Here is a 57,671-nt window from a genome sequence, read left to right as displayed (position 1 = left end):
CGACGCAGACAGCTCGCGCGGCTGGATGCGCGACTATTACGTCAATGCGCCTTACCGGCCTGCGCTGGTCGAGACCTATACGGCCTGGTTCGACCATCTCGCCAATCTGGACGATGACAAGGCCGCGCTTGTGAACTGTGCGGCCGGCAAGGACCGCACCGGCATTCTCTGCGCGCTCACCCATCATGCCCTTGGTGTCTCGATGGACGACATCTTTGTCGATTATGAGCTCACCAATTCTGCGGCAAATGTCGAAGAACGGCTGCCGGAAGCGGCGGCCTATTTCAACGACATGCTGTCCAAGAACTTCGATGAAGCGGTGTACCAGCCCTTTGTCGGTGTAGACCCCGAATTCCTTGAGGCCGCAATCGCCGCCATCAAGGACCAGTCAGGCGACATCGATACCTATCTGGTGACCACGCTCGGCGTTGATGATGCCAAGCGTGAAACGATCCGCGAGAAACTGCTGGCCTGATCGGCCTGACGCGGCGGCATGGGCAGGTAGACGCTTTCCAACTTCCTTTTTTTGGCAGAGGCTGACCCAAGAGCGTCAGATAAGACGCCATGGGAGGAATGAGGAATGAGCAGCCCGGCCACACCGCCGCCAGCAGAGACGCTAGGCGCCGAACCCCGACTGGACCTTGGAGGCGCGCTGGACAGGCGGGGCTTTGCCTGGGCGATCTTCGAATGGGCGCGCAACCCCTACTATATTCTCGTCATCATCTATCTGTTCGCGCCCTATTTTGCAGGCATTATCGGCGCGAACCTGATCGCAAGCGGTGCTGTCGATGGCCTTGATGGCGCCGCCCAGCGGGCAGCCGCAAACGCCGAAGGCCAGGCGACGATCTCATCCCTGGTCAAATATGCAGGCTTCATTGCCGCCTTCACAGCGCCCTTCCTTGGTGCGGCGCTGGACCGGGGAGGACGCCGCAAGCCGCTTCTCGTTGTCTTCCTTGGCCTGATTGCGGTTATGTCCTTCTCGCTCTGGTGGGTGAAACCCGATGGCAGCGGCATGCCGATCTGGATGGGGATGAGCGCGCTGGTCCTCGCGGCGCTCGGCTACACCTATTCGGAAGTCACCCACAATTCGATGCTGAACGTGAATGGGCGGGCGAGCGCCTTGCCTGCCATTTCCGGGCTGGGGCTGGCGCTCGGCAATCTTGCGGGCGCAATCCTGATGCTCTTCATCGTGCTGGCCTTTGCGATGCCTGCTCTGATCGGCTGGCCTTTCGATGCGCCGCTCTTCGGCATTAATGTCGCCAATGGGGAACATCAGAGGCTTGTTGGTCCTATCTGCGCCATCTGGCTGGTTATATTCTCCATCCCCTTCTTCATGTACTCTGATGATGGCGGCACGCGCGGCGCCAACTGGATGAATGCCGCGAAGAATGGCGCGGCTGGTCTCTTCCGCACCATGCGCAATGCCTCCGACAATAAGGAAATCCTGAAATACTTGGCCGCCCGCATGCTCTATGCGGATGGCATGCAGGCGCTGCTCGCCCTCGGCGGTGTGTTCATCGGGCTTTATCTGGAATGGAACGTCGTTGAGCTCTCGGCCTACGCCATTCTCGCCTCCTTCTTTGCCTTTGGCGGCGGCATTGTCGGCGGTTGGCTGGACGGTCTGGTCGGCCCGAAGCGCGCCCTGATGATCGAGATCACGGGCATGATCGCGACGCTGGCCTTCCAGCTCTCGATCACGCCGAACTCAATCCTCTATGGTCTGGTGCCCGGCTTCGAGATCTGGGATGGGCCGATCTTCAACACGCTGTCTGACGTCGTCTATCTCAGCACAGCCGCTTTCATCGCAGTGACGGCGACGGCTAGCATCTCATCCAGCCGGTCCATGCTGGTGCATCTGGCACCGAGTGACCGGGTGGGGGAGTTTTTCGGCCTCTATGCGATTGCAGGGACCGTGACCGTCTGGCTGGGCCCGCTTCTGGTGGAGCTTTTCACCAAATGGTCCGGCGACCAGCGCGTCGGCATGAGCGCGATTGGCCTGCTCTTCGTTCTCGGCCTCATCGTGCTGACGACGGTGCACTCACCGCATCATCCGGCCGTGGACGACAGGGACTAGCTGGTTTCGCGGGTGACCCGGTCTGTGCGGCGTGGCCGGAGGTAAAACTCGTCGGACAGCGTCTTCGACGTCGTAAAGAAATAGCCGAGCGTTGAGTTATAATCATACTCGACCTCGGCGAACACGACAGAACCATCCTCGGGGACGATGCCAGCGGGAACGGTAATCGTGGAATCCACCGTGTAGGGCGTCATGTTGCGGCCTTCGCTCCAGGCGACCTTGATCGTGCCGTCATCGTCATAGAGGCTTGAAATCCTCATGCGTGCATCGGCAATCGGGTTTGGCTGGAAGATCATCCGCGTCGCTTCAAAGATGTCGTCCATCTCGTCATCATTGATGGTCGCGGCGCGGGCGACGAGGTCACCCAGCGCCGACGCGGAACTGGTCACTTTGCGGTCGAGCACCATCATGAAGGACAGCTCGATACAGGCGAAATAGATCAGGATCATGACCGGCGCGATGAGTGCGAACTCAATGGCGGACACACCCTTGTTTTCAGCCCTGAGGCTACGGAAGGCGTTGATCAGTCGGCGCATCTTCTAGTCTCCGAACGGTTCATTGCGGAAGACGACAGTGGCCTGAAGCAGCCGGCGGTTGCCGCTGAGATTCGCCAGAGGCGCACTCAGGATCGGGGTCATCAGTTCCCACTCATAGAAAGCCCGCACCACGACGATGTCGTTCGCCGCGCCGGGGTTGAACTCAAAGTCCTCGGTATCGAGATTGCCATCTTCGTCGATGGCCGTCGGGTTCGAAGTGGATGCGAAGTCGCTATAGGTTTTGACGTCGAGTTCGATCGCGCCCTCGCATTCGAACAGGTCGAAAATCTCTGCGCAGATGATCTCTTCGAAGGCGTCGCGGTCAAAGCTGCCGCCGCTCTGCAGCTGGCCCGTGCGAATGCCGCGCGCCGCTTCGTTGAGGCCATGCTCAAGCACCGACGACATGATGAAAATCACGCAGATTTCGAGCAGGCCGAAAATCAGGAAGAAGAATGGCGCGGCGATCATGGCGAACTCGACCGCGGCAACGCCGCGCCGGTCGCCGGCCCAGTCGCGCAGCTTCTGCAGAAGCCTCGGCGCCATGAAACCTGGAAACACAGGTGGAAACATACGGATACTACCCTGATGCGGCGGATCGAGCGCCTCTATCGACGGGTAGAGTGCTAGCATCTCGTAGTTTCGGCCGCGTTCAGCCGGTAGATGAAATTTCATCTATCCGAAGCGCTGCGCCCACCATGGCGATGCGCGAGTCACCGCAGCGCCTTTACCTCGCCATCATGATTGCCCACATAGGCTGTGAAATCTGCTCGCATCGAGGTGAACCGATGAGCCACAATCCCATCAGGCCCTGGCGCTCCATTGAGCGGCGCAAATCCCGCAAGATCCGCGTCGGCAGTGTCGAGGTGGGCGGTGATGCGCCGATCGCCGTGCAGACCATGACGAACACGCCAACCGAAGACGCTGCCGCGACGATCGCGCAGATCGAGCGTTGCGCAGAGGCCGGCGCAGACATTGTCCGCGTGTCCTGCCCTACCATGGAGTCTACGGCAGCCATGCCGGAGATCTGCAGGAACAGCCCGGTGCCGATCGTGGCGGACATCCACTTTCACTATAAGCGCGGCATTGAAGCGGCGGACGCAGGCGCGGCCTGCCTGCGCATCAATCCCGGCAATATCGGCAGCCCTGACCGCGTGAAAGAAGTCGTGAACGCGGCGCGCGCCAATGGCTGCTCCATCCGGATCGGCGTCAATGGCGGCTCGCTGGAGCGCCACCTTCTGGAAAAGTATGGAGAGCCCTGCCCTGACGCGATGGTCGAAAGCGCCCTCGATCATGCCCGTATTCTCGATGACCTTGGCTTTCACGACTACAAGATTTCGGTGAAGGCCTCTGACATGTTCCTGACTGTGGCGGCCTACCAACAGCTTGCAGAAGTTACCGACGCGCCGCTGCACCTCGGCATCACTGAGGCGGGCGGGCTTCGAACCGGTACGGTGAAATCCTCCATCGGCATGGGCAATCTGCTCTGGATGGGGATTGGCGACACGATCCGTGTTTCGCTGTCAGCTGACCCGGTCGAGGAAGTCAAAGTCGGCTTCGACATGCTGAAGTCTCTCGGCCTTCGCACGCGCGGCGTGAACATCATCGCCTGCCCAAGCTGCGCGCGTCAGGGCTTCGACGTCATCAAGACGGTGGAGACGCTGGAAGACCGGCTGGCCCACATTTCAGAGCCGATTTCGCTGTCCATCATTGGCTGCGTTGTGAATGGGCCCGGCGAAGCGGCGATGACCGATCTCGGCTTTACCGGCGGCGGCAAGGAGAGCGGCAAAATGTATATCTCCGGCCGCCCCGACCATAATGTCTCCAATGCCGACATGGTCGAGCACATTGTCGAGCTGGTCGAGAAGAAGGCCGAACGCCTGAAGGCACAGCGAGAGGCGGACGAGACCGTCGCCGCTGAATAGTCGGACGCGCCCATGGCCCGTCACGAAGACCGCCGCGAAGAGCTGCTGGACAAGATCGCCGATCACCTGCTCCGGGAGGGCATTGCCGGGTCAAACCTGCGCCCGCTGGCGAAAGCCATCGGCTTGAGCGATCGCATGCTGCTCTACTACTTCAAGGACAAGGACGACATCCTCGAGGCAGGGCTGGGGCGCGTCGCAGACCGGCTCACTGAAATCCTAAACCATTCAACAAGCGAGCGGCAGCTGCCTAGCGAAGAGCTTCGTGCAAAGCTCGCTCCGCTTCTGCTTGACGACGCGATCTGGCCCTACATGCAGTTGTGGCTGGAGATTGCGAGCCTTTCAGCCCGCAATCAGCCACCGTTTTCTGAAGTCGGCGCAGCTCTTGGTCGCCACTTTCTGGCGTGGGCAGCCGCGCAGCTCGATCTGGCCGAAGAACAGGCCCGTAGAGCAGAGGCGGTCCGTCTCTTTGCAAGCCTTGAAGGGCTCGTCCTTCTCAAAAGTCTCGGCCTCGGCGAAGAGGCGAAACTCGTCTACTGATCCCTGTTCAGGAAAAAGCCGAGGAAGATTGCGACAGCACCGCCCCACAATATTGCGGCTCCAGCACCGGCATGCTGGGCTATCGTTTCGCCATAGAGGCCTGGTAACCAGGCGAGCGCCAATCCATCCATGAGAATTGCCGTTGCCGTGGCAAATGCCGCCGCCGCCGCGATCTGGCTGCGCTTAATACCCGCAAGGACTGGCAGCAGCAGAATGATCGGCAGGGTGCCTGGAATGATGAGCGCATAAAGGACAATACGGGCAGCGCCATCATAAACGCCAATAGGCCCCAGCCAGCGAAGCAGAAGCGCGCCAGCGAACCAGACGGACAGCCCAACCGCGACAACCCGGATGAGCTGCTGGCGAGAGAAACGATACCCATTTGCGGGGTCGGCCGGTGACGAGCGAGCATTGGACATGGAGACTTCCTTGTAGCGGTCGCTACGTACTAGCATTTTGTAGCGACCGCTACAACACCAGTTTGGTCGTTCTCTTTTCTGTGTTTGGCGGATCCCCAAGACCCGAACTGTCGCCGCGACCAAACAGCCTCACTCCCTAGTCGTAGGAGCACACCGGGCCGCAAGCCAGTATGCTGACGATTTTGCCTTCCAGTGTTTTTTTGTTGGCTTCCGTTCATCTTCACTGCGCTAGCGTCTGCTGGATAATCGCAGGCTGAGTGGGACGGGACATGCGCAGAATGATGAAAGTTGGCGTAGCTTTAGCTCTGCTGGGCGCAGCGGGCTGCACGACGGCAGAGCTCGAAGCCATCTCGCAGGGGCTGGCACAGGCCTCTTATGACATGCAGCAGTCCAGCTATCAGTATGGTAGCTATTATGGCTCGCCATATCAGAGCCCGTACCAGATCAATAATACGACCGACCTTCGCACCGGATACAATCAGTGCGTCTATTCAGGCAGCCTGTACCGCTGTGACACCAATGGCGATGGCTATGCGGACATGTTCGGCAACGCTGAAGATGGCTCGATGACCTCATCCAGCCTGAAGGTGAACGGGCGCGGCGAAGGATTTACCTGGGACACTGATTGCGGCTGCTGGCAGCGTGACCGCGCCTATGACACGGCCCGCCGCGACGATTACCGCGACTACAAGGACCGCCATGATGGCGGACGCCGGCCCTATCGCGACTGAGCGCTAGTTCCGAGCGTTCAGAAGCTCGCAGGTCGATTGCTCGACCAGGGCCGTAGCCGCCGCGTGTGTTGGTTCGTCCGGCGCGAGCCTGCGGATCAGAGCAAGGCCCGGCCCTGGCATTGCCAGTGTTTCGGCGCCCCCTGGCGCTTCAGGCTTTTCACCCGGCGCGTGAATGACGAGACCGTTGAAGTCTTCTTCACCATCAAGACGGGCAATAAACACATTGTTGGTTCGCTGATCGAAAACCGAAAGCGACCCGTAAGTGCCCGACGACGGAGCGGTCAGAAGCACCGGACCGTCCGAAATGTCGAACCGGCAGATTGCATAGGCAAGGTCAGGCGACGGGCGCACAATGGTCTGGGTCTGCGGCGTCATGCGCGGTGAGGCGACCCACTGATAGGTCGGCATGCCGCGTTCGGCCATGCGTAGCTGCGCCGTCGCCATGATGCGGGACGGGATGGCGTTCAGCACGGCAAGATGCCCGATCAGCGCCATGAGGAGGAAGACCGCAGCAGCTGCAAGCCAGCGCATCACGCACCCCCTTCACAGAAAAGCTCATTGATCACCGGCGGCGTCAGAACGGCTTCAGGCTGCGCGAGAAGGTCTTCATCTGGCAGGTACAGCCGGAGTGTCAGGTCGAAGCGGCCCGCATTGCGGCTGGAAACCCAAAGCTCACCCGGGCGGCCATTCTGCTGCGGGCTGACGCGGAAGCTCCAATTGTCCGGCGTGCCAGTATCGGCTGCCTTGGTGGCGTCAAAGGAGAGCGCCCCGTCATCATTCATCGGCAGGCGGCTGTCGCCGTCATAGAGCGTGATCGACCACCATTCGGCAGGCATCTCGCCGCCGCTGACGCGGTAAATGCATTTGTCGCTGAGGCGTTTGCCGTCGCTGTCACGCGCCGCTGTGAAATAGACAGCTTCCTCTTTGCGCAGGGCGAGCAGCCCGCGCCGCGCAATTCTGGCCCGGATATAGGGATTTGCGGAGTCTGCGCCGATCGACCAGTCACTCGTCCAGCCGTCGACCTTCACGCCATTTCCAAGACTCGGCCCCGTCTTCAGCATGCCCCCGGCCCAGAGCGCCGAGGCGCCGCCCGTCAGTAGACCGAAAATACCCGCGAGGAGAAGCAGCAAGACGATGCGCATCTGGCACCTCTATCGGCCCACACGGCCGGGGGAAAGCACTGATTTTTGCGCCCTACTCCACAGCCAGGTCAGCTGCATATGCTGAGTTCGCAGTTACGGCGCAGGCAGGTGTCTGCTAAGCCAGTCAAAGAGCAGGGAGGCTCCATGACACTGTTCCTCAAACTTGGCGGCTGGCTGATACGCATCCTCGCCGCGACGATCCTTCTGGTGATGCTCACCAATTGCACGATGCTGGGCCTCAACTATGCGAGCCTCAACGTCGACAACAAACCCGATGCGCGCCCGCAAATCGAAGCGAGCACGCTTGCCGAATGGGAGTCAGGGCGCGATGCGCTCATCGAGACGTTTGAAGACCTCGTCTACGGCCCCTGGCCGGAAGGACAGGCCGTTACGCTGGTCAGCCGCACGATGATCGATGAGGGGTTCGCTGGCGGGCGCGGGACTCTGGAGGAATTGCAGATTGAAGTCGGCTCAGGTGACGGTGCACGACGCTTTCATGTCGCGCTTGCCCTGCCCGACAGCGACACACCAGTGCCGCTGATCATCAGCCAGACTTTCTCCAGCAATTGCGGCGCGTTTCCGGGCGCAAAGCTCACCGCGCCGGGCGGCGGCGACTGCGCGGATCACGAAACCGTGCCCGGCTTTGTCGAAGCGATCTTTGGCGAGTTCATCGCCCTCGTTCCCATCGATCAGTATTTCGACCGCGGCTATGGCTATGCGACCTGGCAGGCGGGTGAGTTCATCCCCGACCGGCAGGGCGAAGCGCAAACCGTAATGAATGCCATGGTGGGCGACGGTGTGACCGCGCCCACCGGTACGCTGGCTGGCTGGGGCTATGGCTTCTCCGCCATCATCGACGCGCTTGAGGATGATCCCGCGATTGATGCCGATGCAATCGCCGTGATGGGCCATTCGCGTCATGCAAAGTCCGCCATGGTCGCCGCCGTCTATGACCGGCGCATTGCGGCTGTGGTCTCGCATCAGTCCGGCTTTGGGGGCGCGGCGTCTTCGCGCTCCGACACAGGTGAGACGGTCGAACGCATGGTGGAAGGCGCTCGCGCGCTCAGCGTCCTTAGCATGGAAGGTTATCCGCACTGGTTTGCGCCGGAATTCGCTGGCTATGCGAGCCACACCGAAGACCTGCCCGTCGACCAGCATCAGTTCATCGCGCTTGTCGCACCCACGCCAATGCTACTCGGCAATGGCCGCCGGGATGTCTGGTCAGATCCGAACTCGACCTATCGGATGGCAGAGGCTGCTGATCCGGTCTACGAGCTCTACGGCACAGATGGCCTCGATCAGGACGGCATGCACGACTTCAACGCAGAGGCCACCCTCAGCTATTTCCTGCGGCCCGGCGGGCATTCGATCACCCAACGCGACATCGATGCGTTTCTGAATTTTCTCGACGCCGCCATGCCCCAAGGGAATCAGGTGCCAGACGCCTCGAATGGAGATAGCCTCACCTCACAATAAGTATGAGGGAGGGCACCCATGCCATTTCAAACTGAAGATCTGCTTCCCGTCCTGGCGCTCGTCGTCTGGACGCTCATCATGTTCATCTGGATGTATCTGACTCGCATTCCTGCCTTCCAGAAGGCCGGGATCGACCCGAACGATGCACGCCATCCGGATGCGGGCTACAATGCCAAGATCCCGGCAAGCGTCCGCTCTGTGGCCGACAATTACAATCACCTGCACGAACAGCCGACCATCTTCTACGCGCTGGTCTTCTTTGCGGCGCTGACAGGCGGCGGCGACAATGTCTTCATGTACCTCGCCTGGGCCTATGTGATCCTGCGGGTGATCCATTCCTTCGTTCAGGTCCTGTCCTCGCAGGTCGCCCAGCGTTTCCTCGTCTTCGCGCTCAGCACGATTGTCCTGATCGTCATGGCGGTGAAAGAAGTGCTGCGCCTGTTCCTCTAGGGGGACTGGGCACAAGGTGCGGGTAAGCGGCGCGAGGGTGCTTCCCCCGCTGTGCAATAAGGGATAGATGCGGGGCTATGGCATCTATCCCGAACACCCGACTTGAGCAGGTCGTCGACCGGTTTGACGAAGTCGAAGCCCGTATGGGCTCGACCACCGACAGCGACGAGATCGTCGCTCTGTCCAAAGAACACGCCGATCTCAAACCTGTCGCTGACCAGGCAAAGCTCCTGCTCGACCTTCGCGCCGAGCTGAAAGACGCCGAAGCCATGATGAATGGCGCCGACAAGGAGATGGCAGAGCTTGCGACAGACGAGTTCTACGACATCAAGGAACGCCTGCCCGCGCTGGAAAAAGAGGTCCAGCTCCTCCTCATCCCGAAGGATGTCGACGACAAGGCTGATATCGTTCTGGAAGTTCGCGCGGGTACGGGCGGCGACGAGGCGGCCCTGTTCGCAGGCGACCTGTTCCGCATGTATTCACGCTATGCGCAGCTTCAGGGCTGGAAGGTGGAAGTCATTTCCGTCTCCGAAGGCGATGTTGGCGGCTATAAGGAAATCATCGCGAACATCTCCGGCGACGGCGTCTTCGGCCGGCTGAAATGGGAAAGTGGCGTGCACCGCGTCCAGCGCGTGCCGGAAACCGAAAGCGGTGGGCGCATCCATACATCTGCGGCCACCGTTGCCGTCCTGCCTGCACCTGAGAATATCGAGATCGAAGTGCGCCAGGAAGATATCCGGATCGACACGATGCGCTCCTCCGGTGCTGGCGGCCAGCACGTCAACACGACCGACTCTGCCGTTCGCATCACCCACCTTCCGACCGGTATCGTCACGACCAGCTCCGAGAAGTCGCAGCACGTGAACCGTGAGAAGGCGATGGAGCAGCTGAAGATCCGCCTCTATGAGCGCGAACGCGAAGAAAAAGACTCCGCCCGCGCCGAGGCCCGCAAGGACCAGATCGGCTCCGGTGACCGCTCACAGAAGGTGCGCACCTACAACTTCCCGGAAAACCGCGTCTCTGACCACCGGATCAACCTGACGCTCTATGCACTCGACAAGATCATTGCCGGGGACAAGCTGGACGAGGTGATCACCTCGCTCATCGCTGAGGATCAGGCACGCAAGCTCGCCGCGATGGACGAGAATGCATGAGGCGCGCACCTATAAGGTCCAGCTCGGTATTGCGTCGACGCGGCTGAAATCTGCGGGCATTGACCGGCCGGGGCGCGAGGCCCGTCACCTGATGCAACATGTCTGCGCTTTCAGCGCCGCCGATCTCATCAACCGTGAAACAGACCTGATGCCCAAGGCTGAGACCGAAGCCTTCTTCGACCTCATTGAGCGCCGCTCACTTGGCGAGCCCTATGAGTATCTGACGGGCGAAGCCTGGTTCTATGGGCTGCGCTTGGCCTGCTCGCCCGCGACGCTCATCCCGCGCCCCGACAGCGAAGTCGCCGTCGATGAGGCGCTGGCCCGCCTGCCGCTTGGGCGCGTCTCAAAAATTGCGGATCTTGGCACGGGGACCGGCTGTCTCCTGATCGCACTCCTGAAGCATGAGCCGCGCCTCACGGGCGTGGGTATTGATCTCTCGGCCGCGGCGATCGAGGTCGCGCGGCAGAACGTGGAAGCCCACGACCTTGGCGAGCGTGCAGAGATGCGCGCGATTGGCTGGCGGGACTGGGATGGTTGGGGCGAGACAGACCTCATCATCTCCAACCCGCCCTATATCCGAAGTGGCGTCATCGAGACTCTCGACGATAGCGTCCGCGCCTATGAACCTCACACCGCTCTGGATGGCGGCGCGAGCGGCCTTGATGCCTATCGGGAGATCATCGCGCTCGCCGCCAAAGGCATGAAGCCGGGCGCCTGGATCGTCTTCGAGATCGGCTTTGATCAGGGCGCCGAGGTGCAATCCCTGCTTGAAACAGCCGGTTTCGCCTCCATTTCAGTCGCAAGTGACACAGGTCAGCGCGACCGGGTTGTCTCTGCCCGCCTTCCATAGACAGTTCGGGGGCTTGGCGAAGCACCAAATGCGCGCTAAGGCTTGTGTCGGGCAGGCGGCTGATGACGAAAACTCAGCCCTGCCACGAGCAAGCAAGACATCACCGAGAATACCCAATCCGGGATGCAGCGCACAGGGTCTGGATAACGGACATAACGGGATCAGGAATTTAGCGTATGCAACGCAAGCGCGGACGCGGCCGTCGTTCAGGCGGCAATAATAACAATAATCCGAACCGGCATTATGAGAGCACCGGCCCGGACGTGAAGATCCGTGGGTCTGCTCAACAGATTCTGGACAAGTACCAGCAATATGCCCGTGATGCGATGACGGCTGGTGACCGCGTGAAAGCCGAAGCCCACTATCAGCACGCCGAACACTATGCGCGCATCGTTGCCAGCTTCCAGAAGGACAACAAGCAGCGCAATCGCAACGACGACAATGATTCCGATGACAATGACGACAATGACAACTCGTCCGATCATCGCAATGAGCAGAACTCGGACCGTCAGGACGACCAGCGCTCCAACCGCAATCAGAACCGCAAGTCTGACAATGACCAGCAGGATGATAGCGACAACCGTCAGGACGAGAGCAAGAGCGACGACAGCGAGCCGAAAAAGCCGCGCCGCGGTCGCAAGCCAAAGTCTTCTGAAGACGACCCGATGAAGGTCATCGATTCCGACAAGGGCGATGAAGCCGCGTCCTCTGATGAGGAAGCACCGGCAAAGCCGAAGCGCCGCACCTATCGCAAGAAGGCCGAGGCGAGCGACGACGCGTCTGGCGTGATGTCGACGCTGTCGCGCGGCCGCGCAGGCGACGCTGACGAGAAAGAGAAAGACAAGCGCCCGGCAAACGCTGCCGAGTAGCTCGCTGACCCTTCAGGGGCCACTGGCCCTCGAACCAGACTTTCCGACATAGAAAAACCGCCACCCTGAGGGTGGCGGTTTTTTTTGCCTGATGTGGCGGGGCCCCGCTACTCGGCGAGCACCTTGCGGCGCTGCTTGTCGAACATGGACCAGACGCCATCATCGCCGTGCCAGTCGCCCTTCGTTGCGCCCTTGGAGTATTCGGTCGCGCGCGCTTCAAAGAAGTTCGCATGCTCCACACCGTTCAGGATTTCCGTCAGCCACGGGATCGGGTGCTTCTCGACGCCATAGATCGGATCGAGCTTGAGCTGCCCCATGCGCCAGTCAGCGATGTAGCGAATGTATTGCTTTATATCGTCAGGCGTCATGCCCTGGACTTCGCCAGCTTCGAAAGCGAGATCAATGAACTTGTCCTCGAGCTTCACGACCGTCTGGCAGCAATCAGCAATATTGTCCTTCACATCCTTGGTCAGCGCGCCGGTCTCTTCGGCGAAGGTGTGGAACATCTTCATCATGCCTTCGCAGTGCAGCGACTCGTCGCGCACCGACCAGGATACGATCTGCCCCATACCCTTCATCTTGTTGAAGCGCGGGAAGTTCATCAGCATGGCGAAGGAGGCGAAAAGCTGCAGGCCTTCGGTGAAGCCGCCGAACACCGCCATAGAGGTCAGGATGTCCTTCTCGGTCTCACAGCCAAACTGGCCGAGATAGTCATGCTTGGCCGCCATCTGCTCATATTCCATGAAGGCAGAGAACTCTGAGTCCGGCATGCCGATCGTCTCGAGCAGGAGCGCGTAAGCCGCGATGTGCACGGTTTCCATGTTAGAGAAGGAGGCCAGCATCATGCGCACTTCAACCGGTTTGAAGAGCGGCATGTAGTTTTCCATGTAGTTGGCGCCGACTTCGACGTCCGACTGCGTGAAAAAGCGGAAGATCTGCGTCAGCAGATTGCGCTCACGGTCGGTGAGCTTGTTCGTCCAGTCCTTACAGTCCTCGCCCAGAGGCACTTCTTCCGGCAGCCAGTGAACCTGCTGCTGGATTTTCCAGAAGTCATACGCCCAAGGGTAGCGGAAAGGCTTGTAGGCCTTGCTCGGTGTAAGAAGCCCCGGGATCTGAATGATACCGTCTGCCATAGGTCTGCCCCTTCTATCCTGCAACACTAGATATAGTGCCAAATCACGCGTTTGCTCGCAAGATATATACCTGAGCCGGGCCGGATTTTCCACAGCGAATGGTAAACTGTGGACAATTGCCGCGCCGGGCGCGCAACCCCTTAATAGGCAACGGAAATTGAGACAGCGCCGAACCTCTGCGGCCCCGCCTGGCGCTGAAATTCTTCAGTCCTGTGCACATAGGTGAAGGCGAACTGCACATTCTCGATATGGAGCGCGGCACCGGCCTGCGCATCGGCGACCAGCTTGTTGCGATCGGAAATACGCGGACTGTCGCGCCACGCATTCCCGTCGAGGAACATGTCCCGCAGGATGAAGCGCCCCTCAATACCCGCAAAGAGATAGGCGCCGATGGTTTTCTGGGGCGAGAAAGTCCCTGCGCCTGCAAGCGCTGGACGGATGCGCGGCGGGCCAAAGTCCGCCCCAAGGTCCCATCCGATTCGACCCGTCAGGCCCGTTGCCGCGTAGGTACGCACATTGCCAAGCGCGCCGCCTGCATGGATGCCATAGTCGGTCTCTAACCCCAGCGGCAGACTTGGCCCCTCATAGAGCGCCATGCGCTGCGCAATCAGTTCAATGCCAGGCTCATTGCGTAACTGGTAGTCCCATCCTTTGGGTTGATCTTCCTCGATGAGGTCGTGCCAGTTGCTCTGTACGAACTCGCCTAGTGCTGCCGGGCCGACCACACCGAGGTTGAGTTGCAGGACATCCTGCACCCGGTCGTCACTCGCCACCACCGTACCGGAGACATAGAGCCAGCCCGCATAAGGCCGGTCATCAGGATCTGGGTCAGACAAGGAAATATCGTCCGGCGTAAAGATCGCATGCGACAGGGCGAGCCCTTGGCGCAGCTTGCGCCGCTCGAGATCAAGCAAAGGCACCCGTCGTGCTGCCCAGTCGAGGATCGGTAGCACCTTGTCTTCAGGCGAAACACGCTCAATCCGGATGCCGTTGGTGTAGTTGCGGTCCGTCCCGCCAAAAAGATCGTTCTCCGAGGTGAGTGACCACACGCCGCGCGGCGCAGGCTCATCGGGCAGCGGCCCATTCAGCTCCTGCGCATGGGCGGGCCGCAGGAGCATGACACTTAAAATTACGGAGAGGAGGAATGCAGCACGCATCAGGCAAGGGACCGATCATAGAACAATCGCCGCGCCCATAGCGCAGCTTGGCCCGGTCCGTCAGCTTAAAATCTGGAAACGACTGCGCGTGCCTCTAGCGGCGAAGCGTAAAGCTCACGCCAGCAAAGTCTTCGGCCGCGCGCTGCCCCTGCATGCCACGCTCATTATATTCCACTTCGCGGTGGATATAGCTCAGCGAAAGCTGGCCATTGCCGCGTGAGAAAGACACACCGGCCTGCATATCGCCAACTGTCACCTGGTCGCGAAGCGCCATGCGATTGGTGAAGTTGCGCTCTCCGCCCGGCTCATAGACGAGCGCTTCGCCATCCGCGCCAGCAAACAGATACCAGCTATCGGGCGCTACATTTTCACCGCGCTGATCAAAATTCTGACCGATACGGATTTCACCGCCGAAACTGCGCTGCTGGAAGTCGCCATCCTTGCTGACACTTATTCGCGGAACGACGCCGACATCGAAGCCAAGACCGGTACGCTCCATCGGCGCGGAAATGGCAACTTCAGCGTCGAAATCGCTGACCTGACGCACAGGCCGGGTGAGATTCTCCGCGCTACGGCGGCCCTGATAGCCAACAATACCGGCCGAGTTCGAGATTCGGAGGCTGTTCACGCTAGGCGGGCGGGAGGCATCTACACCAAGCGGGCGAACTGTACGCACACCCAGAACCGGCGCGATTGCAATCTCAGATGTCGCTGACGTCTGGGCCTGGCTGAACGAAAAGTTCGACGCGGCACGCACGGTCGCAGCTTTCTGCTCGCTATTCGACTCAACCAGTCGATAGTCGACATCTGCAGCAACACTTCTGACAGTCGTAGCAGAGCTTGCCTGCGCAGGGGTACAACCCTGGCAGCCTGCTGCAATCACTGTGGCCAAAAGCATCATCATCTCGTTACTCCAGCCGCCCCTTAAACCACAGGGTTACGACGTTTCGTCCCTCTTGTAACATACATGAACGCCCTGTCACAGGGGTGTTTCGTGTTGTTGCGCTTACGAATTCTTACAATTCCTCCATTGAGAATAGGTTCCTGCAAATGTGAATTTTCTGAGACCAACCCACATGTTTGGTTAAGGAAATCGCCAAGGCACCCGCCATTCCAGCCTTTCCAAGCAACCAATATCAACAGCGCGGGCTCACGAAGCTGGCAAAAACCGCTTGAGCACGCCGTGGCGGATGTTACATCGTAACCTCAATGACGCTGCCGCGCTTCAGCTGGGCCTCAAAGGCACTTTTCATCGCTCTGTTCCTCTGGGTTCAGGGCGCAAGCCTTTATGACGCCGCTGCGCATGGCGACGCTCCGCACGAGCACTATGGCGTCTCCTGCGACCTGGCACATGTGGTCGCGCCGCAGGTTGCCCCGCTTCCTGTCACACCTGTGCTGCCAGCGCCGCCTCGCGCCTTTGCGCTGACGGAAACGCCGACCCTCGACTTCAGGCCATGGTCGCGCCCTCCCGGACGCGCCCCGCCGCCCCGAGGGCCACCTGCCTTCAATCAATAGAGACTGACGCCGCCCGAAGATCCGGACACCAGAACCGGGCCGGGCGATCTTCCTGTTGATTGAGGGGAATACCCACACATGACTTCCAGACTCCTGCGCCGCACGCTCGCGGCAACCCTGCTGGTGGGCGCAAGCCCGCTTGCCATCGCCCAGAATGCAGACACCGCCCCGGCCAATGAAGCGCCAGAGCGTCTCTCCACCGTCATCGTTTCCGGCGTCGGCCCGCAACGCGAAACCGATGAGATGATCGGCAACGCAAGCGCCGTCACCCGGGGCGAGATCGTCGAACGCCTCCAGGCCTCTCTCGGCAATACGCTCGATAGCGAGCCCGGCGTCTCCACGACCCATTTCGGTCAGGCCGCCAGCCGTCCCGTCCTTCGCGGACTTGGGGCTGAACGCGTGCTTGTCCTGACCAATGGCATTGGCGTCATCGACGCGTCCGCCGCCTCGCCTGACCACCAGGTCGCTGGCGACGGTATCGATGCCGAGAAAATCGAAATCCTGCGTGGCCCGGCCGCCCTTGCCTATGGCGGGCAGGCGATCGGCGGTGTCGTCAACGTCATTGATGGCCTGATCGTCGAGGGCCTGCCGGATGAGCCAGCCTCCGGCGAAGCCTATGGCGCGTTCAACAGCGTCAATGAAGGACAGGAAGGCGCCATCAAGGGTCGCTTCACCACCGGGCCTTTCGTGCTGTCCCTGTCGGCCTCGGCCCGCGACTTCGACAATTACGACATTCCCGGCTTCGCTGAATCCTCTCGTCTGCGCGCACTCGAAGCGCTCGAAGGCGACGACCACGATCATGAAGAGGAGCACGCCGAGGGTGAAGATCATGACCATGAGGAGCATGATCACGAGGATGAGGAAGTTCGCGACACGCTCGAGAACTCTTTTGTAGAAACGGAATCCTTTGCAGGCGGCCTCTCCTGGGTCGGTGATAATGCCTTTGCAGGGATCGCTATTCGTCGCCAGACATCCAACTACGGCCTCCCCGGTCATAGCCACGCACACGAGCATGGGCATGAAGACGAACATGGCCATGAAGAGGGCGAAGATCATGACGAGGATCACGATCACGAGGAAGGCGAAGAGGGCGAGGAAAACCCGTTCATCGACCTCGAGCAGACCCGGTACGACTTCCGCGGTGGCGCGGACCTGAATATCGGTCCGTTCACCCGCATCGCCGGTAATATCTCGATTGCTGACTATGAGCATACCGAGTTCGAAGCGCCGGGAGAACCAGGCACCAAATATGAAAGTGACGGCGCCGAAGGGCGCGTGGAGCTCGGCACCGGTTTCGGCGACTGGGAAGGCGCTATTGGCGTGCAAATCCTGGACAAGACGCTGGACGCAGTTGGTGACGAGGCCTTCATCACCAAAACCGACACCATGTCGACGGGCGTGTTCCTCTATCAGACAAGGGAATGGGCCAACGGCTTCGGTGTCGAAGGTGGCCTGCGCTACGACTCGACCGAGCTCGACAATATCGTGGCGGGCTCACGCGAGTATGATCTCTTCTCTGGCTCGTTCGGCGTGCACCAGCACTGGGAGAATGGCTGGTTCGTCGGTGGTCAGGTCAGCCTGACCGAACGCGCACCAAATGAGAGCGAGCTCTTCGCTGACGGCGCACACCTTGCGACCGAGCAGTATGAAGTTGGCGACAACACGCTGGACAAGGAACGCGGCCTGAACCTTGAGGGCACAGTTCGCTGGCGCGGTGATACCGGCTTTGGCTTCGGGGCAAACCTGTTCCACACCGAATTTGACGGCTTCATCTACCTGACGCCGGGCCAGACGATCGATGGCGGCGTCCTTGTCGATGAAATCGATGAGCTGCCTGTCTATCTTTTCGTCCAGGAAGATACGAGCTTCACGGGCGGCGAGATCTATGTCGACTATACGCTCTCTGCCGGCCCGCTAGGTGCCGACTGGCGTGCAGAAGCCAATGTCGATTTCGTCAGCTCTGACATCGATAGTGGCGGTAACGTACCGCTTCTCCCGCCGAGCACCTTCAACGCCTCGCTTGATGGCGATTGGGGTCTTTGGAAAGCCGGGGCAAGCGTGACCGTCGCGGCCGATCAGGACGATACCGGCATTGGTGAGCTGCCAACGGATGGCTACACGACGCTGGACCTGCGGGGCGCGCTGTCGCTCGCAGACCTCGGTTTCGGCAGCGAAGGCACAGAGCTCTTCCTCGATGTGCGCAATGTCACCGATGAGGAGGTTCGTTACGCCTCCTCCGTGCTGAAGGACACCGTCCCTGCCCCCGGCCGCAACTTCCGCGGCGGTGTAAGGATCGTGTTCTAGGGCAGCGTCCCCCGGCGGCCCATAACGCCCTCGTCCTTCGACTTCGCTCAGGATGAGGGCGTTGAATTTCTGCCCCTGCAAATGCGCTCATGCTGAGCGAAGCATGTGCCGGCGAAGGCAGGTATCGAAGCACGAGCGCGAGGGCGCGACAGCACTCCAAACAAAAAACCCCGGCTCATCGCTGAGCCGGGGTTTTCCTCATCCCCTCAGATGAAGACGGAGACTGCGCCTACTGGCAGGCGAGACATTCGTCATAGTCAGTGTTCGGCACGTCCATGCCGGTTGCCTTTTCCTTGTCGGCGGCGCCCGCAAAGCTTGCGCGCTGGACCGATTTGGAGCGGCAGTAATAGAGCGACTTCAGGCCCTTCTCCCATGCCGTCCAGTGCAGCATGTGGAGGTCCCACTTGTTGATGTCGGCAGGCAGGAAGACGTTGAGCGACTGGCTCTGGCAGATATACGGCGTGCGGTCTGCGGCCAGTTCGATGATCCAGCGCTGGTCGAGCTCGAAAGCCGTCTTGAAGACAGACTTTTCATGCTCGTCGAGGCAATCGAGATGCTGGACGGAACCTTCATTCTCGAGGATCGAATTCCACGTCTCTTCGGTGTTCGCGCCCTTCTGCTCGAGCACGCGCTCCAGCTGCTGGTTCTTCACCGTGAAGGAGCCTGACAGCGTCTTGTGCGTGTAGACGTTTGCCGGGATCGGCTCGATGCCAGCCGAGGTGCCACCGCAGATGATCGAGATCGACGCGGTCGGCGCAACGGCCATCTTGTGGCTGAAGCGGGCCATCATGCCAGCGTCGCGCGCGTCTTCACATGGGCCCCGCTCCTTGGCGAGCTTGACCGACGCCTGGTCGGCGCCAGCGCGGATGTGCTTGAACATCTTCTCGTTCCAGACTTTCGACATCGCGCTTTCGATCGGCACGTTCATCGTCTGCAGGAAGGAGTGGAAGCCCATCAGGCCGAGACCAACCGAACGCTCTCGCTTGGCGGAATAGACCGCGCGGGCCATCTCGTTCGGCGCGCGCTGGATGAAGTCTTCCAGCACGTTGTCGAGGAAGCGGAAGATGTCTTCCAGGAAGTTCTCGTCCTTGGACCATTCAAGGAATTTCTCGGCATTGACCGAAGACAGGCAGCAGACAGCCGTGCGGTCTTCGCCGTTCTGGTCGACGCCCGTCGGAAGGGTGATTTCCGAGCAGAGGTTCGACTGGTGGACCTTGAGGCCAAGCTTGCGTTGGTGCGCAGGCATCGCGTTGTTCACCGTGTCGGTGAAGAGCAGGTATGGCTCACCGGTCTGGATGCGCAGCTCGAGGATTTTTTGCCAGATCTTGCGCGCATTGACGGTACGCAGCACTTCGCCGGACTTTGGCGAACGCAGGCCGAACTCTTCATCCTTGCGGACCGCTTCCATGAACTCATCGGTGATGTTGATGCCATGGTGCAGGTTGAGAGACTTGCGGTTGAAGTCGCCCGATGCCTTACGGATCTCCAGGAATTCCTCGATTTCCGGGTGGTGGATGTCGAGATAGCAGGCCGCCGAGCCGCGGCGCAGCGAACCTTGGCTGATCGCGAGGGTCAGGCTGTCCATCACGCGGATGAAAGGAATGATGCCGGAGGTCTGCCCGTTCTGGCCGACTTTCTCACCGATGGAGCGGACATTGCCCCAATAGGTGCCGATGCCGCCGCCATTCGAGGCGAGCCAGACATTCTCCGTCCAGGTCTCGACGATATCGTCTAGCGAGTCGCCAACCTGGTTGAGGAAGCAGGAAATCGGAAGGCCCCGGTCAGCGCCGCCATTCGAGAGGACAGGCGTCGCTGGCATGAACCAGAGGCGGGAGATGTAATCATAGATGCGCTGGGCATGGTCCTGATCGTCAGCGAAAGCCTTCGCGACGCGGGCAAACATGTCCTGATAGCTTTCGCCAGCGAGGAGATAGCGGTCTTCGAGCGTCTTCTTGCCGAATTCGGTCAGCAGCGCATCGCGCGACTCGTCGATCTCGATCTCAATTTCGCTAACGACCTTGAGGTCCGGACGCGGCGTCTGCCCTTTCGGCTTGCCCCGGCGGAGCGCGGCGGATGTTTTGGTCGCAACAGTGCTCGCAGACATGGTGTCTTTCCTCTCAATCGGCCCGTCAAATATAGGGATTTGGCCCCTGAAGCGCCATATGCGGTGCCTCTACCCCGTCCCAATACTAGATATAGTGTTCCGAAGGTTAAGGCTTGGTCAATGGGCACTCTGCCGAATTTGCGACGGTTGCCGTGGAAATCTCACCATCTTCGGTGAGTTTCCTGCCCGCAAGGCCCGCCACTAAAAGCGATAAACGAATTGCAGAAAATTTTGTTTCGGATGCGGAAAGTTCTGGGGCGCTGGCGCGCAAACGAGCACACCCTGAATCAGTTTTTCGCAAGACGATAAGGAAGCCCCCGTCACTGCGGGGATCCGGTCTCGAATCACCCCTCGCCGTCAGCCGAAGAGACCTCCCGGTCGGACACGTCCGGGAAGAGCCGCGCGATGGACTGATTCCACTCATAGAGCCTTGGCCAGTTGTCCCCGCCATTCGGCATCAGGCCGAGCCGGACGATCACGAGGTCCTTTGAGGGCACGACCCAGATCGTCTGGCCCTCATGGCCCTGCGCCGAGAAGGCATCGAATGGCGGCGTCGTTGCGGCCTGGTCTGCCGGCTCTGGCGCGGGGTCCGCACCCAGCCACCAGCCTGCGCCATAGACATTGGCCTTGGTGGACACAGGGTCCCGGCGCGAAAAGTCGACCCAGCCCTCAGGCAGAAGCCGCTCACCGTCCCAGACGCCGTCGCGCAGATAGAGATAACCGAACTTTGCAAAGTCACGCGCTGACGCCCAGACCAGCGACCCGCCGAGATAGGTGCCAGCGGCGTCAAACTCAGGCTGCGCGTCCATGCCGATTTCGTCGAAAAAGCGCATGAAGACACCGAGCGCACACGGCCCCTGTTTCATCATAGGTCTGTCCTCGACGATCTTTTCCGGCGGCGCTTCGATCATGCGATCAAGGCAGGCTTTCGTGAACTGGACCGAAGAGGGCGTCAGCTCCTCCAACGCGAAGGTACGGCCAGTAGAAATGGGCTCGGCTTCGCGCGAGATGTGCTGCAATGCCCATCCAATCAGATGAAATCCCGCTGTCGAGTAGTTCCACACCGCACCGGGGTCGTGCGCCAGCTCGAACTCATCCACTATATGTTGTGTCACATCGAACCGGCCGGGGCCGTACATCATCTGGACGACATCATTGTCGGTGAGCCCCGTCGAGCCGATTTCGAGATAATCGAGCCCATCCGTCATCGTCAGCCACTGGCGCCATGTGATCTCACCGCGCGGGTCGCCCTCTGGAAACGGCGTCGGCATCACATAGTCGATATCCTCGATCAGGCCGAGCTCGACCGCCCGGCCGACGAGCGCTGAGGTGATCGATTTCGCCATCGACCATGACACCTGCTTGGTGTCCGGCCCGAAGCCGTCGGCATAGGTTTCGAAGATGAGGCGTCCTTCGTGGATGATGACGATCGCCCGCGTCTGGCCCATGGGCTCCGCCACGCCCGTCGCCATAGCATCGCGGACGAGAAGCGAAAGCTCCCCTTCAATTCCGGCAGGCACATCGCCCTCGGGCCAGGTTTCAGTGGGCCAGGCAACCCCCTCAGACTGCGGCGGCAGCGGCGCAAGGCCCTGTGCACTGGCCTGCATACCGACAGCGCAGGCGGCTGCAATGAGGAGAGACTTGAACAACATCGACGCGCTCCGTAACGATTGTCAGATCACATCTAGAGGCAGAGCATGAAACTCGTCAAAGCCGCGATTGTCATCGTCATCATGTTGGGCGTTCTGGCGCTGCTTGCCTGGCAATTCATGATCAAGGACCAGATCGATCTTGCACGGGTCGCGACACCCTATGGCGCAAAGATGGTCTGCTCCTGCCGTTTTGTTGCGGAACGCCCCATGGAGAGCTGCCTTGCCGACTTCACCGAGGATGTGAGCGCTGTGAGCTTCAGCGAAGACGGCAATGCGATCCGGGCGAAAGTACTTGGCGGCGTCGTCAGCGCGACGGCCGTTTATGAAGAAGGCCTCGGATGTACACTGGTCGACGGGGACCAGTAGCACCTATCAAGGCGCAGGTGCACTCTGCGCGATCTCGGCGGTTGGGTCGAATAGCTCACCATAACGCGGCGCAAGTTCACCGATGAAGACTGCGGCTGGCACGATGACTTCATATGGGCCTTCGGCATAGGCGCCGACCGTGTAAGGCTCAAAGTGGTAGACGAGGCCCGCTGGCGCTTCGCTGTCGATCCCCCGAGCGACCGTAAAATTCTCGAAGATCGCATCATTATTCTCGAATGCGGCCCTCAGCCAGGTATCCATAAGCTGTGCGTCGGTGAGACTGTCATCATTGAGGCGTTCGCGTTTGGCCTCGATCAGCGCCGTCTGCAGCGCGTCCGCCATCACAGAGCGGGCGGCGTCCTCATCTTCGAAAAGATCAGCAAAGCCGATCTCCTCGCCAAGGCCTTCGTCCCAGTTCAGCATATTGAACTGGAGGTTTGGGTGGGCACCGCCAGAATAGGAAGCGTAAGAGCCCAGAAAAGCGCGAAGCGTTCCTTCGCGAGGGCCAACCTCCTCCCAGCTGACGGTCAGCGAGTGCGGCCGGAATGCATATCCCTCATTCTCCGCATCGGTACGGTCATTCTGCGCTGCAGCGAGAAACGCGTCTTTACCCTCTTCAGCGCGCGCGCGAATAAGCGCTGCCAGCTCCGGGTCGATATCGTCTATGCGCGCTGGAAGCCGGATATCGATGGAGGCCGCTTCAGTCCCGCTGACGATGGCGATACCGCCATTGGGGTCAGCAAACCCGTTGCTGGAGGGCTGTTCGGGACGTGGCAGCTGCGAAACCCGGACGCTCTCGCTCTCTACCGCCTTTTCCCCGCCGCACGCCGCGAGGAAGATGACACCTGTCAGGATAATGCTCGCTTGCTTCATTCGCCGCGCCCTCAAAAACAGTGTTTTGAAGGCTATAAGCTCAACAGTTCCGGGTCGCCACCCTGAGCTGTAATATCTACCGTGACCACACGCTCTGTTGCGAAGCGCAGCATGTAATGCGGACCACCTGCTTTCGGACCGGTACCGGAAAGGCCCTCGCCGCCAAACGGCTGCACACCGACGACCGCCCCGGTCATGGAGCGGTTGACATAGGTGTTGCCTGCCTTCACGGCGGCGCGAACCTTGGCCGCAAAGCTCTCAAGCCGTGAGTGAACGCCAAGCGTCAGGCCATAGCCTTTCGCCTGAAGGGCCGCGCCAACCTCGGCAATATTGTCCGGCTTGTAGCGCACCACGTGGAGCACAGGCCCGAACGTTTCCTTCTCGATCTGATCGAGCGATTTCAGCTCAATGATCGATGGTCCGAAGAAGTGGCCACCTGCCGGCGTGTCCAGCTTCTTTACGACAGACGCCTCTGTCTCCATGCGCGCCATATAGGCGTGGAGCATGTCGTATGCCTCATTGTCGATGACGGGTCCGACATCGGTATCGGCGCGGCCGGGATCACCAACTTTCAGCTCATCCATCGCCCCCTTGAGGCCTTCCAGAATGAAGTCGGCCGTCGCATCAGGCAGGAACAGGACGCGCAGCGCCGAGCAGCGCTGACCCGCAGACCCGAAGGCAGAGACGAGGACATCATCGATCACCTGCTCACGCAGGGCCGTGGTGTCGACAAACATGCCGTTCAGGCCGCCCGTCTCGGCGATGAGCGGAATGATCGGTCCTTGCCGGTCTGCCAGCGTCTTGTTGATGAGGCGGGCGGTATCCGTGCCGCCGGTGAAACAGACACCGCCAACACGATGATCCTTTGTAAGCTTTGCGCCCACAGTCTCACCGCGTCCCGGAACGAGGTGTAGCGCGCCAGCCGGAAGTCCCGCCTCCTGGAAGATACGCACCGCTTCAAAAGCGATGATCGGCGCCTGCTCTGCGGGCTTGGCGACCACCGTATTGCCTGCGCCAAGCGCTGCCGTGATCTGTCCCGTGAAGATCGCCAGCGGGAAATTCCAGGGCGAGATACAGGCAAACACGCCGCGGCCATGCAGCGAGATATGGTTGGTCTCACCTGCAGGCCCCGGAAGGCGCGTGCGACCCTCGAACTTTTCTTCGGCCTGCACCGCGTAGTAGCGGCAGAAGTCGACCGCCTCACGCACTTCAGCAATGCCATCGCCAAATGTCTTGCCAGCCTCTTCAGCCATGAGCGCGACCAGCCGGTCCATATTGGCCTCGAGCGCGTCGCCCATATCCGACAGGATCTTTGCCCGCTTCGCCCCACCAAGCGCGTCCCATTCAGGCTGGAAGGCCGTCGCCGCATCAAGCGCGGCATCGACATCTGCGTCAGACGCTTCGCGCACCGTACCGAGACGGCGCAAGGTATCGGACGGCGCAAACACTTCGGTGCCGCCATCGCTCAGCACCTTGCCGGAGATGATAGGTCCAGCAATCAGCGCCTTGCCTTCACGCAGCCGGTCGACATGGTCTTCCAGAACCTTGCGCTCGCTCGCCTGTGAGAGATCCACACCGATGGAGTTCTTGCGCATCGGACCATAGAGGCGCGGCGGCGTCGGAATACGTGGATGGCGGCGGGGGCCAGCCTCCACTTTCGCGATCGGGTCGTCGACCACTTTTTCGACATCGACATCGGGGTCGAGGAAGGAATGCACGAAGCTCGTATTCGCGCCATTCTCCAGAAGGCGGCGCACGAGGTACGGTAGCAGGTCCTTATGCGCACCGACCGGCGCATAGACGCGAACCTTGTCGCCTTTTTCCGCCGCGCCATAGAGCGGCTCACCCATGCCATGCAGGCGCTGGAACTCATAATTCGTCACACCCTCAGACTCCGCCATCATCAGGATGGTCGCGAGCGAGTGTGCGTTGTGCGTCGCAAATTGCGGGTAGATGCGCGGGCTTGCCTGCAGCAGGGCGTGCGCGCAGGCAAGATAGTTGATGTCGGTGCCATGCTTGGTCGTGAAGACCGGGAAATTGACCATGCCCTCTTCATGGGCGTGCTTGATCTCTGTGTCCCAATAGGCGCCCTTCACCAGGCGCACCATGAGGCGCATGCCAGTCTCGCCAGCGAGTTCGGAGAGGCGCTTGATCACATCCTGCGCGCGCTTTTGATAGGCCTGCACCGCAAGGCCAAGACCGCTCCAGCCTTTCAGCGATGGCTCACGCATCAGCCGCTCCAGCAGCTGCAACGAAATGACCAGCCTGTCGGCTTCCTCGGCATCAAGACAGAGATTGATATTGGCCTTTGCCGCATCTTCGCAGAGCGCCAGCAGACGCGGATAAAGTTCTGCATGCACGCGCGCATCATTGACCGCTTCATAGCGCGGATGAAGCGCTGACAACTTTACCGAGATGCCGTTCTTTGCTTCCGGCGAAAGGGACGCGTCGCCATCCGCCCCGACCTCCTTGATCGCTTCGCGGTAGGACTGGAAATAGCGCTCGGCATCGTCATGCGTGCGCGCGCCCTCACCCAGCATGTCAAAGCTGAAATTCGCCGCTTCACCAGCTTTCACTTTCTTGCGCCCGCGCTTCAGCGCTTCGTCGATCGTCCGGCCCAGCACAAACTGTTCCCCCATGATGCGCATGGCCTGCATCATCGCCGCGCGAATGACCGGCTCGCCGCTTTCGCGCACAAGATTGGACACGAAAGTTGACGGGCCCTTCTTGGCATCGCTCGGCGCACCGATGACACGCCCGGTCAGCATCAAGCCCCAGGTCGAAGCATTGACCAGCCAGCTATCGGACTGGCCCGAATGTGCGCCCCAGTCGCCGGAACGAATCTTCTCTGCGATCAGATCGTCGCGCGTATCGGCGTCCGGCACCCGCAGCAGCGCTTCGGCCAGGCACATCAGCGCAAGGCCTTCAGAGTTCGAAAGTCCGAACTCCTCAAGGAAGCTTTCCATCATGCCTTTCGGACGTCCGGCCGCGCGGGCGATCTGGACCAGTTCGCGGCCACGGCGAACCGCAGCGGTCCGCGCGCGTTCATCCAGCGGTAGCGATTTCAGGATTTCGGCAACAAGGGCTTCCTCATCGGCGAATTTCATCTTGTCGAGCGCGTCCCAGCTCTTCGCCATGGGCGTCAGCGTATCGGGCATAATGTCCTCCGTCGTCGGCCGGTCCTGCACGATCATCCTATCGCAAACCGTAAGGCGGGTTTACGCCGGACTGCAGGTCTCTAAAAGTGGGACCACGCAGCCATGCGGCAAGGAGTATAGATGCGCATCATGCTTATCACAGACGCCTGGGAACCACAGGTGAATGGCGTCGTCCGGACCATGAAACGTGTCATCGCCGAGTGCGAGGAGATGGGCCACGAATGGGAAGTGGTCTCGCCTGCCGATGACTTTCTGACCATGCCGCTTCCGACCTATAGCGAGATCCAGCTTGCGCTTTTTGCCCGCAACAAGATTTCCGAACGCTTCGAAAGCTTCCAGCCGGACGCGGTCCACATCGCGACCGAAGGCACGCTTGGTCTTGCCGGCCGCGCGATGTGCCTGAAGGAAAAGCACCCGTTTTCGACCTCCTACCACACGCGTTTTCCCGAATATGTCTCGGCCCGTTTCCCTGTGCCGACATCGTGGGGCTATAGCTATGTGCGCTGGTTTCACAAATACTCCGGCAAGGTCATGGTCGCGACGCCGTCCATGCGCGAAGAGCTTGAAGAGCACGGCTTCAACAATGTCGTCTCATGGACGCGCGGCGTTGATGTCGACCTTTTCCACCCGTCGCGCCGTATCGAGGAAGGCCAGCCCGGCGACCCGTTCGAAGGCCTTCCGCGTCCTATCTTCCTCAATGTCGGCCGCGTCGCGGTCGAGAAGAACATCGAGGCATTCGCAGAGCTCGACCTTCCCGGCACCAAGGTCATCGTCGGAGAGGGCCCGCAGCTGCAGGAGCTGAAGCGCCGCTATCCTGAAGTGAAATTCCTCGGCGCCAAGTTCAACGAAGAGCTCGCCACCAGTTTTGCAAGTGCTGACGTCTTCTGCTTCCCGAGCCTGACCGACACGTTCGGCCTCGTCATCCTTGAGGCGATGGCCACCGGCACACCGGTCGCCGCCTATAACGCCCCCGGCCCGCGCGACATCATTCCCGGCTCGAATGCTGGCATCATCGATGACGACCTTGAAAAGGCCTGCAAGGCCTGCCTCGATCTCGACCGGGCGGTGACGCGAACCTATGCCGAAGGGTATAGCTGGCGCGCCTGCGCCGAAGCCTTCATCGAAAACCTCGATCCGCTGCCTGTGCCTGAGCGCAAACGCTTCTGGCAGAAGATCAGGCTTCGCCGGCGCAAGAAAAAATACCCACCCGATACAAAAGCCGGGTGAGTACGCCGCCTGACATAGACACGCTGAAACGCCTTGTGGGCCAGTCCGTGCCGGACCTCGCCGCCCAGCCCTTCACCCGTGTCCGCAATGCTGGCACCGACAATCTTATCTACAGGATTGGCGACCACCATGCGCTTCGCGTTGCGCGCCGTCATGAAGCGATCCCGTCGCTGGCCTACCGTGAACCGGTCGCCATGCGCAGCCTGAAAGACCTGCCGCTTGAGACGCCCGAACTCGTCGCCAACGGGCTGACAGACACAGCTGAGAGCTGGCCCTGGCTGGTCTGCTCCTGGCTGGAAGGTGAGAGCGCAGAGGCAGTCGGCCACGCCTTCACCGAAATGGACGCCAGGCGCCTCGCCCTCTTCCTGCTCGACCTGCAGGGCCAGAAGCGCGACTTTGCCGCTGAACCCAATATCGACAATCACTGGCGCGGCTGCCCACTCGCCCAGCGTGACCCACCAACACGCGGCGCCATTGCCGATGTCGCTGAAGATTTTGATGCCATCGCGCTTGCCGCGATCTGGAAGGTCGCGCTTGAAGCGTCACCATGCCTCGACCGGGACCAGACATGGATTCACGGCGACCTTCACGCAGGCAATCTTCTGGTGAAAGACGGGGCGCTTTCCGGCGTGCTGGACTGGGGGCTGTCTGGCCTCGGCGACCCGGCCTCAGACCTGATGGCAGGCTTCACCCTGTTCGAAGGCGCAGCTCAGGATGCGTTCTGGCAAGCCTCGGGAATAAGCGAAACCGTCTGGCGGCGTGCCCGCGGCTGGGCGTTGTCGACCAGTGTTATCGCCTATGCTTTCTATCGCGGGACGAAGACACCAATAGAGAAACGCAGCCGGAAACTGCTCGAAGACTTCTCGTTCAGCGTCTAGCTTTCAGGCGTTTCCATCGTTTCAAGCGCCAACGCTTGCTCACGCACAGCGGCCCGCTCATCTTCCTGAAGCGGGATCAGACCTTTTTCGACGAGGTAACCTGTCGGGCCCCAGGCGTCTTCCTGCGTGAACTCCGAAATGAAGTCGGTCAGCCCCGGCACAAGGTTCACATTCTGCTTCTTCACATAGAAGAACATGGAGCGTGAAATGCCATAATTACCGCTCGCAATATTCTCGAAGCTCGGCTCAAGACCGCCAATGCTCGCGCCTTTCAGACGGTCGAGGTTCTGCTCGAGGAATGAAAAGCCCATAATGCCGATACTGTCGGGGTTCTTCATCAGGGTCTGGACGATAGCTGCGTCGTTCTCCCCGGAATCGATCCACTTGCCGTCCATGCGGATCGTCGTGGCGCGGCGAGCGAACTCATCGGAGTCAGTTTCCTTCAGCGCGGCAAGCTCTGGCACTTCCTCTGCCCCGCCTTCCATGGCGAGTTCAGCGAAGGCATCGCGGGTCCCAGAGGTCGGCGGCGGACCGGAGACGAGGATCGGCATGTCCGGCAGGTGATCTGCCACATCCTTCCAGGTCTCGTTCGGATTCTCTTCCCACCCGCCATTGCCATCAGGCAGCTCTTCTGCGAGCGCGCGGTAGATCTCTTCCTTTGAGAGGTCGAGCACAGGAGACCCTTTCGCATTGGCAAGCACGATCCCGTCATAGCCAATCTTCACTTCGACGATCTCGGTAACGCCCTGGCGTGCGCAGAGGGCAAGCTCGGATGCTTTCACCGGACGCGACGCATTGCTGATTGAAGGCTCCTTAGGGCCAATGCCCTGACAGAAGGCCTGAAAGCCGCCGCCCGTGCCCGTCGTCTCCACGATCGGGGTCGGGAATTCCGATACCGCACCGAACTGTTCGGCAACCGTCGTCGAGAATGGCGAGACCGTTGAGGAGCCGACAATCCTGATCTTTTCATCCGGAGAGGCTGCAAAGACCTGAAGCTCGCCAGAGCTCGCATCGATCTGGGAAAGGTCTGTCTCGGGCGCACAGGCAGTCGCGAGCAAGCCTGCAGTCAGGGCCAGAAAGAGCGTACGCATGGGGCAGTCCTAAAATCAGTGATCGTTTCGTCGGCTACCGTTTATATGGCTTTTGTGACAGTCACATGCCTGCCACTGTCATCTCTCTGCAGCTAGCAGCACGGGCGGGCAAACCCGGTCAAATCCAAAGCGCGCGCACACCTTCACGAGGCGGCCGTGATCGCCGCCCTCATCCGTGATGTAGAGCCTGCCGCCCGCCTCACCGGACAGGGGCTGCGGCGCCGCGCCTTCGAGCACCCGCAGGGTCTGGCGCGCGATCGCTGCACCGGAATCGATGAAGGTGACACCGTCTGGCGCCGCCGCAGCAAGCTGCGCGCGCACCAACGGAAAATGCGTACAGGCGAGCACGATCGTATCAACCTCGCCGCCATCCTTGGCATCAAAGATCGGTGCCAGCGCGGCGGTAAAGCCTCCCGCATCATAGGTCTCACCCGCCGCAAAAGCCTCAGCCAGGCGCACCAGCTCGACGCTGCCATGCAGGATCACGGTGATCTCACTCGCGAAATTCTCGATCAGTTTCGCGGTATAGGCACGGCGGATCGTGCCCGGTGTCGCGAGCAAGCCGATGACGCCAGTTCTTGTAAGGGATGCGGCAGGCTTGATCGCCGGTACCGTCCCGACCACCGGAATGTCGAGGCGCGCGCGGACTTCATCCAGCGCCAGCGTGCTCGCCGTGTTACAGGCAATGACAAACACATCGGGCTGCGCTTCCCGCACCAGCGCCTCTGCCACTTCAGGCAGGCGCGCGCGCAGCGCTTCATCACTCTTGTCGCCATAAGGGAAGAAGCCAGTATCGGCGGCATAGTCGACCTTCAGCGCAGGGGCCATCTGGCAGATTTCCCGTGCCACGGTCAGCCCGCCCATGCCTGAATCAAAGACCAGCACGCGCCCCTGCGCGTCTCGCATTTCCTGCGTCATGGACTGGTCTGGCGTCGTCATCCCGTCTCCCGTCGAGCTTTCATATCGCGGTGCGGCCCCTGCGTGAACATGCCGGTTCCGCGTACTGCAGACCTCGCCCTAGGGCAGCTCGCTTGAAAAAGGGTGAAAACAGGCGTATGTTGCACCGCAGCATAAAGGACAAACCCATGACCACAGAGACGACAAGGCCGAACCCGCTTGAACTCTGGACGGAGTCTGTCTCCGCATGGCGCGACCTCAGCCAGAGCGCCGGTGAGGCCTGGATGGACGCGATGATGTCAATGAAGCCGGGCTCAGGCGAAGCCGCACCGGAAGCCGCAACGCGCGACCTTTTCCGCAAACTCGCCGACCTCAACCTGCAGCACTGGGAACATGCCGCCAAGCTGATCGAGGCGATGCCAGCATGGATGCGTTGGCCACAAACCGTGCCGGGCGACATGATGACCGACTGGTTTGACCGGCTGCGCCGCGACACGGGCGCGCCTTACGTGCCGACCCCGCAAATGGCACCGGCCGCAGTCGCCAAGGCCGCCGAAGCAGCCTTCCGCCAGCCAACAGCCCTGACCGCGCCCGAAGGCGAAGCCGACGATCTGACGCGCATCAAGGGCATCGGACCAAAGCTTTCAAAGACGCTGAATGAGCTTGGCATCTTCCACTTCAAACAGATTGCGAATTGGGAAGCTGACGAAGCTAGCTGGATCGACGAATACCTGTCTTTCAAGGGCCGCGTCGCGCGCGAGCAGTGGATAGAGCAGGCCCAGAAATTCTCATCCAATGGCGCGCTGCACTAGGACGCTAGCCACCGGATAGACATCAAAAGCGCGGCCCTGACCTCAGGCGCCGCGCTTTTCGTTTCTATGGGCTATTTCTCTAATCAGACCCAAAATCACCCGGAAGCTCCGCATCATCGCGCGAGTCCGGCTTTGGCAATCCTACATCCTTGCAGATCTGCTTCAGCGCCGTCTTCAGACCCTCTTCCAGCGTCGGGTGGTAGAAGGGCTTGTTGAGGAGGTCGCTGGCCTTCGATCCGTTCTCGATCTCCCAACAGAGGAGATGAGCGAGATGTTCAGCGTCTGGCCCAACGAGCGTTGCTCCGGTCAGCGCGCCGCACTGGGCCTTCGCATAGATCTCACAGATACCCTGATTGACGCCCATCGCGCGCGCCCTGCCCTGATCGGCGAAATCGACCTTGCCGACCACCATGTTCTCATCAAGATCAGCGCCGACCTTGGCCATGTTCGGCTCGGTAAACATGATCTGCAGGCGCGTTGAGCGCTCAAAGGATTTCGTATCCGGAAAGGAAGCGGCGTTGGCCCCGGCAATCGTACCTTCCGTCGATGCCTCATGCAGGATCGGCCGCTCACCATTGGCATCGCCGACGATGAAGACCGGCGAAGCACCACACTGAAGCGTCCCGGCGTCGAAAACAGGACCGCCCTTCTCGTTCAACTCCAGGCCGGACTGCTCAAGATTCAGCCCCTCAAGGTCAGGCGCGCGGCCAGCAGCCACCATCAGCTTGTCGAAATGCGCTTCCCTTGCCTCGCCAGCTTCGGGCCAGCTGATCGTCACACCGCCATCACTGTTGCGGCGCGCCTCAGGCTCGACGTCCAGGTGAAAGCCCAGTTCTTTCGCCAGAGCCTCACGAAGCGATTTTTCCGGCTCACCAGCCTCGAGACCGGCGAGCCGCGCACTCTTGTCAAACACCTCAACATGCACGCCAAGCCGCGCGAGCGCCTGCGCCAGTTCCAGTCCAAGCGGCCCGGCCCCGATGACACCCACCGACCCTGGCAGGTCTTTAAGCCCAAACAGGCTCTCATTCGTGATGACCGCATCGCCCAAATCTTCAAATGGCGGGGGGATCACAGGCGAAGACCCCACCGCAATCACGATCGCCTTCGCCGCAACGATCCTGCCATCATCCAGCGCGAGTTCGGTCGGCGAGGCAAAACGCGCGGCCGCCTTGACGGTCACGCCATCTGGCAGGTCAGCGATCTGTTTCTTCACGCCAGAGACGAAATCGTCCCGCAGTCGGCGCACGCGCGCCATAACCTTTGGTCCATCGACCTTGGGCGGCCCTGTTTCAATTCCGAACTCGCCCGCCATGCGAACGTGATGGGCAGCATTTCCCGCCGCGATCAACAGCTTTGACGGCATACACCCGACGTTGGCGCAGGTAGTGCCCGAGAAATAGGGATCGATCAGGAGCGTCCGCGTCCCGCTGGCGCGCGCTTTTCTTTCGGCCGCAAGCCCTGCCGTGCCTGCCCCGATAATCGCGACGTCTATATTGAAATCTGCCAGAATACGCTCCGCTAGCCTCAACCAGCCCTAACAGGCGCAGACCTGAACGGGTTCCAGTTGCGGCGCTTGGGTTTTGCCTTTTCCGGTGGTCCTGCCGCCACAGCGCGGCGCACAAAAGCCAGCTTGTCGCGCACAGTCGGCGCAATCACGAACGGATAGACGTCAAACAGGCCCATCGACCGGTTCACATGATTGAGCGCAATACCGAGATTGGCGCCTGCGCTGATGACGGCGTCACCGTCGCTCGTCCGATAAGGGTCCGCGACGCCCGCGCCCGTCTGCTTCAGGTGCGCCGCATTGGCGCTGTCGATCATGTCGGTGAGGTGGACGAGATGGGCGAATGTCTCTGCCCAGTCCTCGTGGGGATGGCTCGAAGCATAGGCCGTGATGTGATTGTCCTGCCAGCCGGGCGGCGGCCCGCTTTCGTAATGGCGCGAAAGCGCAGCTCCATAGTCTGCGCGCTCATCGCCAAACAGGCTCCGGAATGCGGATGCGAACCGCTCATCCTGAACCAGCCGCAGGAAGACATAGTGGCCAAGCTCATGCCGGAAGTGACCGTTCAATGTCCGATAGCGCTCGCTCAACTCTTCCCGCCGCGCGACCCGTTGGGCCGGGTCTGCCTCGGTGACATTGATCGTGATCAGACCGTCAGCATGACCCATTGTGACGGGCGCAGGCCCAGTCGATGTCACCTCTGAAAGAAGATGGAAGCGCGGCCACGCCCCTTGGTCGCCAGCCTTCAGCCATCCCCACTGCCCCAGATTGACCAGCACCCACCGCTTGGCCGCCTCTGTGTCTGCCCAAAGTGGGACATTCTTCATAACCATCGAGTCGGGGACGACTTCTGTCATCGCACAGGCGCGGCAGAGCGACCCCGGCCCGTCAGCCGCTTTCCAGTTACAGTTGATCTGCTCGCGATTGGCGCATCCGGCATCCAGCTGCTCGAACTTTTCAGCCTCCGGATCGAACGCCACCTCCGCGCCGCATCCGCAGGCACGATTATTGAAATAGAGAGTCCCTTTGCAGCACGGGCAGTTGAAAAGTTTCATGTGAGGACATCCAGATTGGCAGACATTGCCAGACGTTGTAACGCCGGTTTGTGCTGCGGCGTTCCGCGCCTAGGCCGTGTAGAGATGGGTAAAGACAGTTGGGTATGAGGGCGCTGCTGCCGGCCATACTTGGGGGCGCAGTAATTCTGGTTTTCGTTGGACCGGCAGCATGGCTGCAGGCGGGCTATCTCAGCACAGCCCTCGGCGTAGCCTTGCCCGACCTTCCCTTCGCGCCGCACCTCGACGAGTTTTCCTCCACCCTGCATGCCATGCCGGTTTTCGCGGGTCTCGCCGCCCTCGCCTATCTCTGGCTAGTCCTCATCCCGCTCCTGTTCTGCGCGTTTAGATTACCATCACGAGGGCTCGCCTTCCTCGTACTTACGCTCGGCGTGAACCTGCTCTGCCTGATATCAGCGCCCGCTTCCATGATCGACAGCGCGCTCGAAGGCGACACGGCAAGTGCCATCACACTTGCGGCTTTCCTGTTCTTTGCTGCGGCGCTCAGCTTCTACCTCGTCGGCGAAAGTCCTTTCGTGTCCTTCGCCTATGTCAGCTGGGCACTGATCGCTCTCTTCGCCTCGCTCCACCTGTCTGACAGGCTGGTGGAAAACCCGTCGCTGGAAGACACATGGATGTCGGTCGCCCGGCTCCATGCAGGCGGCCTCTCCGTCCTGCTGTCCGGTCTCGCCCTTCTGGAAAGCCGCGCCCTCGCCCTCGGCGCGCGGGGCTCAGGCATATTGAGCGCGCTGCTCGCCATCATCATCTGCGTCGCTGCTGGCGTGATGGTCGTCTACCAATACCGGCTTGGCCTTGCAGACCTCGCTATCACCGACACGCCCCAGTCGCTTGAACAGCAGAGCGACCTCCTGCGCGGCTCGGTTGCGGGCTGTGTCCTGCTGGCAGGGCTGGTGATGGCACTCATCCGCCACGCAATTCTGACACGGCATGGGCGCCAGTCGGCGCGCACACCGGATGATCAGCCCAGCACGTCGTAAAGCTCGGTCCGGCGGTCGCGGAAGAAGCCCCAGGCGGCACGGTGACGGTCGAGGAAATCGAGGTCAAACTCGGCCATGATAACGCCCTCTTCGCCGCGCCCAAGCTCATCGACGATCTCGCCGGCATGGTCTGCGATAAAGCTCGTGCCATAGAAAGTCTGGCCTTCCTCATCGCCTGTGCGGTTCGCCGCAACGACCGGGATCACATTGGAAACCGCATGTCCCTGCATGGCCCGGCGCCAGCGCGCGGCGGTATCAAGGCTGTCATCATGCGGCTCAGAACCGATGGCCGTCGGGTAGAAGAGAACGTCCGCCCCCATCAGCGCCATGGCGCGCGCAGCTTCCGGGAACCACTGGTCCCAGCAAATGCCAACGCCGATACGGCCCTTCATCGTGTCCCAGACGCGGAAACCGGTATTGCCGGGGCGGAAGTAGAACTTCTCCATATAGCCCGGGCCATCTGGAATGTGGGATTTTCGATAGACGCCCAGCGGCGTGCCGTCCGCATCAATGATGACGATGGAATTATAATACTCCGGCCCGTCTTTCTCATAAATCGAGACCGGGATGACGACGCCGAGCTCTTTCGCGAGCTCTGACAGCTGCTCCACCGCTGGATGCTCTGCCCACGGATAGGCCGTGGCGAAGAACTTCTCGTCCTGCACCTTGCAGAAATAATGGTCGCAGAAGAGCTCTGACGGCAGGATGATCTCTGCGCCCTTGGCGGCCGCGTCCCGCACCAGCTCTTTCACCTTGTCGATATTGGTCTGCATGTCCTTGCTGAACGAGGCCTGCAGGGCCGCGACTTTTACGGTTCGGCTCATGTCGAAAGACCTCCGTCAGTTTGGGGGACCTGCTGGGTCATGCAGTGGAAGCTGCCACCGCCAGACAGGATGTGGCGCGATGGCAGGGCGATAACTTCATGCTCGGGCATCAGCGCCTGCAGCTCTGCTTCGGCGAGCTTTGAATGCTCATCCTCATAGACCGGCAGGATCACCCGGCCGTTCGAAATCAGGAAATTCATATGGCTCGCGGGCATGATCTCGCCATCCTCGTCGAGGATACGGCCCGGGGACGGGATGGTCGACACCTGAAGCTCTGCGGCGCGCAGCGTGTCTTTAATCTCGCGCAGGACGGCGGCGTTCGGGTCATCATCGCCCGATGGGGTCTGGCAGACGACATGCCCCGGCGCGATAAAGCGCGCGATATTGTCGACATGACCATCAGTGTGGTCACCGAGCAGACCGTCGCCCAGCCAGACGATACGCTGCGCATTGAAGGCGAGCTTGAGGTTCTCCTCAGCCTTCTCCTGGCTCCAGCCCGGATTGCGATTGGGATTGAGAACGCATTGACGCGTCGTGATCAGGACGCCCTCGCCATCCTGCTCGACAGCGCCGCCTTCCAGAACGAAAGGCAGGCGCTTCAGCGGATGACCCTCGAGCCGCGCGATTGCCGCCGCCGTCTCGCTGTCGCCTTCCAGCTCATACTTGCCGCCCCAGCCATTGAACTCGAAACCGAGCCCTTCGAGGCGGTTCAGATACTTCACGAAAACAGGACCGATATCGCGCAGCCAGATGTCGCCCATCGGCGCGTCGAACATCTCGGCCTTCTCACCAACAAGGTCCGCCGCTTCAGCGCGCGAGGCCGGGTCGCCAATGACGAGTTTGACACGCACGACAGGTGCCAGCGCAGCAATCAGCGCGGCAATCTCTCGCTGCGCGCCCTCATAATCCTCGGCCCAGGCATCCTTCAGATGTGGCCAGCCAGCCCATATCGCAGACTGGGGCGCCCATTCGGCCGGGGTGAATGCAATTGTCGTGTCGGTCATGGGCCGCGATTTGCCACAGGTTGCCCCAAAGAAAAAGGGCGGCCCGCATGGAGCCGCCCTTTCAATGATGTTCCTTTCGGAGCGCTTAGAATTCGTAGCGCAGGCCGAAGCGGATTTCGTAGCGCGATGCGTCGCCGATACGGGCTTCGCAACGCTCGGTCGGCTGACCGGATGCATCCACGGTGCACTGGGCCGGGAAGCCGCGCTGACGCAGGACGCCCCATTCGTCGTTCAGCAGGTTGGTGAAGTTGTCGATGACAACAAAACCAGAAGCGACATGGTCGTTGAAGAGCGTGAACTCTTGCTCAACCTTGATGTCGACCTTGCCCCACCACGAACCGTCTTCGCCGTTACGCTCTTGGCCGAGCGCAATGAACGGGTTGCCTTCGAGGAACGGGGTGAAGCCCGTGATCGAGTTCGGATCTGCGTCGATGGTCAGGCTGTACGGCGCACCGGAGTTTGCCTGGCCGAAGGCCGTGAAGCGCGTGACGTTGTCGCCGAAGAAGGCGCGCTCATAGTTCATAAGAGCCGTGAAGCGGTGCTCGATATTGTAGTCCGAGCGAGCTGCCGACACGTTTTGCGGGTCGGTGAAAGCACGGTTCACATAGTTCGAGAACGCAACCGAAGAAGTCATCGGGTGAACGTCTTCAGCGTCCGAGTAGGCGTAACCGAACGACCAGTCGAGACCGAAGTCATACTCTTTGGCGATAGAAGCCGAAACGAGCAGGGAGTTCGGGGACGAGTCAGAGTTGGTCAGCACGAATGCTGGTTCGCGAACGCTGGAGTAGGTCGGGTAGGTTGCCCCATCCGGTCCTTGGGTAACGCCCGTTTGCTCCAGGTCACCACGGATCCAGACAGCGCGGTCCTGGCCAACCGTGTAGAGGATGTCGCCAGAAACGACATACTCGCCGCCAAGAGCTGGGATGTCGATGAACTTGGTCGCGCCAAGAGCCCACTTCCACTCGTATGGGATTTCGAAGTCTGGATCGAGGTAGTTGATCTCGAAGTTCGAACCCTGGCCAGCAGCAACGGCGTCAGCCATGACCTGTGGCACACAGTAGCCTGGGCCGGTTGGGACGCCAGCCTCACACATGGTGTAAGGGATGTTGAAGATGGACGGGCCACCGTTCTGCTCGAGGCCGAATGAACCGCCGTCTGCACCGAACTGGAGAACGTTGTTCGCCGAGTAGGTGTTGGACAGCCAGACGTTCGGGTTGCCGCCGGAGTAGATGCCGACACCGCCGCGAAGGTCGAGCGTGTCGGTCGCGTCAAGCGTGAAGCCGAGACGTGGCTGGAGAAGGCCTTTGCCGTCGAGGGTCTGGTTGTTCGAGAAACCGTAGTCTGCCAGGAAGTCGAAGTTCGTTTCTGGCGCATCGTCCGTGGTGTAGTAGTCGTAACGAAGACCACCGGTCACGACCAGGCCGTTGCCGAAATCATACTCGTCCTGGGCATAGACGGTGTGAACCTCATAGCCCCAGTCAGCAGCCGCATCTTCCGGATTACCGGATGGTGCGTTGTTGTAGTTGATGTTGTCAGCAAAACCGGCGCGGAAGTTCTCGATCGCTGGATCGAAGCCCGTCGGCAGGGTGCCAGCATTGGCAGCGCCGCTGGACCGGTCGAAGTCGATCTCGGTTTCGGTGTGCTGGACGAACAGGTTGAACACGTCGAGTGCTTCCTGCTCATAGCCGAACGACAGGTTGTGGTTGCCGATCGTGTAGAAACCCTTCAGCGCGATGGCCAGCGTGTCGTAGTTCAGGACGTTCGACTGACGCGAGTCGTCGCCGCCGATATAGACGTCGACGTCGTCGGTTTCGATCGTGATCTCACCGAAGTCAGTGCCGCCGAGAGAGTTCTGACGGTTCGCCAGTTCGGAGTAACCGATACGGATTTCGGTCGAGAAGTTCGGCGTCCAGTCAGAGTAGAGCGAGCCGACATAGGCTTCGAGTTCTGCACCGCGCTCATAGAGGTGGTTGGAGAATTCGAGTTCGGAAAGGTCACCATCCGAAGCGACGATGTTGAAACCGTCGTTCCAGTTATAGGTGAACGTCGCGCGGTGGTTGTTGTTGATGTTCCAGTCGAGCTTGACGAGGATCTTTTCGTCTTCGTTGTCGAAGCTGGTCGGGATCTCACCTGGGTCGTAGTCGTAGAGATTGAGCGCGATATTGCGGATCTCGTCGACTTCAGCCTGCGTGATGTTGACTTCGTTCACTGCACCCGAGCCGAGTGGGCCGCGGTCGAACAGGTTCACGCCTTCGAGCTTCTCATAAGCTGCGAAGAAGAAGAGGCGATCCTTGAGGATCGGGCCGCCGATGCCGAAACCGTAGCGGTATTCGTCATATTCACCGGTGGTGATGTCGTCGCCTTCGAGGCTGTCGCCGCGAAGACCGTCATTCGTGTAGTCGGCGAACGCGTAGCCTTCGAACTCGTTGGAGCCCGACTTGGTCACAGCGTTGATGTTACAGGCCGAGAAGCCGCCATACTGGACGTCGAACGGTGCAAGCTCGATGGAGACCTGGTCGATCGCGTCGTAGGAGAATGGAATGCGCTCGGTTGGGTAGCCGTTCGAGTTCAGACCGAAATTGTCGTTCAGGCGAACGCCGTCGACGGTCAGCGAGTTGAAGCGGGAGTTCTTGCCGCCACACTGTACGCCGTTGATGTCGCCGCGGGACTCGTCGACATAGACGCGCGGGTCGAGGCGCAGGATGTCGGTGATGTTGCGGTTGATCGCTGGTGCGTTGTTGAGCACTTCGGCGCCAAAGGTGGCCGATGGGCCGATTGCGACCTGGGCGAGGTCTGCCGTCGAAGCGGTCACGATGACCGTGTCCATCGTGCGGTTGCCTTCGTCGAGCGTGAAGTTCACTTCAGCTTGGTCGCCGAGCGAAAGAGCGACGTCCTCGACCGCGCGGCCCTGGAAGTCGGTCGCGAGAATTTCGACGGTGTAGGAGTTGCCAACCGGAAGGTTGCGCAGAACGTAGCTACCGGTGCTCGTCGTGGTGGTCGTCCGGACGAGGCCGGTTTCCGGATCGGTGACGATGACGTCAGCGCCGACGATCGGTGCGCCAGCTGCGTCGGTGACTTGGCCGCGAACGCCAGACGTCGTGACCTGCGCTTCGGCAGGTGCGACGATCGCCGCGGTGAAAAGTGTAGCCGCTGCCACACCTGACATTAGTTTCCAGTTGGACATTGAAGAAACCCCTCTTCAGTTGCTCGGTTTGACCGAATTCCCCAGACGGAACACGACCAAAGCTCAATTGCTCGCGCCTCTATTCCTGCTATGTAACTCTTTCGTGACAGTCATTAGTATGAGCTGTGCGCTGCAGCATTCCGTTTCGGAAGCGTGCAAAAAAGACACACATCACCTCTGGCGCTGGCCTTCGGGGAAACTCCGCGCTAGCAGCAAACAGAGATGACCCGCACCGACGCACACCAGACTGGCTATGCCCGGCTCACAGCCCTGATTCTTATCGGGCTTCTGGCATTGCGTATGCTGAGCGTCCTTCTGACCCCGCTGGAACTCTATGCGGATGAAGCCCAGTACTGGCGCTGGGGACAGACGCTGGACTGGGGCTATTACTCAAAGCCGCCCTTGATCGCGTGGACCATCCACACGAGCACGGCCATCTTCGGCGATTCTGCCTGGGCGGTGCGCCTGCCTGCCGCCTTCCTTCATACGATCGCGGCCTGGTGCCTATTCCTCCTTGGTCGCCGCATGGTAGGTCCCCGGACCGGCTTCATGGCGTCTGTTGGCTACGCGCTCATGCCGGCGGTCTGGCTGTCTTCATTCGTGCTGTCGACGGATGGCGTCCTGATGCCGATCTGGGCCTGCGCGCTCTATCTCCTCTGGCGCGTGCGCGAGGGCGAAGCTGGCTGGGCGGGCTTCATCGGCCTTGGCCTCGCAGTAGGCGCAGGCTTCCTCGCGAAATACGCGATGATCTATTTTGCCATCGGCATCGCACTCACGGCCGTCTTTGACGCGCCGACCCGCAAGGGCCTCTTCTCTCTTAAAGGTCTCGCTGCCCTCGCCGCGACGCTTGTCGTCATCACGCCCCACCTTGTCTGGAACGCGGCGAATGATTTTGCGACCGTCGGTCATACGGTCGACAACGCCAATCTTGGCGGCGACCTGCTCAATCCCGAGAACGCCCTCAAATTCGTCGCAGACCAGATGGGCGTCTTCGGCCCGGTCAGCTTCCTTGGCCTGATCGCCGCGCTTTTCTTCCTACGCGCCAGCAGACGGCCGGAAACAGGACGTCAGGAGCTTTGGCTCAGCGCCTTCATCGTCCCGGTCCTGACGATCATCCTCTTCCAGTCGGTCCTGTCCCGGGCACACGCCAATTGGGCGGCGACCGCTTACCCCGCCGCCTCCATCCTGATCGCGATTTTCTTCATCCGTGCCCGCGCCAATCGCTGGCTGTGGTGGACCATTGCCGCGCTGTCAGCGGTCGGCTTCCTGCTTGCACCGGATTTCACGCTGACAGCACGCTTGGCCGTCGGTCTTGCCGTTGCCGCAGGGATTGTCGCCTTCGCCTTCGCCTTCCGCTTCCGTCCCGAAGGCCTCTTCTGGGCAGGGCTGTCCCTGCACGGCATTCTTGGCCTCGCGATGATGATCGCCCTCATCATCCCCAACATGATCTCCGGACCGCTGGACCTCGACAACGCCCTTAAACGCACGCGCGGCTGGGATGCACTCTCAGACCAGCTTGCCGCCTTTACAGCAGAGAACGGCACGCCAAGCGCCCTCGTCACCGATGAGAGAGAAGTCTGGCACGGCCTCGACTTCTATCTGAAGGACCGGATCGACGCGCCGCTCATCCTCTGGCGCTATAATGAAGGCGCGCACAGCTTTGCAGAACAGCAACCGCTTACCGCCGCCATAGACGGCGATGTTCTGATCGCAAGCTACCGCCCGAACCGCCGCCCCGCCATCGCGGCCGACTTCGAGACCTTCGAGCGGGTCGGCTCCGTCAGCGTCGACCTCGGCGAGCGCTCGAATGGCTGCCCCCTCCAGCGGGAGCTTGTCCTCTACCGCGCCTCCGGCTTTGACCCTCTGCCCCGCACAGGCGACTGGGTCGACCGCTTCGAGGACGAGACGATGGATGCGCCCCCGCCTTGCCCTGCGCAGAATTAGGCGCACCTTCGCTTGAACCCCCTCCCGCTTTTCTGGCAGTTGCACTGACATGGGCACCCTGAAGGCCGTCCTCGGCCCGACCAATACCGGCAAGACGCACTACGCCATTGAGCGTATGATGGGCCACGCAAGCGGCATGATCGGCCTGCCGCTGCGCCTGCTTGCGCGCGAAGTCTATGACCGGGTCGTCAAGGCAAAGGGCGAGCGCGCCGTTGCGCTCATCACGGGCGAAGAGCGCATCGAGCCACCCACCGCGCGCTACTGGGTCTGTACCGTGGAATCCATGCCGGTCCACAAGCGGGTCGAATTCCTCGCCGTCGACGAGATTCAGCTCGCAGGTGACGAGGATCGCGGCCACGTCTTCACTGACCGCATTCTCCATGCGCGCGGCACACAGGAAACGCTCCTGCTTGGCGCAGAGACCATGCGCGGCGTCCTGCGAGACCTCGATCTCGATGTGGACACCAATACGAGAGAGCGCTTCTCGCAGCTTCACTATGCTGGCCCGACAAAGATCACCAAGCTGCCCAAGCGCTCTGCCGTCGTCGCCTTCTCAACTGAGCAGGTCTACGCCATTGGCGAGCTTCTGAAGCGCCAGAAGGGCGGGGCCGCCATCGTCATGGGCGCGCTCAGTCCGCGCACCCGCAACGCGCAGGTCGCGCTCTATCAGTCTGGCGAAGTCGACTATCTCGTCGCGACCGACGCGATCGGTATGGGCCTCAATCTCGACGTGGAGCGGATCGCTTTTGCCGCGCGCTCAAAGTTCGATGGACGCCGCAATCGCTGGCTGTCGGCCGCAGAAGCCGCGCAAATTGCAGGGCGCGCCGGGCGTTTTCGTACTGACGGCGAGTTTGGCGAGACGGGCGACTGCCCGCCTTTCGAGGAAGAGCTGGTCCACGCCATCGAGACGAACCAGTTCGAGCCGGTCGATGAGCTTCAATGGCGCAACTCCAATCTCGACTATCGCTCCATCAAGACGCTGATCGCCAGCCTCGCGCGGCCTTCCGGGCATCCAGTCCTGCGCCAGAACCCGCATGCGCTGGATGAATGGGTGCTGCGCCGTATGGCCGAAGACGAAGCGATCGGCCCTGAAGTCCGCGGCGAGCGCAAGGTCCGCCGTCTCTGGGATCTCGCCCGCCTGCCGGACTTTCGTAAATCAGGTCATGAGGGCCATGGGCGGCTGGTCCTCGGTCTCGCGGAAACACTCGCAGACCCCGATGCGCGGCTCGGCGATGTCGCCATGGAAAAGCGTCTCGACAACCTCGAAGCCAACGTCCCTGACATCTCCAGCCTTCAGCACAGGCTTGCCATGATCCGGACGTGGACCTATGCCGCCCATCGTGAGGACTGGCTGGAAAACCCGGCCTATTGGCGTGAGAAGACGCGGGAAATAGAAGACAGGCTGTCGGATGCGCTTCACGCTGCGTTGACATTGCGCTTTGTAGACAGGCGCACCACGGCCCTGCTTGCCGGACTGAAAAGGGAAGATCTGCTTTTGACTGAACTGTCTGACACCGGAGAAGTCACCGTCGAAGGTCATGTTGTTGGCCGCCTCGTCGGTCTCCACTTTGAACCCGCCTCCACGGCGAAGACGCTGGAAGGCAAGGCTGTGCGCTCTGCTGCCGTTTCCGCGCTGGGCCCGATCCTTGCCGAAAGACTGGGAGAGATTGCCGGCGCACCTGCCGAAGCCTTCGCCCTTGCCGACAGCGGCACCATCACCTGGAAAGGTGAGGAGATTGCCCGCCTGAAGCCCGGCCCGGACTGGCTTGCGCCCCGTCTTGAGCTGATTGGCGCCGAGGACACCGAAACCCACCGTCGTGAAGCCGCCCTCAAGCGCGTCGACGAATGGCTCGGCGAGGAAATGAAGCGCGTGCTGCCAACCCACGCAAAGCTCAAGCTTGGCGAAACCGGCACAGAACTTCAGGGCATGGCGCGCGGTCTTGCTTTCCGCCTCCTCGAAAGCGGCGCGGCCATCGACCTTCGCGAAGAGTCGCCCCCGCCGCACGTCTCCAAGGAAGAACGCGATGCGCTGAAAACCGCAGGGCTGCGTACGGGCCGGGTTGCCGCCCATGTGCCGGACGCCCAGAAACCTGCCGCCCAGCGCATGATCGCCATCCTTCAGGCCAGCCAGTCAGGCAAAGGCCGCCGTGTCGCCCCGGAAGGCGCAGGCTCCTTCGAGCTCGACGGCGAATGGGACGATGCAGAGCTGCACGCCCAAGGCTATCTGCGCTTTGGCAAGCGCGCCGTTCGCGCAGATCTTGCAGAACGCCTTGGCTGGGAAATCTCCAAGCGCCGCAAGGAAGCCGACAAGCCCGCATTTGAGCTCCCGGCAGAGCTGGCCTCTGTCATCTCCTGTCCGGGCGATGAGTTTCCAGCCGTCGTGAAAGGCTTTGGCCTCGCCCCGGCCGAGAAAGATCCTGAGACCGGCGCGGTCACGCTCTGGCGCTACCTGTCCCGCAATCGTCAGGACGGCCCGCCGCGCGGCAAGCGCCCGCAATCTGGTCCAAAGGGCAAGGGCGGTCCGCCCAAGCATGCAAAGTCCGGCAGCCCAAAAGGCCGTCCGCAAAGAGGCGGCGGGCGCCCCGCGCCACGCCAGCCGGATCCGGACAGCCCGTTCGCAGCGCTCGCCAGCCTGCTGCCCCCTCCGCCGCCGGCTCCGAAGCCAAAACCGAAGAAGAAAAAGCCAAAACCGGCCAAGGCTGATGGAAATGCCAATCAGGATGCGGGCAAGCAGGCAACGCCTCCAGCGACCGATACGCCTGCGGCCGATAACGACACGCCGGAGAACAAGTCATAAGCGAAGAACTGCGCCTTGATATCTGGCTCTGGCGGGCACGTTTCTTCAAGACGCGTGCGCTCGCCACAGCCCATGTCACCGGCAAGGGCGTACGCCTCTCCCGGAACGGACAGTTGCGCAAAGTGACCAAACCCGGCTTTCGTATCCTGCCGGGAGATATTGTAAGTTTTCCCAGAGGTGGCCAAATAGTCAGCGTCCGGGTGCTTGATCATGGAGAGCGCCGCGGACCGGCCAGCGAGGCGCGCGAGCTCTATGAGGATCTCGCCATAAACGATCAGGAGCGCCACGATGCTTGATGCGCTGAAGAACTTGTTTTCAAAGCGGGCCCCTGCCCAGCCGCGTGAGATCGACCCCGAGGTCGCCACGGCTGCCCTGCTCGTCGAAGTCGCGCTGGTCGATGGTGTCTATGCCAATCTTGAAAGCGACCAGATCGCAGAAATTCTGCTCGACAGCCTCGGCCTGGATGCTGAACGCGTCGATGAAGTCATGGAGCAAGGTGAGGATCTCGCCGAAAACTCTGTTGGCTCACACCAGTTCACCAAGCATGTGAAGAAGCTGCCGCTTCTCAAGCGCGTGAAGATAATTGAGGGGCTTTACCTCGTCTCACTCGCCGATGGCGCGGCCTGCAAGTTCGAGGGCGCTTTCATCCGGCATGTCGCCAGCCTGCTTCATGTCGATGATGTTCGCCGCAATCAGGCGCGCCGCCGGGCTGAGACGCGTCACCTCTGACGATTGACTTAAGGCGTCTTCATCGCCAAATGCCCGCACACCTAAAGCCAGGAAGACTATATCTCCATGACATATATCGTCGTCGATGCCTGCATTCGCTGCAAGTATATGGACTGTGTTGAGGTCTGCCCCGTCGATTGCTTCTATGAAGGCGAGAACATGCTCGTCATTCACCCTGACGAGTGCATCGATTGCGGCGTCTGTGAGCCGGAATGTCCTGTCGAGGCCATCAAGCCGGACACAGAGGATGATCCGGATTCCAAATGGCTGAAACTGAATACCGAATACGCAAAGGTCTGGCCTAATATCACGCGCATGAAAGAACCTCCCGAAGACCGGGAAAAGTTCGCGCAGGAAACAGACAAGCTTGAAAAGTACTTCAGCCCGAAGCCAGGCGAAGGCGACTAGTTCGCACCTGCGAAATACTCACAGTTGTGAAATAGTCTTTTTTCTGATATATAAATAGCAGCTTAATTTCAGGGAGCCTCTGTCAATCTCCGGTCTGACTGTGAAATCGTCACCGGGGGACAAAGGCTCATGTTGCGTAGAAAGGCTATCAGCACATGTCCAAAGAAACACAGGGTGATGTCCAGGAACTCGCTTTCGCGGTCGGCCAGTCGGTCGTCTATCCGGCACACGGTGTCGGTCAGATCACAAAGATCGAAAAGCAGACCGTCGCTGGCATGTCACTCGAAGTGTATGTGGTGTCGTTCGATCAGGACAAGATGATCCTGCGCGTGCCGACCAACCGCGCTGAAGCCTCGGGCATGCGTGCCCTCGCTGGCTCCAAGCTGGTTGATGACGCCCTCAAGACCCTCGGCGGCAAGGCCCGCATCAAGCGTACCATGTGGTCGCGCCGGGCACAGGAATACGAAGCCAAGATCAATTCCGGCGACCTGATCTCAATCGCGGAAGTTGTGCGCGACCTGCACCGCGGCGAAGACCAGCCAGAGCAGTCCTACTCCGAGCGCCAGCTCTATGAGAACGCGCTCGACCGCATGGCCCGCGAGCTTGCAGCGGTCGAAAACACCGACCATGACACCGCGATGGATCGCCTCGCAAAGTCGCTCGCCAAAAAGAAAGCCGCCTGACCGGCCCATTCTTTTTTGGTCAGAATTTCAAAGCCCTGCCCTTACCGGCAGGGCTTTTTGTTTACACAGATGAACAAAAGCTGAAATTTTTTATCCCCCAGAGTGAACCAATACTCGTCATACGCGTATGCACATGCAGGGACCGTCCGTAAAAAACAGATGAGGAGCCGCGCCATGGCAGTTCGTTCGACAACAGATACAGCAGATCGCCGTTTTGTCAGAACCGCCATGAACAAACCGATGCTCAGCCAGGAACACGAGGTGGACCTTGCTGTACGCTGGCGCGATCATCAGGACGAAGACGCCCTTCATGAGCTGACCAGCGCCTATATGCGCCTCGTCATCTCCATGGCCTCCAAATTCCGCCATTACGGGCTGCCGCTGTCCGATCTTGTCCAGGAGGGCAATGTCGGCCTGATGCTGGCCGCCGCACGCTTTGACCCGGAGCGTGAAGTTCGCTTCTCGACCTACGCCTCGTGGTGGATCCGCTCTTCCATTCAGGATTTCGTCCTGCGCAACTGGTCGATCGTCCGCACCGGTACGACCGCCGCGCAGAAATCGCTCTTCTTCAATCTGAAGCGCCTGCGCGCGAAGATCGACGATACAGGCGACGGCATCATGACGCCGCAAAACAAGACATGGATCGCGACCCATCTCGGCGTGCCAGAGCGCGACGTCGAGAACATGGCCTCCCGCCTCTCCGCGTCCGACCGCTCGCTCAACGCGCCGCTCGCGACCGACAGCGAAGCCCAGTGGCAGGACCTTCTCGAAGACGAGAATGAAGTCACTGAAACGCGCGTCATGGAAATGCATGACAGCGAGCGCCGCCGTCGCTGGATCCTTGAAGCCCTCAAGACGCTGACCGAGCGCGAGAACCTGATCATCCGCGAACGCCGCTTCACCGATGACACCGTCACGCTCGAAGTGCTCGGCAAACGCCTCGGCATCTCGAAAGAACGCGTGCGCCAGATCGAACATCAGGCGCTAGGCAAACTCCGCAAGGCCTTGGTTTCCATGGTCGGTGACCCAGAAGAAACCGGCCTCATTCCGACCCGGTAGATTACTCCTCTTCCCCTAAAAACTTGAAAGGCCGCAGGCTCCCGCTTGCGGCCTATTTCTTTGCTCCCCATATCCCTTTTGAAGCCGATGGTCGCCGCTGAGCGGGGCCGGAAGCCGACCCGCGGTTACGCCGGATGCAGCACGATGCTGATCCAGTCAGGCCGCCTTTAAAATTCTGCCTTTGAAAGGGGATAGATATGAATTTCGATACGTACACAGAGCGTGCGCGAAGTGTAATCCAGTCGGCCCAGACGGCCGCGCTTGCTGCAGGACACCAGCTTTTCCTGCCAGAGCATATCCTGAAAACCATGCTGGAAGACCGTGACCGGCTCGCCGTGAATCTCATTCGCGCGGCTGGCGGTAATCCTGAAATCGTCCAGCAGAAAACCGATGAGGCCCTGCGCGCCCAGCCGAGCGTGTCTGGCGGCGATGCAGGTCTTCGCCTCGACCAGAAGACGGCCAAACTCTTCGCTGACGCTGATGCGGGCGCCAAAAAGGCGGGCGACAGCTATGTCACCGTTGAGCGCCTTTTGATCGCGCTTGCAGGCCTCTCAGGCTCCAAGGCTGCCGCAGCGATTGAAGCGGGCGGCGTAAAGCCCGGCGCGCTCGAAGCTGCCGTTGCCAAACTCCGCCAGGGCCGCACGGCTGACACCGAAAACGCAGAGCAGGGCTATGAAGCGCTGAAGAAATATACGCGCGACCTCACCGCTGATGCGCGGTCCGGCAAGCTCGACCCGGTCATCGGCCGCGACGAGGAAATCCGCCGCACAATCCAGGTGCTTTCACGCCGCTCCAAGAACAATCCGGTCCTGATCGGTGAGCCTGGCGTCGGTAAGACCGCCATCGCTGAAGGTCTCGCGCTTCGCATCATCAATGGCGACGTGCCTGAAAGCCTTAAGGACAAACGCCTGCTCGCCCTCGACATGGGCGCGCTCATCGCTGGCGCGAAATTCCGCGGTGAGTTCGAAGAGCGGCTGAAAGCCGTCATCAAGGAGATCGAACAGGCCGAAGGCGGCGTGATCCTCTTCATTGATGAGATGCACACCCTCGTTGGCGCGGGCAAAACGGACGGCGCGATGGACGCCTCCAACCTGCTCAAGCCTGCGCTGGCACGCGGTGAGCTTCACTGCGTTGGTGCCACGACGCTGGATGAGTACCGCAAATATGTCGAAGGCGACGCCGCCCTCGCCCGCCGCTTCATGGCCGTCTACGTGAATGAGCCGACGGTCGAGGACACGGTCTCCATCCTTCGCGGCCTCAAGGGCCGGTACGAAGCCCACCACGGCGTGCGCGTCTCCGATGCGGCGATCGTTTCGGCAGCCAGCCTGTCGAACCGCTACATCACAGACCGCTTCCTGCCGGACAAGGCCATCGACTTGATGGACGAGGCCGCATCGCGTCTTCGCATGCAGGTCGACTCCAAGCCTGAAGCGCTCGATGAGATCGACCGGCGCCTGCTCCAGCTCAAGATTGAGGCTGAAGCCCTCAAGAAGGAGAAGGATCAGGCCTCGAAGGACAGGCTGGAAGCCATCGAGGATCAGATTGCAGAACTGCAGTCTGAATCCGATGAGCTGACCACGGCCTGGGCCGCCGAGAAGGACAAGCTGAAAGGCGCGGCCTCTGCCAAGGAAGAACTCGACCGGGCAAATGCCGACATGGCCGAAGCCCAGCGCCGGGGTGACCTCTCCCGCGCGTCAGAGCTGAAATACGCCGTTATTCCCGAACTTGAGGCGCGTATCGCAGCGGTCGAACGCGCCGAGGCCGAGGACAAGGAAGATGGCGGTCTCGTCTCCGAGGTCGTTCGGCCAGAGCATATCGCCGCCGTCGTCTCCAAGTGGACCGGCATCCCCGTCGACAAGATGATGGAGGGTGAGCGCGAGAAGCTGCTTCGCATGGAAGAGGCGCTCATGAAGCGCGTCGTCGGTCAGGAAGAGGCGCTTGCAGCAGTCTCCAACGCCGTCCGGCGTGCCCGTGCTGGCCTGCAGGATCCCAACCGGCCTATCGGCTCCTTCCTCTTCATCGGCCCGACCGGTGTCGGCAAGACGGAGCTCACCAAGGCGCTCGCCGAATTCATGTTCGACGACGACTCCGCGGTGCTGCGCCTCGATATGTCCGAGTTTCAGGAGAAGCATTCAGTCGCAAGGCTGATTGGCGCCCCTCCCGGCTATGTCGGCTATGAGGAAGGCGGCGTGCTGACCGAAGCTGTCCGGCGCAGGCCCTATCAGGTCGTCCTGTTCGACGAGGTGGAGAAGGCCCATCCGGACCTCTTCAACACGCTGCTTCAGGTGCTTGATGATGGACGCCTCACTGATGGCCACGGCCGCACGGTGGACTTCCGCAACACCATCATCATCATGACCTCGAACCTCGGCGCAGATGCGCTTGCCAGCGGTGACGCCGGCGAGATCAATAACGCCCAGCGTGAAGCGGTGATGATGGCGGTCCGGGCGCACTTCCGGCCGGAATTCATCAACCGGATCGATGAGATCGTCTTCTTCAAACGGCTCGGCCGGGCAGAAATCGACCATGTCGTCGATATCCAGATGGCTCGCCTTTCGAAGCTGCTGGCCGACCGCAAGATCAAGGTCGACCTCACCGAAACGGCCCGCACCTGGCTCGCTGATCGGGGCTATGACCCGGTCTATGGCGCGCGCCCTCTCAAGCGCGTGATCCAGAAAGAGCTTCAGGACCCGCTGGCCAGGCTCGTTCTCGAAGGCAAGGTCGCCGACAATTCGACCGTGAAAGTCGATGTCGAAGGTGATGCCCTCTCGATCAATGGCGTGCCGAACGACTTTGCCAAAGGCGCTGCGGCCCTGAACTGATCAGGAATCGCCAGACCTGAAAGCCTCACCCGGCCCCTTAGCGGGCCGGGTGATTTTCATTGAGGAAGGCGAACGTCTCACGCAGCACCTGCGCCCGCACTTCCGAGCCGCCAATATAGTGGTCGGCTTCACCCAGACTGACGGATCTGAAGCCGGGCTTCCCATCAAGCTCACTCGCAATCAGACGCGCCTGCCCCGTGCGCACCACAAGGTCATTCTCGGCATGGAGAATCAGGATCGGCTGGTCATACTCGCCGGCCCGCGCCACAGGAGAAATCACCGCGCGCTCGGCCTCTGAATCGAACCGGTTGAGCCCGAGATAGCGCTCCCAGTATTGGCCGGTCTCGGAGTCCAGCGCGAACGCGCCGACATGGGCGAAGGGCTGGGTGACACCGTTCACAGAGATGAGGCAGCGCGAGCGCGCCTTGTCCTTCAGCCCCATCATCAGCGCGGCATAGCCGCCATAGCTCGCTCCGGCGACACAGTAGGCGTCTTCTGCGACAAGGCCCTGGCTCACCGCCCACGCACCTACGTCAGCGATATCGTCGATCATCTTGCCGCCGAACTCACCAAAGCCTGCATTGCGAAAATCCTGTCCGTAACCGCTGGAGCCGCGGAAGTTCGGCTGGATGACCAGATACCCTTCGGCCGCCAGAGCCTGCGCCCACCAGTCATAACCGAGGCCATCGCGCGCCTCAGGGCCGCCATGCGGCATGAACACGGTCGGGAATGGACCGTCCTCCAGCGTGCGCCCGGGCGGCAGTGTCAGGAAGGTCTCCACCTGAAGCCCGTCACGCGCCCGGATCTCGCGTGTCACGACCTGGCCGGTCGCTGCCTCTGCAAGATGCGACGCGGCCGAACCAATTGGCCCCAGCGCCCCTGCCCCCCGGTCGAACACATAATAGTCCGCAGGCCTGCCGGGCTCTGCGGCAGAGATTGCAATCTTTGACCGGTCGCGGTTCCAGGATTCAATGTTCACGCGCTTGCCGGCAAGGGCGCCGCTCAACTGGCTGAGCACGTCGCTGAGGACTGGATCGGTGAACACCTGACGCGTCATGCCGTCGAAATACTCGAACCCTACAATGCCGCGCGTATATGTATCGCGCACCGGGCTCGCCCGACCGACATCGACGCCTGCAATCCGGACCGGCTCCATCGAGCCATCGTCTAGCGACATGAAGTAAAGCCCATCCTCGTCGCCAACATCGCGGAAGATGATCAGCTTGCCGCTCGCCTGATCGAGGCCCAGAACCGCGAAATCATTGGCGCTGGCGCTATCATACGTGAACAGCGTGCGATTGTTGCTGCGAAGCTCGCGCCTTGTGGAGCGATCCGGACTGACGATTTCGGCGACAACATCACCCTCAGCGTCGAACCAGGCGCCGAGGGTCGACTTCAGTAGGGTGCGTTCACGGCGCGACTTACCATTGTCAAGCCGCGTCTTGAACGTTGCGATGGACCAGGCCGTACCGCCCCGGTCCGGGCTGATGCTTCCTAATGAATGCTCGCTCTGCCCCGTATTGGCGGTCACAGCCGCCATCATGATGTGCCGGTCATCATCTGGCAGAACGGAAACGACCGACTGACCGTTGAGGATCATTCCCTCATCATTGAGCAGCACGTTGAGCTCATTGTCATCGATGTCATAGGAGAGCGCCTGCAGGAAATTATAGTCCCGCTGCCCGTCCACGGTCTGCAGCGACTTGAAGGTCGAGACATTAATGATGAGGTAGTCGTCAGACGGCCAGTAGAAGCCTTGGAGGCGGACTTCCCCGCCAAGCGGGATGAATGCGACGTCCTCGCCCTTCGTGATGTCGAAAATGCAGACCGATGGCTGCCCCTGCGGTGAGCAGTGCACGGCAAGCAGATCACCTGTCGGAGACAGGCTCGGCCACTTCACGCCGTCGGCGCGCCCATACAGGTCCGCCGTGTCGGCGAAGGACGGCAATCCTGCAGTGAACACTACACACAGCGCCGCAATCAGTTTTTTCATGAAAAGCTCCCTCTCAACCTCAAGGCTAGAGAGGCGCTCTGACGCGCGCAACTGTCCAACAGCTTTGCGCTGAGGATTTACGTCGAGTCTTTGATTACGCGCCCCCGGACGACCCGGATCTCCGCAAAAATGCATGGGTGCGCTGCACAAATATGCCTTCAAATTTATGCTGCGGGCGCGAAGTTGTTGTTGTGCACCTGCGAAAAAGCAGGGCCGGACCAAGGGCAACGACCCAGCAATTCAAATCGAAAAGGGCTCGATTATGAAAAAGCGTATTTCCTCCTTCCTCTTCGCAATGTCCATCTTTGGCGGCGTTGCGCACGCTGAAACCGACTACAAGGCCGTTTCCGCGACGCTGACCTATGACGAAGCCGCACTCGCGACCGAAGCCGGCGCCGCTGAAGTGCTCGCAGACCTCGAACTGCAGGCAGAGCGCGCTTGCCGCAAGGTTTCGCTCGTCACCATCGGCCTCTCGGTTGATGAAGTCTGCGCAGAAGACCTGATGTACCAGGCCGTCGACACGATCGGCCACCGCAACCTGTCCATGCAGTATGCAGACTCGACCTACTTCACCGTAGCACCGTCCGAGCGCATCCAGCTCGCAGCACGCTAAGCGGACAAAGCTTCGCCTCTCACTTTCGAGAAGCAAGCCGACTTTAAAGAACCCCGGCACGGATCTTCCGGCCGGGGTTTTTTCATGCCTGACGTTCCGGGACGGGACATCGCTCAGCCTACCCTCGGCGCATCTGTCGCCCTTCCACCAGGCCAAAGAAAAAGCCCGCGCTCATCATCTGAACGCGGGCTTTCTATGACTTGAACCGTATTTGCAGCAGCGCCGCTTATGGCGCTGGTGGGGCCTCATGGCTGGCCATCAGGACGCCGCCACCATTCGGGGTCGGGGCCGTCTGGCGCATCTGGTCGATCTCATCGCGGCGTGCGACGAACTCTTCGAACATGGCCGGGCTGTCAGCCAGCTTGCGGCCGGTCGGCATGTCCAGCGTCATTGCATTGATGTGCGACCCATTGCGCAGGACTTCATAGTGAAGGTGCGGGCCGGTCGACGCGCCGGTGGAGCCGACATAACCGATCACGTCGCCCTGCTGGACGCGTGCGCCAGCGCGCATGCCGCTCGCAAAGCGGGACATGTGGGCATAAGCGGTCTGGAAGCCGTTAGCGTGCTTGATGCGGATATAGTTGCCATAGCCGCCATAGCGGTTGGCGCGCTCGATCGTGCCGTGGCCAGCCGCATAGATCGGCGTACCGGTCGGAGCAGCGAAGTCGGTGCCCTTGTGCAGCTTGTTATAGCCCGAGATCGGGTGGCGGCGATAACCGAAGTTCGAGGAAAGACGCGCGCCATTGATCGGCGTCTTCATCAGGAACTTCGTGGCGCTCTCGCCGTCGAAATTGAAGTAGTCCGTCGCGCCATCATCTTCCGGCGTGAAACGGTAATAGGACTTGTCGACACGGTGGCCGTTGAAAGCCGCATAGAGAACATTGCCGGAGCTGACGCGATTGCCGCGCTCATCGACCATCTCTTCATAGACGATTTCAAACTCATCGCCTGGCTGGACGTCGCGCTGGAAGTCGAGGTCATAGCCAAAGATCTTGGCGAAATCGACGACCTGCTGGTCATGTGCGCCCTGTGAAAGCGCGGTCTGGTAGATGCTGCCATCAATCGTGCCAGCAACCCGGCGCTCAACCGGCTGGGTATGTGGCTGGAGCACCATCGGCATGAACTCGCCGTCGCTCATGCGCTTGGAGAGGATCTGGCCGCCATTGTCCCGGCTGAGCGACAGGGAGACGAGCTCAGCAGTGTCTGGCGTATCGCCGCGGAATTGTGCCGTCACATTGAGACCCGGGCGCACACGGCGTGGATCGACAAGCTCAGCATCATAGATCGCCTGGAGCGAACGCGACGCATCGGAACCACCGACGCCAAGTTCAGTTACCAATTCGATCAGCGTCTCGCGCGGCTGAAGCGTGCCGTCGCGGGTGATGACTTCGGTTTCGGGATCGAACCCGTCCGCTGTCAGGAGCGTTGAAGCAAGCGGCATGGCAAGTTGCACGGTGGCTGGGACCTGGGCCTCAGCGGTGCGTGACTGGCCGAGCGAGTGGAAAACACCAAGAGATGTACCAACGGCGGCGATGCCGAGCATGGAAAGGGTAACTGTACTACGCGATAGGTTCATGTCGTGAAACGGGCCTCCCTGGTCCCAGCGTGCAAGACGCGTGCAGACGGTTCAAGTCTATGCCCCTGTGAGTTGAATTCCTTACCTCGCAATTAAGGTAAACGGTTTTTCAACTAGCCCCGCTACTGTAGCTATCGCAGGGACGGGGGCTTCTGCAAGCAGGTGTTCCATTACATCTGCATTAGTCGCTGCGATGCAGCATCTGGATACGGAATGATCAGGCGTTTGATTAAAAATCGTCCATGGATGACCATCAGCTGTGCTGTCGTGGGATTTATTCTACTGGCGCTGGTCTCGATTTGGCTCATGCGCCAGTCGATCGCGCGCCACTACACAGAACGCTGGTGCGCCGCCAACGACCTGACCTGCAGCTTCGATATCGACCGGCTCGGCCTCTCCGGCGTCTCGCTGAGCGAAATCTCCGTCGCCAACCAGACGGACCGCAGGCCTCTCGAAGCTGGCAAGCTGGAGGTCGACCTCGACTGGCCGGGCTTCTTCTCACCCAGCGTCCGCCTCGTCAGTGTCGATGATCCGGTCATCCGGCTCGAATATAATTCCGACGGAAGTGTCACGCTTGGCGGCCTCGAAGACATCGCTGCCAGCGACAGCTCAGACGAGACCCAGCTCAACATTCCCGCCATCCGCATGCGCAATGCCCGCGTCGAGATCGCGACGCCCGCAGGCGATATCCAGATGTATGGCGATGTGAATGCACAGTTGCCACTGCAGGCCGAAATCCATGCCCGTGCAGAACCAGCCGACCTTCGAACAGAACAGGGGCGGCTGAAGATAGAGGAAGGCCGCTTGGACCTCTCCATCATCGGGGCCGCCGTACAGGGCAGCGCCCGCTTCCAGCTGAGCGATGCGCGCTTTGACGCCTATCGTGGCCGCAACATCCTTCTCGATGCCAGCCTGACCCCATCCCTTCGCCCGACGCTGGAGTTCACGCTCGAGGCCGAAGAGAGCGCCGCGCAGGACATCGCCGCTGAGAACCTCCGCCTGACCGGCACCGCCGGCATCAACCCCGGTAAGCTCGACACCGCGGAGCATGGCCCCATAGGCTTCCTGCGTTCGCTCGCAGTCTCGGGCGAAGCATCAACGCTGCGCTACAAAGAAAACGTAATGACCTCGCCGACGCTGACGCTGGATGCTGCCCGTTCGCGCTCCGGTCCGCTGGAAGGCACGCTGGCCATTGGCACAGAGGCCGCCACGCTTGCCGGGATATCGCTTGGCCGCACCACCCTGACGGGCGAAGGCGAGGTGGACGACCAGCTGAACGAAGCCGCGCTCGCAGGCGACCTCACTATCGCAGAGGCGTCCGTCCCGCGGGAGACGAGCCGCGACCTCCTCTCACCGCTGCGGTCAGGTCCCCCCTTCACCGCGCATGGCAATGCGCTGCGCAGCGGCCTCACAGCTGCCCTGAATGAATTCAGGCTTGGCGCTTCCTACCGTTTCGGATTTGAGCGCGGCACCGGCTGGACGCTGGAGACAAGCGACAAGATCAACGCGACTGCCGCCAACGGCGCGCAATTCTCGCTCGCCCCCACCGGTAGTGAGCGTGTGCTGACCATTTCGAACGGGCGCACAGAACTGAGCGGCGTCGCCGCCCTCAATGGCCCGTCGCTCCCCTCCCTCAATGCCTATGTGAAACAGGCTGGCGTCACCTCAGAAGGCGTCCTGCTTGAAACAGGCAGGCTACGCATTGCCCCATGGCGCGCCGACGGGCTCACCCTGTCCGTCAATCTCGACCAGCTCACCCTGAACACACAAGCCGCTGAGCCCGGCCTCCAGGCTGTGGGCACGGCCAGCATCAATGGTCGCATGTTTGGCCTCGACTTTGCCGACACCAGCATATTTGGCGGTGTCGACGCGCGCCTCTCAGACCCGCTGCGCGTCCAATCCTTCAGTACACGCTGCATCGGCCTTAAATCCGACGGTTTCACCTCGCCCGATACGCTCCGCGTTGGCGCCTTCCTGACAGAGCTCTGCCCGCAGGACGGCCGCCTGCTGCGGCGGGCAAATGGCGCGATTTCAGGACAGCTTGGCGTCGCCTCGCTTGAGCTACCGTTCGAGAGTGAGAGCACATCCGGCACCATCGCCCTCAATGATGGCGTTCTGGACTGGCGCGCGGCCAGCACAGCAAGCCTCAGCCTCACCGGCCGCCAGATGACCGCAGACCTGAAGATCGGCGAGAACACGCTTGTGATCGCCGCCGCGCGGCCAGAGCTTGGCTTTAAAACGGGCCGCCCGCTCTCCTTCTCGGCGCGCACCCGGCGCACAGAGCTGACCGGCTCGCTCGTGCCCGCGCTCATCGATATCGAGTCACTGACGCTGGATGCTACGCTGCCTGAAACCGGCATTGCAGGCTCTGGCAGTGCAAGCACGGTCATCATCCGCGACAAGAATGAAGACCCCATCTACCAGCCCCTGCAGACCGACCTCAGCGCCGAGTTCGCAAACGGCATCATGCAGCTGAGCGGGCCGCTACGGACAAGTCGGAGCCAGCGCGAGATCGCCGACCTGCAGATGACGCTCAACCTGGTAGAGCTTGATGGCGAAGCATCGCTGCGCTCCCGCGACCTTGTTTTCCAGCCGGGCGGTTTCCAACCAACGGCCCTCAGTGAACGTGTGCGCGGCCTCCTGTCGAACGCACGTGGGCGCCTGAATGCCGCCGCGTCCCTCCTCATCGATGGCGGCGACCTCAGCGGTACTGGATTTGTCGAGGTGCGGGATTTCGGCTTCGACACGCTGCGTGTGGGCGCGGTGAACAATATCAATGGCCGCATTGATTTTGACGAGCTGCTCGAGCTCCACACGCCGCCCGGCCAGAAGGTGACCGTCGGAGAAATCAATCCTGGCCTTCCTCTTCGGGACGGTGAAATCGACTTCCAGATTCTCGGGGCAGACGCGGCGATCATCGAGCGTGCTTCCTGGCCATTTGCAGGCGGCACACTGCTGCTAAACCAGTCGCAATGGACGATCGCGGGCACGAGCGACATCGTCGAGATCACCGCCCGCGAGATTGAGCTTTCGCGCCTCATCGAGGTTTTCAGCCTGCCGGACATCAACGCAAACGGCACAGTTTCCGGTACCTTCCCGGTAGAGCTTCGCGGCGCCAATGTTTTCATTCGCAACGCCGTGCTTCGCGCCGACGAGG

The 57,671-nt window shown here is 60.9% G+C and carries 48 protein-coding genes (2 of these 48 running past the window's edge); 27 read left to right on the top strand and 21 right to left on the bottom strand.

Annotation, left to right across the window (positions count from 1 at the left end; genetic code table 11):
* Together KUV46_06945 and KUV46_06940 are read left to right on the top strand one after the other, a co-directional pair.
* On the top strand, positions 1 to 475 hold the 3' portion of the coding sequence (locus KUV46_06945) for a tyrosine-protein phosphatase (protein ID QYJ02120.1). 308 nt of this gene lie to the left of the window's left edge; only the last 475 of its 783 coding nucleotides appear in the window; the start codon falls outside the window, past its left edge; its stop codon occupies positions 473 to 475.
* A 105-nt stretch (positions 476 to 580) separates the two neighbouring features.
* Positions 581 to 2,074 carry an MFS transporter gene (locus KUV46_06940; GenBank protein QYJ02119.1) on the top strand — a complete coding sequence of 498 codons (1,494 nt, stop codon included), beginning with the start codon at positions 581 to 583 and terminating at the stop codon, positions 2,072 to 2,074.
* Here the strand turns inward: KUV46_06940 and KUV46_06935 are convergent.
* Both KUV46_06935 and KUV46_06930 read right to left on the bottom strand, forming a co-directional pair.
* Positions 2,071 to 2,610 (bottom strand): pilus assembly protein, encoded by a 540-nt coding sequence (locus KUV46_06935; protein ID QYJ02118.1) that lies wholly within the window; start codon positions 2,608 to 2,610, stop codon positions 2,071 to 2,073. The two genes, KUV46_06940 and KUV46_06935, sit on opposite strands and share 4 nt — an antisense overlap.
* 3 nt (positions 2,611 to 2,613) lie before the next feature.
* Positions 2,614 to 3,282, bottom strand: coding sequence for a pilus assembly protein (locus tag KUV46_06930; protein ID QYJ02117.1), 669 nt, complete (start codon positions 3,280 to 3,282; stop codon positions 2,614 to 2,616).
* A 113-nt stretch (positions 3,283 to 3,395) separates the two neighbouring features.
* On the opposite strand from KUV46_06930, the gene ispG reads away from it, so the two are divergent.
* Both ispG and KUV46_06920 read left to right on the top strand, forming a co-directional pair.
* Complete coding sequence (ispG, locus tag KUV46_06925) at positions 3,396 to 4,532, top strand: flavodoxin-dependent (E)-4-hydroxy-3-methylbut-2-enyl-diphosphate synthase (GenBank protein ID QYJ02116.1); 1,137 nt, start codon at positions 3,396 to 3,398, stop codon at positions 4,530 to 4,532.
* Between the two features lie 12 nt (positions 4,533 to 4,544).
* Positions 4,545 to 5,069: a TetR/AcrR family transcriptional regulator gene (locus tag KUV46_06920; GenBank protein QYJ02115.1), complete on the top strand. Its 525-nt coding sequence runs from the start codon at positions 4,545 to 4,547 to the stop codon at positions 5,067 to 5,069.
* Here the strand turns inward: KUV46_06920 and KUV46_06915 are convergent.
* Positions 5,063 to 5,488 carry a hypothetical protein gene (locus KUV46_06915; protein QYJ02114.1) on the bottom strand — a complete coding sequence of 142 codons (426 nt, stop codon included), beginning with the start codon at positions 5,486 to 5,488 and terminating at the stop codon, positions 5,063 to 5,065. The genes KUV46_06920 and KUV46_06915 overlap by 7 nt on opposite strands.
* 278 nt (positions 5,489 to 5,766) lie before the next feature.
* Here KUV46_06915 and KUV46_06910 point away from each other — a divergent pair, with 278 nt between their 5' ends.
* Positions 5,767 to 6,219, top strand: a complete 453-nt coding sequence (locus tag KUV46_06910) for a hypothetical protein (protein QYJ02113.1) — start codon at positions 5,767 to 5,769, stop codon at positions 6,217 to 6,219.
* Between the two features lie 3 nt (positions 6,220 to 6,222).
* Here the strand turns inward: KUV46_06910 and KUV46_06905 are convergent, their stop codons facing one another.
* Positions 6,223 to 6,750, bottom strand: a complete 528-nt coding sequence (locus tag KUV46_06905; protein ID QYJ02112.1) for a DUF1254 domain-containing protein — start codon at positions 6,748 to 6,750, stop codon at positions 6,223 to 6,225.
* Positions 6,750 to 7,361 (bottom strand): DUF1214 domain-containing protein, encoded by a 612-nt coding sequence (locus KUV46_06900; protein ID QYJ02111.1) that lies wholly within the window; start codon positions 7,359 to 7,361, stop codon positions 6,750 to 6,752. Before KUV46_06900 ends, KUV46_06905 begins: the two co-directional genes overlap by 1 nt.
* Positions 7,362 to 7,505: 144 nt before the next feature.
* Between KUV46_06900 and KUV46_06895 the strand changes: the two genes are divergently transcribed.
* The 5 genes from KUV46_06895 to KUV46_06875 all read left to right on the top strand — a co-directional run bounded on the left by KUV46_06895 (position 7,506) and on the right by KUV46_06875 (position 12,160).
* Positions 7,506 to 8,837, top strand: coding sequence for a hypothetical protein (locus KUV46_06895; protein QYJ02110.1), 1,332 nt, complete (start codon positions 7,506 to 7,508; stop codon positions 8,835 to 8,837).
* A gap of 18 nt (positions 8,838 to 8,855) precedes the next feature.
* Entirely contained in the window at positions 8,856 to 9,287 is a 432-nt protein-coding gene (locus KUV46_06890) for an MAPEG family protein (protein ID QYJ02109.1), read from the top strand.
* Positions 9,288 to 9,364: 77 nt separating this feature from the next.
* Positions 9,365 to 10,441, top strand: a complete 1,077-nt coding sequence (gene prfA / locus KUV46_06885; GenBank protein QYJ02108.1) for a peptide chain release factor 1 — start codon at positions 9,365 to 9,367, stop codon at positions 10,439 to 10,441.
* A complete protein-coding gene (gene prmC, locus KUV46_06880; protein ID QYJ02107.1) occupies positions 10,434 to 11,291 on the top strand; it encodes a peptide chain release factor N(5)-glutamine methyltransferase in 858 nt (285 codons plus the stop codon). The genes prfA and prmC overlap by 8 nt, the downstream gene beginning before the upstream one ends.
* A 176-nt stretch (positions 11,292 to 11,467) precedes the next feature.
* Entirely contained in the window at positions 11,468 to 12,160 is a 693-nt protein-coding gene (locus KUV46_06875) for a DUF4167 domain-containing protein (GenBank protein QYJ02106.1), read from the top strand.
* Positions 12,161 to 12,267: 107 nt separating this feature from the next.
* Here KUV46_06875 and KUV46_06870 read toward each other — a convergent pair whose 3' ends face one another.
* The 3 genes from KUV46_06870 to KUV46_06860 form a co-directional block, all read right to left on the bottom strand.
* On the bottom strand, positions 12,268 to 13,293 hold the full coding sequence (locus KUV46_06870) for a ribonucleotide-diphosphate reductase subunit beta (protein ID QYJ02105.1): 1,026 nt from the start codon (positions 13,291 to 13,293) through the stop codon (positions 12,268 to 12,270).
* A gap of 140 nt (positions 13,294 to 13,433) precedes the next feature.
* Positions 13,434 to 14,450 (bottom strand): lipid A deacylase LpxR family protein, encoded by a 1,017-nt coding sequence (locus tag KUV46_06865; GenBank protein QYJ02104.1) that lies wholly within the window; start codon positions 14,448 to 14,450, stop codon positions 13,434 to 13,436.
* Between the two features lie 94 nt (positions 14,451 to 14,544).
* The gene (locus KUV46_06860; protein QYJ02103.1) at positions 14,545 to 15,354 is read right to left on the bottom strand and encodes a lipid A deacylase LpxR family protein; all 810 of its coding nucleotides are present in this window, start codon (positions 15,352 to 15,354) and stop codon (positions 14,545 to 14,547) included.
* Between the two features lie 305 nt (positions 15,355 to 15,659).
* On the opposite strand from KUV46_06860, the gene KUV46_06855 reads away from it, so the two are divergent.
* On the top strand, positions 15,660 to 15,965 hold the full coding sequence (locus tag KUV46_06855; protein ID QYJ02102.1) for a hypothetical protein: 306 nt from the start codon (positions 15,660 to 15,662) through the stop codon (positions 15,963 to 15,965).
* A gap of 78 nt (positions 15,966 to 16,043) precedes the next feature.
* Positions 16,044 to 18,269, top strand: a complete 2,226-nt coding sequence (locus KUV46_06850; GenBank protein ID QYJ02101.1) for a TonB-dependent receptor — start codon at positions 16,044 to 16,046, stop codon at positions 18,267 to 18,269.
* A gap of 229 nt (positions 18,270 to 18,498) precedes the next feature.
* Here KUV46_06850 and KUV46_06845 read toward each other — a convergent pair whose 3' ends face one another.
* Entirely contained in the window at positions 18,499 to 20,373 is a 1,875-nt protein-coding gene (locus tag KUV46_06845; GenBank protein ID QYJ02100.1) for a ribonucleoside-diphosphate reductase subunit alpha, read from the bottom strand.
* 344 nt (positions 20,374 to 20,717) lie between these two features.
* Positions 20,718 to 22,025, bottom strand: a complete 1,308-nt coding sequence (locus KUV46_06840) for a beta-lactamase family protein (protein ID QYJ02099.1) — start codon at positions 22,023 to 22,025, stop codon at positions 20,718 to 20,720.
* Between the two features lie 45 nt (positions 22,026 to 22,070).
* Between KUV46_06840 and KUV46_06835 the strand changes: the two genes are divergently transcribed.
* A complete protein-coding gene (locus KUV46_06835) occupies positions 22,071 to 22,391 on the top strand; it encodes a hypothetical protein (protein ID QYJ02098.1) in 321 nt (106 codons plus the stop codon).
* A 6-nt stretch (positions 22,392 to 22,397) separates the two neighbouring features.
* On the opposite strand, the gene KUV46_06830 is transcribed toward KUV46_06835, so the two are convergent.
* Positions 22,398 to 23,264: a DUF3298 and DUF4163 domain-containing protein gene (locus tag KUV46_06830; protein ID QYJ02097.1), complete on the bottom strand. Its 867-nt coding sequence runs from the start codon at positions 23,262 to 23,264 to the stop codon at positions 22,398 to 22,400.
* A 32-nt stretch (positions 23,265 to 23,296) separates the two neighbouring features.
* Entirely contained in the window at positions 23,297 to 26,422 is a 3,126-nt protein-coding gene (gene putA / locus KUV46_06825) for a bifunctional proline dehydrogenase/L-glutamate gamma-semialdehyde dehydrogenase PutA (protein QYJ02096.1), read from the bottom strand.
* 120 nt (positions 26,423 to 26,542) lie between these two features.
* Here putA and KUV46_06820 point away from each other — a divergent pair, with 120 nt between their 5' ends.
* Together KUV46_06820 and KUV46_06815 are read left to right on the top strand one after the other, a co-directional pair.
* On the top strand, positions 26,543 to 27,649 hold the full coding sequence (locus KUV46_06820) for a glycosyltransferase family 1 protein (protein ID QYJ02095.1): 1,107 nt from the start codon (positions 26,543 to 26,545) through the stop codon (positions 27,647 to 27,649).
* Complete coding sequence (locus KUV46_06815; GenBank protein QYJ02094.1) at positions 27,646 to 28,527, top strand: phosphotransferase; 882 nt, start codon at positions 27,646 to 27,648, stop codon at positions 28,525 to 28,527. The genes KUV46_06820 and KUV46_06815 overlap by 4 nt, the downstream gene beginning before the upstream one ends.
* Here KUV46_06815 and KUV46_06810 read toward each other — a convergent pair.
* Complete coding sequence (locus tag KUV46_06810; protein ID QYJ02093.1) at positions 28,524 to 29,618, bottom strand: substrate-binding domain-containing protein; 1,095 nt, start codon at positions 29,616 to 29,618, stop codon at positions 28,524 to 28,526. The genes KUV46_06815 and KUV46_06810 overlap by 4 nt on opposite strands.
* Positions 29,619 to 29,696: 78 nt before the next feature.
* On the bottom strand, positions 29,697 to 30,557 hold the full coding sequence (gene murI / locus KUV46_06805; GenBank protein QYJ02092.1) for a glutamate racemase: 861 nt from the start codon (positions 30,555 to 30,557) through the stop codon (positions 29,697 to 29,699).
* 146 nt (positions 30,558 to 30,703) lie between these two features.
* Here murI and KUV46_06800 point away from each other — a divergent pair, with 146 nt between their 5' ends.
* Complete coding sequence (locus tag KUV46_06800; GenBank protein QYJ02091.1) at positions 30,704 to 31,327, top strand: hypothetical protein; 624 nt, start codon at positions 30,704 to 30,706, stop codon at positions 31,325 to 31,327.
* Positions 31,328 to 31,406: 79 nt separating this feature from the next.
* Here the strand turns inward: KUV46_06800 and KUV46_06795 are convergent, their stop codons facing one another.
* Both KUV46_06795 and KUV46_06790 read right to left on the bottom strand, forming a co-directional pair.
* Positions 31,407 to 32,834 carry a dihydrolipoyl dehydrogenase gene (locus tag KUV46_06795; protein QYJ02369.1) on the bottom strand — a complete coding sequence of 476 codons (1,428 nt, stop codon included), beginning with the start codon at positions 32,832 to 32,834 and terminating at the stop codon, positions 31,407 to 31,409.
* Positions 32,835 to 32,851: 17 nt separating this feature from the next.
* On the bottom strand, positions 32,852 to 33,883 hold the full coding sequence (locus KUV46_06790; GenBank protein QYJ02090.1) for a putative zinc-binding peptidase: 1,032 nt from the start codon (positions 33,881 to 33,883) through the stop codon (positions 32,852 to 32,854).
* Between the two features lie 104 nt (positions 33,884 to 33,987).
* Between KUV46_06790 and KUV46_06785 the strand changes: the two genes are divergently transcribed.
* Entirely contained in the window at positions 33,988 to 34,878 is an 891-nt protein-coding gene (locus KUV46_06785; protein ID QYJ02089.1) for a hypothetical protein, read from the top strand.
* Here KUV46_06785 and aguB read toward each other — a convergent pair.
* From aguB to KUV46_06770, 3 genes are all read right to left on the bottom strand, one after another.
* Entirely contained in the window at positions 34,860 to 35,702 is an 843-nt protein-coding gene (aguB, locus tag KUV46_06780; protein ID QYJ02088.1) for an N-carbamoylputrescine amidase, read from the bottom strand. The two genes, KUV46_06785 and aguB, sit on opposite strands and share 19 nt — an antisense overlap.
* A complete protein-coding gene (locus KUV46_06775; protein ID QYJ02087.1) occupies positions 35,699 to 36,706 on the bottom strand; it encodes an agmatine deiminase family protein in 1,008 nt (335 codons plus the stop codon). Before KUV46_06775 ends, aguB begins: the two co-directional genes overlap by 4 nt.
* Before the next feature lie 85 nt (positions 36,707 to 36,791).
* A complete protein-coding gene (locus tag KUV46_06770) occupies positions 36,792 to 39,890 on the bottom strand; it encodes a carboxypeptidase regulatory-like domain-containing protein (GenBank protein QYJ02086.1) in 3,099 nt (1,032 codons plus the stop codon).
* 222 nt (positions 39,891 to 40,112) lie between these two features.
* On the opposite strand from KUV46_06770, the gene KUV46_06765 reads away from it, so the two are divergent.
* The 8 genes from KUV46_06765 (at position 40,113) to clpB (ending at position 50,332) form a co-directional block, all read left to right on the top strand.
* Positions 40,113 to 41,834 carry a glycosyltransferase family 39 protein gene (locus KUV46_06765; GenBank protein ID QYJ02085.1) on the top strand — a complete coding sequence of 574 codons (1,722 nt, stop codon included), beginning with the start codon at positions 40,113 to 40,115 and terminating at the stop codon, positions 41,832 to 41,834.
* 49 nt (positions 41,835 to 41,883) lie between these two features.
* Positions 41,884 to 44,631: a hypothetical protein gene (locus tag KUV46_06760; GenBank protein ID QYJ02084.1), complete on the top strand. Its 2,748-nt coding sequence runs from the start codon at positions 41,884 to 41,886 to the stop codon at positions 44,629 to 44,631.
* Entirely contained in the window at positions 44,628 to 44,927 is a 300-nt protein-coding gene (locus tag KUV46_06755) for an RNA-binding S4 domain-containing protein (GenBank protein QYJ02368.1), read from the top strand. The genes KUV46_06760 and KUV46_06755 overlap by 4 nt, the downstream gene beginning before the upstream one ends.
* Positions 44,920 to 45,360, top strand: coding sequence for a TerB family tellurite resistance protein (locus KUV46_06750; GenBank protein QYJ02083.1), 441 nt, complete (start codon positions 44,920 to 44,922; stop codon positions 45,358 to 45,360). Before KUV46_06755 ends, KUV46_06750 begins: the two co-directional genes overlap by 8 nt.
* Positions 45,361 to 45,426: 66 nt before the next feature.
* Positions 45,427 to 45,768, top strand: a complete 342-nt coding sequence (locus KUV46_06745; GenBank protein QYJ02082.1) for a ferredoxin family protein — start codon at positions 45,427 to 45,429, stop codon at positions 45,766 to 45,768.
* Between the two features lie 155 nt (positions 45,769 to 45,923).
* Positions 45,924 to 46,451, top strand: coding sequence for a CarD family transcriptional regulator (locus KUV46_06740; protein ID QYJ02081.1), 528 nt, complete (start codon positions 45,924 to 45,926; stop codon positions 46,449 to 46,451).
* A 174-nt stretch (positions 46,452 to 46,625) separates the two neighbouring features.
* A complete protein-coding gene (locus KUV46_06735) occupies positions 46,626 to 47,510 on the top strand; it encodes an RNA polymerase factor sigma-32 (protein ID QYJ02080.1) in 885 nt (294 codons plus the stop codon).
* A 197-nt stretch (positions 47,511 to 47,707) separates the two neighbouring features.
* Positions 47,708 to 50,332 (top strand): ATP-dependent chaperone ClpB, encoded by a 2,625-nt coding sequence (gene clpB / locus KUV46_06730; GenBank protein QYJ02079.1) that lies wholly within the window; start codon positions 47,708 to 47,710, stop codon positions 50,330 to 50,332.
* 37 nt (positions 50,333 to 50,369) lie between these two features.
* Here clpB and KUV46_06725 read toward each other — a convergent pair whose 3' ends face one another.
* Positions 50,370 to 52,325: a prolyl oligopeptidase family serine peptidase gene (locus KUV46_06725; protein QYJ02078.1), complete on the bottom strand. Its 1,956-nt coding sequence runs from the start codon at positions 52,323 to 52,325 to the stop codon at positions 50,370 to 50,372.
* 262 nt (positions 52,326 to 52,587) lie between these two features.
* On the opposite strand from KUV46_06725, the gene KUV46_06720 reads away from it, so the two are divergent.
* Entirely contained in the window at positions 52,588 to 52,938 is a 351-nt protein-coding gene (locus KUV46_06720) for a UrcA family protein (protein QYJ02077.1), read from the top strand.
* 226 nt (positions 52,939 to 53,164) lie between these two features.
* Here KUV46_06720 and KUV46_06715 read toward each other — a convergent pair whose 3' ends face one another.
* A complete protein-coding gene (locus KUV46_06715; GenBank protein QYJ02076.1) occupies positions 53,165 to 54,514 on the bottom strand; it encodes a M23 family metallopeptidase in 1,350 nt (449 codons plus the stop codon).
* Between the two features lie 246 nt (positions 54,515 to 54,760).
* Here KUV46_06715 and KUV46_06710 point away from each other — a divergent pair, with 246 nt between their 5' ends.
* A protein-coding gene (locus tag KUV46_06710) for a YdbH domain-containing protein (GenBank protein QYJ02075.1) crosses the window boundary here: on the top strand, positions 54,761 to 57,671 show its 5' portion. The gene runs 377 nt beyond the window's last position; the window shows 2,911 of its 3,288 coding nt (coding positions 1-2,911); its start codon is at positions 54,761 to 54,763; its stop codon lies beyond the right edge, outside the window.

This window comes from Thalassovita mediterranea, from assembly GCA_019448215.1.
Classification (GTDB): Bacteria; Pseudomonadota; Alphaproteobacteria; order Caulobacterales; family Hyphomonadaceae; genus Henriciella.
Note: the sequence above shows the minus strand (reverse complement) of the source record. Positions and strands in the feature narration are given on the sequence as shown.

What these genes read in the sequence shown, in the direction of transcription:
- KUV46_06760 (QYJ02084.1), top strand. Translation starts at nt 41,884, where the DNA reads ATGGGCACCCTGAAGGCCGTCCTCGGCCCGACCAATACCGGCAAGACG.
- KUV46_06920 (QYJ02115.1), top strand. Translation starts at nt 4,545, where the DNA reads ATGGCCCGTCACGAAGACCGCCGCGAAGAGCTGCTGGACAAGATCGCC.
- murI (QYJ02092.1), bottom strand. Translation starts at nt 30,557, where the DNA reads ATGACGACGCCAGACCAGTCCATGACGCAGGAAATGCGAGACGCGCAG.
- KUV46_06740 (QYJ02081.1), top strand. Translation starts at nt 45,924, where the DNA reads ATGTCCAAAGAAACACAGGGTGATGTCCAGGAACTCGCTTTCGCGGTC.
- clpB (QYJ02079.1), top strand. Translation starts at nt 47,708, where the DNA reads ATGAATTTCGATACGTACACAGAGCGTGCGCGAAGTGTAATCCAGTCG.
- KUV46_06915 (QYJ02114.1), bottom strand. Translation starts at nt 5,488, where the DNA reads ATGTCCAATGCTCGCTCGTCACCGGCCGACCCCGCAAATGGGTATCGT.
- KUV46_06890 (QYJ02109.1), top strand. Translation starts at nt 8,856, where the DNA reads ATGCCATTTCAAACTGAAGATCTGCTTCCCGTCCTGGCGCTCGTCGTC.
- KUV46_06910 (QYJ02113.1), top strand. Translation starts at nt 5,767, where the DNA reads ATGATGAAAGTTGGCGTAGCTTTAGCTCTGCTGGGCGCAGCGGGCTGC.
- KUV46_06870 (QYJ02105.1), bottom strand. Translation starts at nt 13,293, where the DNA reads ATGGCAGACGGTATCATTCAGATCCCGGGGCTTCTTACACCGAGCAAG.
- prmC (QYJ02107.1), top strand. Translation starts at nt 10,434, where the DNA reads ATGCATGAGGCGCGCACCTATAAGGTCCAGCTCGGTATTGCGTCGACG.
- KUV46_06820 (QYJ02095.1), top strand. Translation starts at nt 26,543, where the DNA reads ATGCGCATCATGCTTATCACAGACGCCTGGGAACCACAGGTGAATGGC.
- KUV46_06770 (QYJ02086.1), bottom strand. Translation starts at nt 39,890, where the DNA reads ATGTCCAACTGGAAACTAATGTCAGGTGTGGCAGCGGCTACACTTTTC.
- KUV46_06900 (QYJ02111.1), bottom strand. Translation starts at nt 7,361, where the DNA reads ATGCGCATCGTCTTGCTGCTTCTCCTCGCGGGTATTTTCGGTCTACTG.
- KUV46_06905 (QYJ02112.1), bottom strand. Translation starts at nt 6,750, where the DNA reads ATGCGCTGGCTTGCAGCTGCTGCGGTCTTCCTCCTCATGGCGCTGATC.
- KUV46_06790 (QYJ02090.1), bottom strand. Translation starts at nt 33,883, where the DNA reads ATGAAACTTTTCAACTGCCCGTGCTGCAAAGGGACTCTCTATTTCAAT.
- KUV46_06745 (QYJ02082.1), top strand. Translation starts at nt 45,427, where the DNA reads ATGACATATATCGTCGTCGATGCCTGCATTCGCTGCAAGTATATGGAC.
- KUV46_06725 (QYJ02078.1), bottom strand. Translation starts at nt 52,325, where the DNA reads ATGAAAAAACTGATTGCGGCGCTGTGTGTAGTGTTCACTGCAGGATTG.
- KUV46_06735 (QYJ02080.1), top strand. Translation starts at nt 46,626, where the DNA reads ATGGCAGTTCGTTCGACAACAGATACAGCAGATCGCCGTTTTGTCAGA.
- prfA (QYJ02108.1), top strand. Translation starts at nt 9,365, where the DNA reads ATGGCATCTATCCCGAACACCCGACTTGAGCAGGTCGTCGACCGGTTT.
- KUV46_06810 (QYJ02093.1), bottom strand. Translation starts at nt 29,618, where the DNA reads ATGCGTACGCTCTTTCTGGCCCTGACTGCAGGCTTGCTCGCGACTGCC.
- KUV46_06855 (QYJ02102.1), top strand. Translation starts at nt 15,660, where the DNA reads ATGACGCTGCCGCGCTTCAGCTGGGCCTCAAAGGCACTTTTCATCGCT.
- KUV46_06750 (QYJ02083.1), top strand. Translation starts at nt 44,920, where the DNA reads ATGCTTGATGCGCTGAAGAACTTGTTTTCAAAGCGGGCCCCTGCCCAG.
- KUV46_06895 (QYJ02110.1), top strand. Translation starts at nt 7,506, where the DNA reads ATGACACTGTTCCTCAAACTTGGCGGCTGGCTGATACGCATCCTCGCC.
- KUV46_06940 (QYJ02119.1), top strand. Translation starts at nt 581, where the DNA reads ATGAGCAGCCCGGCCACACCGCCGCCAGCAGAGACGCTAGGCGCCGAA.
- KUV46_06930 (QYJ02117.1), bottom strand. Translation starts at nt 3,282, where the DNA reads ATGAAATTTCATCTACCGGCTGAACGCGGCCGAAACTACGAGATGCTA.
- KUV46_06800 (QYJ02091.1), top strand. Translation starts at nt 30,704, where the DNA reads ATGACCACAGAGACGACAAGGCCGAACCCGCTTGAACTCTGGACGGAG.
- KUV46_06785 (QYJ02089.1), top strand. Translation starts at nt 33,988, where the DNA reads ATGAGGGCGCTGCTGCCGGCCATACTTGGGGGCGCAGTAATTCTGGTT.
- KUV46_06830 (QYJ02097.1), bottom strand. Translation starts at nt 23,264, where the DNA reads ATGAAGCAAGCGAGCATTATCCTGACAGGTGTCATCTTCCTCGCGGCG.
- KUV46_06935 (QYJ02118.1), bottom strand. Translation starts at nt 2,610, where the DNA reads ATGCGCCGACTGATCAACGCCTTCCGTAGCCTCAGGGCTGAAAACAAG.
- KUV46_06860 (QYJ02103.1), bottom strand. Translation starts at nt 15,354, where the DNA reads ATGATGATGCTTTTGGCCACAGTGATTGCAGCAGGCTGCCAGGGTTGT.
- KUV46_06845 (QYJ02100.1), bottom strand. Translation starts at nt 20,373, where the DNA reads ATGTCTGCGAGCACTGTTGCGACCAAAACATCCGCCGCGCTCCGCCGG.
- KUV46_06865 (QYJ02104.1), bottom strand. Translation starts at nt 14,450, where the DNA reads ATGCGTGCTGCATTCCTCCTCTCCGTAATTTTAAGTGTCATGCTCCTG.
- aguB (QYJ02088.1), bottom strand. Translation starts at nt 35,702, where the DNA reads ATGAGCCGAACCGTAAAAGTCGCGGCCCTGCAGGCCTCGTTCAGCAAG.
- KUV46_06875 (QYJ02106.1), top strand. Translation starts at nt 11,468, where the DNA reads ATGCAACGCAAGCGCGGACGCGGCCGTCGTTCAGGCGGCAATAATAAC.
- KUV46_06850 (QYJ02101.1), top strand. Translation starts at nt 16,044, where the DNA reads ATGACTTCCAGACTCCTGCGCCGCACGCTCGCGGCAACCCTGCTGGTG.
- KUV46_06835 (QYJ02098.1), top strand. Translation starts at nt 22,071, where the DNA reads ATGAAACTCGTCAAAGCCGCGATTGTCATCGTCATCATGTTGGGCGTT.
- KUV46_06715 (QYJ02076.1), bottom strand. Translation starts at nt 54,514, where the DNA reads ATGAACCTATCGCGTAGTACAGTTACCCTTTCCATGCTCGGCATCGCC.
- KUV46_06775 (QYJ02087.1), bottom strand. Translation starts at nt 36,706, where the DNA reads ATGACCGACACGACAATTGCATTCACCCCGGCCGAATGGGCGCCCCAG.
- KUV46_06765 (QYJ02085.1), top strand. Translation starts at nt 40,113, where the DNA reads ATGACCCGCACCGACGCACACCAGACTGGCTATGCCCGGCTCACAGCC.
- KUV46_06720 (QYJ02077.1), top strand. Translation starts at nt 52,588, where the DNA reads ATGAAAAAGCGTATTTCCTCCTTCCTCTTCGCAATGTCCATCTTTGGC.
- KUV46_06840 (QYJ02099.1), bottom strand. Translation starts at nt 22,025, where the DNA reads ATGTTGTTCAAGTCTCTCCTCATTGCAGCCGCCTGCGCTGTCGGTATG.
- ispG (QYJ02116.1), top strand. Translation starts at nt 3,396, where the DNA reads ATGAGCCACAATCCCATCAGGCCCTGGCGCTCCATTGAGCGGCGCAAA.
- putA (QYJ02096.1), bottom strand. Translation starts at nt 26,422, where the DNA reads ATGCCCGATACGCTGACGCCCATGGCGAAGAGCTGGGACGCGCTCGAC.